Raw genomic sequence first — 57,671 nt, 5'->3', positions numbered from 1 at the left:
GGCGGCAATTGTATGAGTCAGCCGATCGTGTTGACGCGAGGATCCAGATATTCCGCAGTCGTCTTCGCAGTCCCATTCGCGGGTCTCAATCGCGCAAGAATCCGAAACCGCCAAGACCTGTCAGCCCGCGATGGACATGACGGCGAGAGAGCAGCGCCCATCACCCGTGAATGGAAAGGGTAGACGTACCAGGCCGGAGACCTAGATCTCCGGCCTGGCTGACATTAGGCCGCCCGGTCGAGCAACTTCTTGGCCTTGGTCTCCATGTCGAGGCGGACATCTTGATGCGGCTTGTCGCGCGCGACGGCGGTGATGCCCTGCACGAAGTCGAAGATGCTTTCAGGCGGGCGCCCCTCCTCCGCCAGCACTGCGTCTATCACCTTGCCTGTCTCTGCCTTGGAGAAGCCGCGGCGGCGCAAGAACTCGTTGCGATCCTCGTCACTGCGGGCCACGATCCGCTCGCGAGCGGCCTTGATGCCGTTGACGAAAGGCATGGGTGAAGAGTTGGCGAAGTTCGACAACGCCGGGGCTGCTTCGTGAGCAAAGCGTGAGGCTGCGTATTTGGAATGGCGGATAGTGATCTCCTCGAAATCTTCCACGCCCCATAGATTGCGATTCTGGCAAACCGCACGAAGATAGAAGCTCGCCATGCCGAGCGTCTTCGCGCCGACTTCTGAGTTCCAACAATAGAAGCCTCGGAAATAGAGGTCGGGCGAGCCGTCGCGAAGACGACCCGCTTCGATCGGATTCAAGTCATCGACCAGAAAGAGGAAAACGTCCCTGTCTGATGCATAAAGGGTCGTCGTGGCTTTGGAAATGTCGACAGAGGGATTGTAGATGCCGCTCGACCAGTCGAGTACACCGGGCACCTTCCACCGTGTATCGCCTGTGCCATTGCCGGCGATGCGCTGTACGGCCTCGACCAGCTCGTGGTCGTAGATCCGGCCATAGTCGGGGCCGGTGACAGCGCGAAGCTCAACACGGCTGTCCTCGGTCTCGAGCGTTTTGATCTGCTCGACGCGATTGGCGTTCAAGCCATATTGCAGGTTGATGGCTGCGAGTGACGCAGGGAGCTGCCGCAGGTAAGCGGCCGGAGCGCCAACCTGGCTTGCAAGCTGACCGAAGCTCCAATGCGTCGGCGCAACCGGCGTGTCGGAGCCGGGCAACATCAAGGCCAGCCGCTCAGGGTCGGCACGGCTTGCGTCGACATGGATGAGCGCGCTTTCGACCACGCGCGTCCGGCTGCGGTTCGCGCGATCGTGCACCGTGCGGGCTAGCTCATCGAGCGACAGGTAACGTTCATCCGCCGGGCGTGAGAACCACTCCGAGGACACCCGACCGACGCGCTCGCCGCGGCTCACATCCACTCTGTATCCGCCGCTCGCAACGCGGCCGGCATCAACAATCTGCGTATTCATGGCAGCAATCTCCATGACGGGCGCCGGAAGACTCTCCTCCGACCTTCAACCCGTCATGGCCAAGGCCACTCCACTCTGCCTCTCCCTTTTCATCGGCCGCCGAGGCCCAAGACCTTCCGCGTCGCCCCAGCCCCGTCAGGGATGGAAGCCCGAAGGGTGAAAACCCGGCGCAAGCCGGGGTTTCAGCGTGAGCCGACAGCCCGCTCCCGCAGGGAGACGGCGATGAACCCAGCACCTACAACAACACGGCCGAAGTCCAGATGGCCGGAGTCATTCATTGGTCCTGTTGTTGCGCGATCCAGTCGCTGGTGATGGCGTGAAGGCTCGGCGGAAGACGAGGTCCGGCGGCTTTGTTGATTCTGAAAGCCGAGTTCGCAGGGGCGATTCAAGCAAACCGGGCGACGTTCAATCCCGGCCAGCACCGCGCGAAACTCCTGCGACATGCCGCCCAGCGAATTGTCGACCACGTTGGATGATCCGACTCTTCCCGGCGCAACTGTTTGCTGGCGAAATCCGTTGGATCGGCTGATGGAAAGCTTCCATACCCGGCATCTAGATTTCTTCATTTTCGGTGATTGTTGGCATAGCGCGCAGACAACGCTCGCTCGACAGAACCCATATCTAATCTCCCGTTGAGAACCGCCAAAGCCGGCTTCCGGAGTGAGATAGACTGCCGAGCTTAGCTTACAGGATGCTGACAAGCTCGACGGCAAACGCGGTGGCTGCCTTAAGACGACTCCAGTCGCGCGCGTCTATCTCCCCGGCCGGGGACGTCGGCGACTTCAGCAGCGCAGATGGTAGATCGTCCACTCAGTCGTGAGCAGGGTTCGACGATACGGATGTTCTATCGCCACAGGTAAGACAACAACTTCGCGAATTTACCCCAAATCTCCTAAACGATGACCACACAAGAGAGATTTAGATGAAGCCGCGCTGCTCATACACTTAACGCGATGCAAGCGGTGCAGGCGAACGGCGCGGCGTTGAGCCGAAATCGTTCGTCGCAAGCAAATCGATCCAGGAGACACGAATGAAATTGGTGAAGACCTCTGTACTCGCATGCGGCCTTGCAACTTTCCTTGCGTACCCAGTCATTGCGCAGAGCCTTGCTGCGGACGCCAAGGCTCGCAAAGGCGTGCAAGGAACAAGCATACAGAGCGGGATAAGCGATGACGAGGACTCTCCGCCCAAGCTCAGGACCACGGGTGCAAAGGCGGGCAGGAAGTCGACCAAGGGCGCAAAGAATGCCGCGGACGGCAACGCATCCGACAATGAGGCAGTTGACGACCCTGCGAATAACAGCACGCCGATAAGCGGCAAGCGACACTGACGCGAAGCCCTGTTGGGGTCAACCTCCGGTCGCGCCCTGCGGCCGGAGGATCATCTGAGGCGCAGCAATACGGATAGCTAGATTGTGATGGTCGCCGGCCATCAAGACGACGGCGACGAAAAGGAAGGTCCAGGCGTGCACTTGCGCGGCTGTCCCGGACGGGCGCCATGGCCCTGATCAACAGCTAGATGATCTCGAAGTACCGCCGGCGTTCGAAGTCGGTGACCCGATGTTGAACGGCCTCCCACTCCCAGCGGCGGGAGCAGGAAAAGGCCTCGACGAACCTTTCTCCGAACACATCATTGGCCGCCGGCGACTGTGCAAACCGATATGTTGCCTCCGACAGGCTTTGAGGCAGCCTTCCGGAGCGCGGACACATCTCCATGCTTGCATCACCGACGATCGAAGCCGGCAAGGCCGCATCTGTCTCGACGCCCAGCATGCCCGAGCCGATGGCGCATGCGAGAGCGAGATATGGGTTCATGTCTGCACCAGCCAGCCTGTACTCAAGGCGATGTGCAGACGGCTCCCCCGGAATGGCCCGCACCGCGCAGGAGCGGTTGTCAATTCCCCAGCTTGGGCAGACCGGCGCCCAATAACCGGGGACCAGTCTCTTGTAGCTATTGAAATTCGGCGCGGCGAGGACGCAGAACTCATTCATGTAGTTCAGTTGTCCGCCGATAAATTGCCTCATGATCTTTGAGAGGTTGCGAAACGCGTTACTGTCGTAGAACACATTCTGACCGTCAGAGGACATCGAGATGTGAATATGGCCCGACTGGCCGGGCCACTCCTCACAAACCTTGGCCATGAATGTCGCCATCATGCCTTTCGTCTGCGCCCAGGCCTTCATCATTGCCTTGAAGATGATCGCTCGATCCGCAGCTTCCAGGGCATCACAATGATGAAGTGATGCTTCAATCACGCCCGGCCCTGTCTCGAAGTGCAAGCCGCTGAGAGGTATTCTGGCCTTCTCACAAAGCGTCAAGATCTCGCCGAACAGCTCCTGGTGCGCGACAGAGCGCGCAATCGAGTAACCAAAAGGACCTCGCGTGAACGGAGCCCATTGGCCGAACGGCTTGTCCTCAATTGTATCGGCGCTCTCATTGAACAGCATGAACTCGAACTCGAACCCGGCCGTGCAGCCGTATCCGTGATCAGCTGCCCTTTTCAGGACTTTGCGCAGAATACCTCGCGGGCAGATGTCCTCATGTGCGCCCATAAACTCCGCTAGGTAGAGATCCTGATCGCCGAGATAGGACACCAAGCGGCCGGTGCCGGACAGAACACGCAGATCGGCATCTCCAAATGCTGAGAGCGGCTTTTGGGTGAATCCTGCGGGAATGACCCGGTCCGCACAATCCCACGCCAGCACAGCCTCAGAGAACTTGACGATCTTGTCTCCATCCGAGAGATCTTCACCCAGGATGTGCTTACCTCGAAGGATGCCGTCAAAGTCGCTCACGCCAATCATCGCCGCACGGGCTGAGTTCGCGCGAGGCACACGGATGTCGTTCATTCGTCGCCTTCCTGCGCCATCAGATCGAACACCTGGTTCATCCGCAGAGCACGCAATTGGCGATAGTCATCCTCAAGCTGTACCAAATCGTTGTTGACGAGGTACACGATGCCTGGTGTGGACACCAGGTCGATGGTCGGGACCAGCTTTTGGCCTATTGGAACCAATGCGATGGCATCCGCGAAGCTCGCGAGGTTACGGATTGCAGCTAATCCGGAGTATCCGGCAACGACACCGCTCATATCGGAAATCAACGAGACGCACAGTGCATGAGCCTGTCGCTTGTAGGCCCCACGCAACCTCATACACTCCCTAAATTCCTTGGGATTTGCGTACCGCCAGGCCGTTAGCGACATATGATTGTCACCCAACGCCATGGTGCGGGCTTTTGCCGACATGGTTCCTTGCAGTCTCGCGCCGAAATCGACCAACACTGGTCCGCGATCATCGACGATGATCTCTGCATGCGAAGGTCCGTTGACGATCCGAAGCGCCTGCAACGCACGCACAAGATAATCGGACAGCTCCAGAACGATTGGCTCCCTGGCTCCCAGCAACCACTCGCGTGAGCAGACCGATGACGCGCCCTCGACGGGAACGGTCTCATAGGTCCAGGCCTCGGTGACGAACGCTTCTCCATCGATCGAGACGGCATTCACGGTATACTGCTGACCCTTTATTCTCTCCTGTGCAAGCGCCAGTTCATTGAACGCTCCGACCCGGTTTGTTTTTCCGACGATGGCGGCCAGAGCGCGCTCGACATCCGCATCAGCCGAGCAAAAGAACACGTCCTCCGTGCCTGTGCTGTTCAATGGCTTGATTACGATCTCATCGAAGTTCGCTCGACGTTTCCAGCTAGCGATCTCAACAGCATTGTCAGACACGACCTGCCTGATCGATCGCACGCCAGCTGCGGCCAACGCTTCGGACATCCGCGATTTGTCACGCCGGGCGGCTGACAGAGCCGTGCCATTCGAAGGCAACCCCAGCCGTTCTGAGATGGAATCGGCGAGCTCAACTCCGGTCTCGGACCCCGCAATAACGAACTCCAGCTCCCTGCCGCGGAGCGCCTGAAGATGAAATTCAACGATCTCCTCGTGGGCCATGCATTCGCGGGGACGAATGACTTCATCATACAGGTCCGCGTCGAAATGCGACTGGAAGATGGCTGGGATCTGTGCAGCCGACATCACGTGCACCGTTCCAATTCCGTACCGCCTGAACTCTTCAGGTAGAAATCTTCCAGTCGAATATGCGTCGACGATTACACATTTGCGTTCGTTCATGCGGTCCTCCGATATTGCGAGTAGACGTTGCCGACAGCGACAATCGTGATGAGAACATTTCCAATGAACGTGTGGAGCGAAGGCACGATACGAGAATCGAAGTACTGGAACAGGAACGTGATGACAGGGGCGGTGGACAGCACCATGTTGACGGTGAAGGGCTCGACGCGGCGGATGCCCTCCTGGATCAAAAGCAACGGAACAATGATCGTGGAAAGCCCGATCGCTGCGATCGCAGGCCAATGCTGCGAGATCTCAAGCACGAAGGAGGAATAGTCGACCAGTCCCAGCAATAGGAGAATCGTTCCATAGAACCGATGCGCCAACACTTGTCGGCCGGAAAACCCGCAATCGAATAGTAGTTTGACCAGTATATTTGTAAGCGCCAGCGATAGGCCGGCCACGATTGCGAGGACGATGCCGAAGGACGATTGCGGTCCCCACTGCACGCCCGCATTGCCGCTGACCGAGATCCAGATCATGTAGCCGCCAATCATCGCAATCGTGGCGCTCACGACGATGTCGGATGCTGGAGGGATACCCTTCCGCCTGATCAGCGCATTCAACCACACCGTCGCGGCGGGTCCTAGCGCCACCATGAACGCGACGACGATGGCAGGTTCGGCGTATTTCAGGCCGACAAACAATCCGATCCAGCTGATCGCGGTCACGAGATTGAGCGACACAAAAGCCACCAGCGCTGGCTTCGTCACTCGCGCCTTGCCCGTCCCGTGACCAGCGAGCAGATTGAACGACAGACATACCGCGGCAAAGGACACCAACAGGGCGACGAACAGGTCCGCCTGTTGAAAATACGATGCCGCATACACCTCGCCCGCCGCGCTCAGAACGACGTAAAGCGCCACAAAGAGGACTCCCAGAGCGAAGCGGCTTGTCGATCGCCCGCCGTTCGTTTGAGGTTGTCGCGGCGCAGCGCGCCCCCCGAACCATGTCGGCGCGTCGGTTCCGGTGAACTCCCCTTTCGATCTGGGCGGACCGCGCTTGGTTTGAAATGTCACTGTCCACCTCTCGTGCTTCTTTGTTCGGCGTACGCATGACACGCCTCTCCGAACGCCGTAAATAGTCGCTTGCTCAGCAGATCGGTTGAGGCGTGCCATTCAGGGTGCCATTGCACCGCAATCTGCAGCGTCGGCGCGCCCACGACCGAGACCGCTTCGACCAGACCGTCAGGCGCCCACGCCTCCCGTCTTAGCGCACTGGCCAGCACCTCTATGCCTTGGTTGTGAAGGGAGTTGACCTGTGCTTCGACGGTGCGCGCGATCGGAAAGAGCGCACCGTCCGGACATACCCTGATACTATGCGCGACATCGTACTGGCGATCTCTCGGGCGGTCTGTCTTCTCGGCGTGCATCTGGCCACTTCCCAGACTCCACTCGCTAAGGGATGAGCGAAGTGTGCCGCCGAAATAGACGTTGAGCTCCTGCAGACCGCGGCAAATGCCCAGGATCGGCATTCCCTGGGCAATGGCGTTCCTGATCGCTACCCCGGATAGCCTGTCCCGGGGACGATCACGGATCCCATTCTCGATGTCCTCCTGATCAGCCCTCGAACGGGACGTAGGCGCCCTCAGAACGGCAGGATCGACGTTGGATTCGTCTCCTGTCAACATGAGCCCGTCGAGAGCCCGCATGATCGCGGGTCCGGTCTCAACCGACGCATCTTCAGCGTCGATCGTCGGCAATATGACGCACGCCACTCCCGCATGATGAAGCAGGGCCTTGACGTACTTGCGCCGCAACCAATCGCGATGCACGCCATCAACCAACAGACGGTTCGAGGTGATGCCGACCACGGCGCGGGCTTTGTCTGGCCGTTGCAACGTCACGCGGGTTGTCCGCTCGTTTTGGCACCGCGCATAGACTGCTCATACAGACGGCGGTTTCGCTCCTTCAGCTGAGTGATGACGCTCGGCTGACCTTGCGGCCCCTTGACAAAGAGCCCTCCCCAGCTTGCGGCAACCTTTGCGTAAGCCGGATCCTGCATCCTGATTTTCTGGGCTTTGTGCAACAGCCAAAACGGGATACCGGGCGAGAGGTGATGCTCGAGGTGATATTCATCCAAGTTTTGCCCCAGGATGGCCCGCTCCAGGAAATTTCCTTTGCGATTCCTGGTCAGATAGACGTTCTGCGTCTCGGTCTCGCACATCGGTGAGTGCTCGGCGAGTTCGACAAACCAGCCAAGGACCTGGAACGTGGTGAGATAGGGCACGATCCAGAACAGGATCACGATGTGGAGCAGCCCCAGGGCATATGATCCGCCCAGGATGCAGATCCAGAAGAGATAGAAGCCATATTTGTCGATAAGTATGCCTGAGCGGCTCTCGTCCTCGGCGTCTCTGATCGAAAACCGGTTGGTCCAGAGATACTTCAGGTACGCCAGCGTGGCACCGCCAAATATCGGCTTCCAGATCAGGTTGAACGCGTACCGCTCAGGCGGCTGCACGTCGTAAACACCATTGGCCAGGAAGAACTTCAGATCAGGGTCCTTGTCCGGGTCGCCGAGATAGGGATGATGCAAGTAGACGTGTGAGATCCGGTAGGCCCAGTGGCGCTGGAACAACGGATAAGCAGCGAACAGAATGCCGAGAACGTAGTTCCAGGTGGTGTTCTTCGCGAGCGTGCGGTGAGCCGCATCATGCGCGATCGTCGTCAATCCGCGCTGGTAGGCGCCGATCAGAAGAACCGCGAGCGGATACAACCACCATGAGACCGACACGGTCGCGAGCGTGCACGCCGCGATCACGACGTAATCTTTCAAGATATACGCAGCACCCATTATGTTATCGGGCCTCAGCTCGGAGAGCTGCCTGTTGATCTCGCGGCTGAATGGAACGGCCTCATAGCGTGACGACCTCAGTTTCCAAGCTTCTGGCTGATTCATGAGAATCCCTTCCTGATCACTTTCTAGGTTGTCAGATTGCGGAGAGCGCCTTGTGCAGATCACGGACAATGTCGTCGACGTCCTCGATGCCGACGCAAAGCCGGATCGAGCCGCCAAATATGCCCGCGGCCTCGCGCTTCTCCCGTGGAACGGTTGTGTGTGTCGTGGAGACGGGATGCGTCACCAGTGTGCGGGCATCCCCAACATTCGAAACGTGATACATCAAGTCGACATTCTGGATGAACTTGCGTCCGGCCAGTTCGTCCTCCACCTCGAACATGACCATGGCGCCGTGCCCGTATGCCGGGTTGAGCGTCTGGTCGACGGTTTCCCGGTCGGCGCCTTCGAAGAGCCCCGGATAGAAGACACGGCGCACCTTTGGATGCTTCTGGAGAGCGTCTGCGACGACCCTGGCGTTGGCGCAGTGCTGCTTCATGCGAAGCGGCAGCGTCTCAAGCCCTTGGATCAGTTGGAAGCTCGCAAATGGAGCGATCGCAGCCCCCGTATCGCGCAGCCAAGTCATGCGAGCCTTCAGCAGAAACTCGCTTTTTCCAAGATCGTCGACATCCTGCAGCGCACTGCGCCAGATAATCCCGCCATGCGCCTCGTCAGGACCGTTGAACAACGGAAAGCGGGAGGCTCCGCGGTAGCTGAACTTGCCATTGTCGACAATCAGCCCGCCCAACGTGGTGCCATGACCGCATATGTATTTCGTCGCGGAGTACGTCGTGATCGCAGCACCGAGGTCTGACGGCCGGCATACCAGTGGCGTCGTGGTATTATCCACCACCAGGGGAACCCCGTACTTCCGACCGATCTCCGCCAGCTGCTTGACCGGCAGCGGAATCAGACAGGGATTCGAAATCACCTCTCCGAACAGGCATATCGTGCGATCATCGATGGCACGCTCGAATGTCTCAGGCCTTCGAGGGTCCGCCGTCCTGACGCTGATGCCAAGACGTTTCAGCGTGTTATGGAGCAGGTTCCAGGTATTGCCGTACAGATAGGGCGAGGCGACGACATTATCGCCGACCTGCCCGCTTGCCAGGTTGACGATGGCGAGGAAGGTTGCCGCTTGCCCTGATGCGACGGCGAGCGAGTCCCTTCCCGTATCGACCGCCGCGTACCGTCTTTCCAGCGCGCGGGTCGTCGGATTGATGATCCTTGTATAGGTGAACCCATCAGCCTTTACGTTGTAGACGTCCGCAATGTGGTTCAGATCGCCATCGAGTTCATACGCCGTGTTCTGATATATCGGCACGGCCACAGCTTTGGTCACCGGGTCGCGGCGGTAACCCGCGTGCAGAACGGCAGTCTCGGGGGACCATGGCACCTGCGCGCCCGCTGCCACGCGAGGCGGCACCTTGGCGAGCGCCTGGGATGTCTCCTGGGCGGATATTGGTCTCGCTGCCGCACCCTGACCCGGACGGAAGTATGTCCGGAACGCGCAACCTAACTGCTGAACCCAACTGGATTGAATTTCCCCGATGCAACCAACCCGGAAACTCCGCGTCGCAATGTGCAGCTTGGAGTAGATGTAAAGGTTGTGGCTCGCCAGGTGGCGATACAGCCCATCAAATGCTGCCTGATCCGCCATCCCCGACGGCGCAACGAACGCAACGCAGACCGGTGACTGCACGTTCGCGGCTAGCAGCGGGGAGACCACTCCCTCGAGCTCCTTGATGAGATCGTCCCTGACCTTCTCATACCTGTGGCGGCGGGCAGGAATGCCCTCTTCCTCCAAGATCTCCAGTGCCCTGGTCGTTGCCTGAACGATATGGGTGGGAGGTGTCGAGCGCCATTCACCTGTGCGCTCCAGCGAGAGCCATTGATCTCTCACGTCGAGCACAAAGGACCTCGGCTCTTGAACCGCTTTCTCCAACAGTTCGCGAGAGGCGATCACAAACGCTACTCCCGGAGGCCCCTCTATGCACTTGTTGCTCGACGTGACCAGGACGTCCGGGCCTCCCTTGCTCAGGTCAATATCGATGCCGCCAAAAGAACTCATCCCATCGACGATCGTCTTTACGCCACGGCGTCTCGCCTCCTCCACGATCGCATCCAACGGATTGATGATGCCGGTCGTTGTCTCGCAATGCACGAAACACAGGTGCGTAATGCCGGGATTTCGGTTCAGATGCTCGCCGATTTCCTGAGGGTCCAACGGGTCAGTCACGCGCTTGGCAAGCGTCACCGCTTCGACACCCCACAGCCGCAGCATTTTGTACATGCGCTCGCCATAGATGCCATTTACGCAAACGAGCGGCTTGTGGGCTGAAGACAAGAATGTAGACAGAGCAGCTTCCATCGCAAAAGAGCCGCCGCCCTGAATCGGGACCACCGAATAGTCAGCGGTATTTGCCAGAAAATTGAGTATCAGGCGCCTCATGCGTGCGGTTACTTCCTTGAACTCGCAATCGCGCGATGCAAGGTCGAGCTGCATTTGGCTCCTGACGTCCAGCGATAACGACAATGGACCAGGCGTCAGCAAAGAGCGCTGTCTTGTCACACTATTCCCCCTCAGTTGTATTCATCGATGCATCTGGAGCAAAACCGCCCCAGGAAAGAGACGACGAGCGCCGTTCAACAGCTTGGAGCCCTACGCCTTAGAGCCCGGCGCGATGTCATTCAGATCTCGCGCCAGTTCGCATTATGACCGCTGCTCGAACCCCATTTGGCGCGACCGCCTCACCCTGATCCGGCCATACGCATACCGAAGATTTGAGCGCGAGTGCCGGCTTGTCGCCGCGCATCGGCAGTTCAACCGGACGGCTTACGTGCGTCGTGTGCCACTCCGGCAATATTGAAATCAGATCAGCGGTGCGCGTCGCACGGTGGCGGCCGGCCCAGATCCCGGCATGGCGCCTTTGATGATTGCCGCTTCCTGCGTGAGCCTTGGACTTGAGACATTCGCACACTGTCGCTAGTTGGAGGTTTTTGTACGCTGACGACCCTCGCCGTCTATTTTTCAGATCGTACAACTTGACGTTAGGTGCGTTTCAACCCTCTCTGGAATTTTCCCGTGTGAATTTTTCCTGACGTACGCCTCCACCTTCGGGAGACAAGACGACGGGGTGCGGAGATTCTCGGACGAACCCGTAGTAGCCTGGAGTTCAATGACGCTGCTGGAATTCATCCGAGCTCGATGGCCACGGACAGGTCAGCTGACCTGTCCGCCCGCGTTGCGTGCGCGGCGCTTTGCCACATCGGCAAACAGATACACGGGTTCTTTTTGCGTTCGATGGAGCGTCCGGAAAGCAGACTTTGGAACGAGACGATGAGCGCATGGCCGGATAGCGACGATTAAGCAGCTTGCGCGGACTCGAAGGCAGGTTTTCTGACAGAGCGATGATGGTCTAGAACGCGGGTTGCGGAGCAAAACGCTTGTTGATTAAACGTCCTGCGAGCCGCACGTTTGGATCGCAAGTCATGCGCGGCCTGTCGGCAACTGACCGCACGATTTCCGTCTTGTCTGCCTAGCCGCTGCGCTCTGTCGAGTACTGCCTGTTTGCCACTCTTGCACCGTGACCCACTTGGCACATCAATTGCTGCGAACCTTATCGGCTTGGCTGTCTATCTTCACGCCCCCCAAGGCGGCCAAGCTGGCGAAGCGACTTGGCGCGGGTGGCTCCTCCAAACACCCGCGCCTTCTTTCCGAACCGCTGTAAAGGTGGAGAGTTTCGGCAGCATACGCGCTGAGAAGATCAACGCATAGCCAGTGAGAGACATTAGAATGCATGCCGGATTGGGGGCCGAAAGGATAAATCGAAGCTCGCCTGGTACTTGCGGCGAGCTTGCTCATGCGCCAGCCCCTCACGATCCTTCACGGGGGTGTGCTGTAGGGCGCGGCCTCAAAACTACTTCGGCTCTTCAGGAAGCGCTTCCCTCAGCCGATTCCGAGAAGCGCGCCTCTCCTGAGAACAATTCGCGATGAGACGTTTTGTTGCTCACCCACGCGGCTCAAGGAGATTGATTGGTCCGCTTAAGCCTGATTCAACTGTTTCCCTGGGGCCGTGGCAACAAACTGTCGAGAGGCAGTTCGGGTGATCATTGACGGCCCCGGTGAGAACATCGATGTAGGTCAGCGGTCAGTATAAGTCAGCGCTTACAGGTTTCGGCCACGGAGGGAATGACAGCGCGGTGTTTGGCGTCGCCGTCAAGATCTACGAACGATACGCTCTTCCGTGAACTCGATCGGGCTGATCGCGCCGCGACGCTATTGTCGAGTTCGACCCGGCCATCTTCGACGAAGCGCGGCACGCCCGCCCAGTGTGAGAGCGCGGAGCAGATTGCTGTCCACCAGCTACTCCTTGGCTGATCAAGCCTAGTTTTGTTCGCAACCATTTTTTTGGCACCCGGTCGTCTAGCGGCCAGACAACGACAATCCACGCCTTGATTGCAAAAGACCGACCCCTTGTGCTCTATCCCGTAGCATCAGCGACACTATTTTTGTGCGAAAGCGGCTTGCTCCTGACGAGGCCTTGTGTCGGCGTCATTTCATCAGCGCTTCGACTTCTGCTCGAAAAGCGTGGCGCGAGGCGTCTCGTGAATAGAACATGTGGCCTCCCGGAAATACGACAAGTTTGACGCGCGGTGTGGAGGCAAATGGGGGCAGCTGATCGAGCACGATCTGTGATCCGAAATATGGCGTGGCCAGGTCAAACAGGCCGTGCGCGACCAGCAATCTCATATTCCGGTCCGTCGCCAAGATCTTGCGCAGCTCCGAAACTGACTCCGGAGGGCTGCGGCCGAAATCCCAGGCCTCCCTGACCTTGCGATTGGCAAGTTCATAAGAGCCCTCCGGCCGCCAGCCAAGCTTGCGCGTAAGGAGATCGACAGTGGCGCTGGTCAACGGCGCCACCAGCGTATCGCTTGAGGGATCGCCTGAAAGCTGGAAATTGGATTCCGGATATGGATCGAGGCCACGCACCGAGGCGTCAAATCTGCCGATTAACTTGCCATTCTTGCGGTCGAACTCACGGCGGAACTCGGCAACTTCGAAACGGCCGGCGAGCCGACGGCTGACCGCTTGGTCGATGCCGGTCAGCACCGCGACCTTGTCGGCCAGACGCGTGGTTGCTTCCTGGTCGGCCTGGCCTTTGATGAGATCGACCAGAAACTCGCCGCGCGCATAGGCTTCCACGTCGGCGAGATCAGTTCGGCTTATCGAACCTTCGGCGTCACGCAGGGTCGCGACATAGCTGGGCAGCGTGGCGACATAGTGCAACGGGCCCCTGCCGGCGCTGTAGTCGAACACTGGCGAGAGCATGATAAGGCCCCTGACGCCTATGCCCTGCCGCATCTGCAACTGATCGACGACCTTTGGCCCGCGAATGCCGCCATAGCTTTCGCCCGCGATGTACTTCGGCGACAACAGCCGGTCATGCTTTTCGAGCCAGCGACGTATCACCAGCGCGAGCGCATTGACGTCGCCCTCGACGGAATAGAGCCACTTGCGCGCGTCATCGCCGGCCGCCACGAAACGGCTATAGCCGGTGCTTACAGGATCGAGAAACACCAGATCAGTGAAATCGAGCCACGTTTCCGCGTTTGGCCTCACCTCGGGAAATGTCGATGGCGTGACCTCGTCAGCATTGATCGGCAGCCGCCACGGTCCGGCATTGCCAAGCTGCAGCCATGCCGAAGATGAGCCTGGTCCGCCATTGAAGAAGAATGTAACCGGGCGCGTACCGAGATTAGTGCCTTCAAGCTGATAGGCGGTATAGACGATATCGGCCTGCGGCTCACCCTTATCGTCGAACAGGCGAATGGAACCAGCGGTCGTGATGACAGAAAGCGTCCGCCCGGGCAGCTCAAGCGTGTGCCTGGTGCTGGAGTCCGGCGGCAGGCGATGCTGCTCACTTAGCGACGACATACTCGGGGTTTGACCGCCATCACCCTTCTGGCCGGCCGGTATTGTGACCTGAGCGGGGGAAGGATCGTTGGCCCGCGCGCTCTCCGTTGCTCCGCAGGCGAACAGGATCAGTGCGAGAGAGGTGAGACCCGGAGCGGTCAAGTTCATCGCGTTTCTCCTGCCCTGGCGCTCCCTTGTTGCGCGAGGCGTGTCTGTCAAAATGGCCCTAGCTACTAGCTCATGCGGCTGAACGACAAAGCTACCGGATCGAGTAGTCGTCACCACTCGCCCAAGGCGCAAAACTCGTTTCATTCCACACACTTCCAAGAAGTGCGCGTCAGGGTTCAGCAAAGCGCCTCCAGAGGGTGATGGTCGTGCGCGTGGACATTGCGCACGAGGCGAGGCTGTGGCTCGAGATCGACGATGGGCAGAGCAGCTGCTTCGAGAATAGTTCGAGGGCAACGCGACATCATTGAGCGCATAGTAGATCTGCGTGCTCAATGGCAATCGCACTATCCAGCCGTTGGATGCCAATTAGCTCGCTGATCTACGAGTAAGATGTCGGCGCCGTGTTACGCCATCCTAGCAACGTAGCGTGGACCGCCGCGATGCCAGACAAGCCTGCAGCGAGCTTAGACTACTGCATCTCGACCGGATGAGCGCCGGATGAATAGGCGCGGGAATCCTTCCACCGTGGCAGGCTGATGGGGATCAGCGGCACGGCCGATGTGTATATCTATCTGTCGCGTTCCATGCCTAGGCATACGCGGACGCAGCCGAACACTGGCCATATTGCCCGGCATCATAGTGCACTTGCGTTGTCGTTTCACCGCCACTGACTAACTCGGCGTGCCTTTTAGATTGCCGCCATAAGCCGCAACCTCCGCCCAACAATCGGCGGTCTCATAAATCCGCACACTCGCGCAATTGGGAATGCGATCAAAGAACCAACGGGCGATGATCTCGGCGGTCGGGTTCTCCAGTCCATCGACATCGTTGAGCAGTCGGTGATCGACGAGCTTCAGCAGCGGCTCCAGTTCGGCATCCATCTCAGCAAAATCCTTCACGAAGCCCCTCGCATCCACCCCTCCGCGGATCACCACCTCCATACGGTAGTTGTGGCCGTGTAGGTTCTTGCATTTGTGGCCATCGGGGAGGTGGGGAAGGCGATGAGCTGATTCAAAACGATAGGTACGGCCAATCAGCGTGAGCAGTGCATCACCGTCGTTCATTCCGTAAGTCCCTCGCGCCGACAACTTGCTCTGCAGAAAGCGGCCTACTAACCCTCGCCGGCCCTTCTTTATCAGATTGACGGAGCAATGCCAGGCCGAGCAAGGCGGAGAGAGCAGAGCCAAGGCCCGGCAGTATCAGCGTGACAGCATAACCTAACCTCGCCACGGCAAACCCACTCGCTGCGAAGCCCACCAACGCTGACGCCGACATGACCGAAGTCAGAAACGTGACATCTGTCCCCGCCTTGCCCGGCCGGGCGAGCCCGAGAAACCAATTCGTGAACGTAACATGCTGAACAGCGAGTGCCGCGAACACGATGCCGACGCTCACAACGGCGCTCAGGCGAGCGCTGATGTAGCGATCAATCGTCGCAAGCACACCGAAACTTATTGCCATCACCGCGCAGCCCCAGATCAAGCCTCGCTGCGGTGCCATTCGGCCGATGATTGCGCTGGTCAACGGCGCTACCAGCGTATACGTCAATACGTTCGAAAGCGCTCCGATCCATCCAATGTCTGCTGCGGCGAAGCCGAGGTCAACAAGCCGCAACTGAACCGTCGCGAACGCCACAGCGATCCCGATAACCGCCGGCGCGATCAATGCGGCCGTCGTCCACAGGCCATGGTAGCGAAAGATCGCGGAGATCGAGGGGCGTTGCATCGAGCTCCATCGGTCGCGGCGTTGTAGCGGTTCAGAAATAGCGAACACCCAACCAGCGAAGACGGCTAGCAGCAGCGCCAAACCCAACAAAGCTGGACGCCATCCGACCATCTCGATCAATTGGAGGCAGACGGCGCCACCGATCACATGGCCGATGGCCCGGCCCCAACCCAGCAGCGCGGCCCCGAGGGGCCGTTCGCTGGAATCGAGAGCTTCAGCTATATAGCCCAAAGTTGCGATCCGCTGCGTGGCAGCAATGGTCGCAAGTACCAGGGAAACAAGAAAAAGCGAGACAAAATCGGTTTTTGGATTCAAGAATGCCATCGCTGCCAACACGATGGTACTGCCAACTTGGGTCAACAGTATCCACGAACGTCTCAGCCCGAGACGATTGAGGCTCCATCGATCCACCACCGGGGCCCAAAGGAAGTTAACGGTGAATGCAAAGAAAGCGGTGCCATATAGGCCGACTAGTTCCAAGCTGGCACCGTTGCCCCGAAGGATCACGGGAATGGCCGAATAGATGAACGCGATCGCCAGATACTGCTGACTAGCCAACGCAACCATCCCAATATATGGCACGTAACGATTTCCCATCCGCTTACTTCTCCCGAAATCGATTTCGCGCATGCCTTAAGAGAACGGTTTGAAAAGACAGCGGCGGGCCGTTATCCGTTCGGATCGGGCCATACTCAATTGAATGCACACCGCGCCTGACCTTCATCGTGTTTAGCCCAGTTGCCTTCCCAGTAGACGGCGCTATCGACGTCACATTGGCAAGCAAGGCTTCCTGGCGTACGCCGGTCGTAACCATCGTCGACCCAGCGCGTCTCCAGCTCCGCAGGGAGGTCGACAGCTTGGTCGCTGGTTGAAGGTCCACAGTCCGAGGAAAAAGGTGCGCTTGCCGGTAGCGCTGTCCTCTCCAACGGTCGCGTTTGCCGGCAGCAGCGCCAGCGCAGGGATGACACCTGTTCCTGCATCAGGTCTTCACCACGCGTTCGTGCAATCGGGTAGTGGCGTCGAGCGCCGACAGGATCGCGCCCTCCTGCCATGGCAACTGCGAGGCGTGCTCGCCCGCCAGCGCGATGCGGCCGTCGATCTGGCACAGATTGCGGTAGTGCTGCGCGCGGGCGGCCTCGGTCCACTGGCCGGCGCAGCCGAGCGTGAACGGCACGCGATGCCAGGCCACCGCGACGCCGTTCTCGAATTCGCTTTTGTATTGCGGATGGATCGCGGCCCCGAACTCGACCGCGCTGGCGACCCGCTCGGCCGGCGTCATGGCGGTGAACTCGAACGAATTGGCGCCGCCATACATGTAGGCACCGAGCAGGATGCCGCGGCCGCCGCGGTTGAAGCCATAGTTCGGATACGCGGTCTGCTGGATCGGCAGGTCAGTGTAGCTGATGCCGCCATAGATCGCGTCGTCCTCCTCCCAGAAGCGGCGTTTGAACTGTAACCCGACCTTCACGGAGGCTAGGTAGGGCAAGGAATCGATCGCATTTTTCATCGGCCCGCCGACATCGATCGGCAGCTGGCTCAGAATCGACAGCGGAATGGTACAGATGCACCAGTCGGCGGTCGCCTGCTGCACGGCGGACGCGTTGGCGGTGTCGACATAGCTCACGGTGACGCCGGAGCCGTTCTGCTGGATCTGCGTGACCTCGGCGTTATAGCGGATGAGATCGCCAACCTCGCGCGCGAACGCCTTGCCGATCATGTCCATGCCGCCGACCGGCTGGAACATGGTGGTCTGGAAGTCGTAGCGGGCGTAGGTGCGCACATAGCGCCACATCCGCGACCGCAACAGCTCCTGCAGCGAGATCGGGTTGCTGGGCAGCGGATCTCCCATCAGGCCGCCGCCGGGATCGTGGGCATAGCCGCGGAATTCGGCGGCGACGAGGTTGGCGTTGTACTTGTAGTCGCGATCCAGCGCGCCCCAGTCGCGCAGCGCCTGCAGCAGGATCTCCTGGTCTTCCTTGCCGACGAACTCGTCGAGCCTGCCCTGCTGGCTGACCTTCGCCAGCAGCTCGGCCACGCCGCCCTGGAAATCCGCCTTGATGCTGCGAAAGCGTTGCGGCTTGCCGTCGAAGGCGCGCGTCGCGTGCAGAAAGGCGTTGTGGTTGAGCTGGATGAAGGGTTCGAGCGTCACATTGAGCCGGCGGCAATAATCGAGCAGCGCCCCGTGGTGACAGGGAATCCGCCACGGGCCGGGATTGAGATAGAGCCCCTGCTCGAACGCACAGGCCTGTTTGAAACCGCCGAGCTCTGTAAAACTGTCCCCGCCACGGATCGACCAGTTGCGACCGCCGGCACGGCTGTTGAATTCGAGGATCTGGACCTTGTAGCCGGCCTTGCGCAGTTCCAGCGCCGCCGTCATGCCGGCAAGACCAGCGCCGAGAACCAACACCGAAGCGCCCTTGACATCGCCCGCGAGCCTGAGCGGTCCCTTGTAGGCGGACTCGGATGCAAAGCCGAGGCTCTTCATTGCGTGATACATCGCCGAACTGCCGGCGATGGTGCCGATCAGCGCCAGCAGATCCCGCCGCCTGATCACCGATTCATTCTGCACCTGCGTTCACCCAGCCGTTGATTTCGATGACGAAGGCGAACGCCTCGTGCGATCAGTTTCAAGAAAGTGCGCACGCTGCAGTGAAGACTGGTGGCGCCACCGCGGTGTGCCTGCGAGATCGTCTTCGATTATCTCATTCCGACATTGGTCGTGTGCCGCGTTGATCGCCGTCGATAAAACAATCATAGCTATCTATCCGCAGTCTTGAGGTAGGCAGGCCGATCCGCGGTCGCAGGAGCTGGTCAGTACACCTGAGTTGATGAACCAACGTCCGGTCACCTCTGGCGACGATTAGCGAGCCGTCGATCATATCTCGACGCGTCGAAGATGCGGACGTTTCGTTTATCGAGGCGCTTGCCGGACATGTATAGCCGTTCGACGGAAAACGAAGCAGTTGATGACGCGGCACGATCCCCTCGAGCGACTTCTTAAACATTCGACTGAGTTTGTTGTGCACCAGCAAGAGCGATGCCAACGTTTTACGACATCGATAGGCGGAGAAGCCGACTAGCCCAGATGTGCGGTAGGCCAGACGATGACTGATCTCCTCAGAGATGTTGCCGCTCTTTCATTGGCGACTTTCGAGCTCGATATCGGAGGTTTCTGGTTCTAGTCGCACAACCAAGCCACTCCGCAAGCGATGCGGATACAGCTAACCAGTGGAGCGCCGGGACTAACCGCGCTTGGCCAGAGCGTAAACTATTCGCAGTTTTGAACGCCTGCGATCGGCTATTTCGAAGTCGCTTTTGCGCTGGTGGTATTGAACCCGACATTGTTCGATGTCAGACGCTCGGAGCTAATGACGCCGAAGACGTGCGATGATTGGTTGTATGAGTTCACCCCGGCTTGAGCGGCTTTTCGAGTCCTTGCCAGCGATAGATCGCAAATGACAGCGCCCAACTGGCCAGGAAGATGCCGACCACGAGATAGCCGAAATTGGCCAAGCTCCCGTTGAGATCGTCCACTGCGCTCCAGAAGGTGCCTTCAAGCGCCAATTTGTTGGCGAGCAGGCCGAGTGCCTCGATGCCGCCGATCAGCAGCGCCACGACGACTGAGATCGCCGTAATGGTCAGATTGTACCAGATCTTGCGGATCGGATTGAAGAAAGCCCGCCATACGCGCCGACCATCAAGATGCTGTCGGTCGTATCGACGAGCATCATGCCGGCGGCGAAGAGAGCCGGAAATATCATCACCGTACTGAAGTCTAGCCCTCCCGAAGCTTGCCCGGCTGCGACAGTGAAAAGGCTGATTTCCGTCGCGGTATCGAATCCGAGGCCGAACAACAGACCGATCGCGAACATCTGCCAGCTCGCCGTCACCATGCGAAACAGTGGGCGCAAGAGCCGGGACAGCACGCCACGACCGGACAGAAGCAGATCGAACTCATGCTCTCCAATTCGTTCGCCACGCCGCGCACGCTGAAAGCTCCGCCAGACATCCCGCAGGATCACAAGGTTAATGGCGGCAATCGTCAGTAAGAAGAAGGCTGATGCACCGGTGCCGATGATGCTGCCAACCGCCCGGAACTCCTGGAAGCTGCTTTGCAGGGCGAGCGCCGCAGCTGCGATCGCGGCGACCGCCACTGCAACCGACAAGGAATGGCAAAGGCAAAGAAAAGTCCGACCGTGAGAGGGTGCCTGCCATCCTGCATCAGCTTGCGAACGACATTGTCGATGGTCGCGATATGATCGGTATCGACGGCGTGCCGAAGGCCGAGCACATAGGCCAGCAAGGCTGTCGCCAGCAGCGTCGGCCTGTCGGACAGCGCTACGATGGCCCAGGTCCAAGCCGAGCAATTGATGGCCAACAAGAAGGCATAGAGCGAGATAATTCGACTACGCGAGGCCGCCGACGCGTCGAAGGCAAGCTTTAGATATGAGAACATGATCTTGCTTCGGTAGCGCATCTAGATGAGTTTGGTCACGAACGTCCCTCGTTGCATAAGCGCCGCGCACGCCAGAGCCGGTCCGGTCAGACTGAAGACGAACCGATGGATACAGCGCACGACGATGATGACCATTCGCAGCACGAGGTGGACAATTGCGCTGGTCGCAACGGCAGTGGAGTTGAGTGGCATTTCCTACCTCTCATGGCTGGTGCCCCCTCGCGGTGCAGGTTTCGTGCCGCTCTGCTGCCGCTGGACCGCTTCGTGCGGCTTCTATCCCGCCGTCAGCCGGCGTCGCGCGACTCGTTGGCGGAGATCGTGAGACACCGTGGCTCAGGAAAAAAGGTACTTTGCCCCTCAATCCCGGATGGCGGCGGGATCGAGGCGCCAGGACACTGCGGCTCTGCTGCACGAGAACCCGCCGCGGCGCTAGCCGCTCATGCAGAAAATAACGGTCGGTTGAAACACTCATGCGGCTGGAAAGCTGGCTTCCTCTCTGTCCATCGTCATGACGTCATAGACTCTGACCTGGAGCATGGGACGGCGCTTCTTAAGCTCTTGCGCTCCTGCCCAGGCGCCGTCTCTTGTCGCGAACTCGGGTTTCAATTGACCGTCGACTTCGAGCATATAACCGGAAGCGGGCAATCGACGAGTGGATGCAGCCATCTTAATCCCTTAGTATCGACGACTCTGATCGATGCTCCCACTTAACCCGAGTCGCCTTCGGCAGGCCAATAGGCAGGAGAGCGGCATCCGCGACCACGAAGCGACAGGTTTATCGCCGCTCATCGCAGAGGATTGCGCGCGCCATCACGGCGTCGACGACAACTTCCGCTGCTTGCTCTGGAGCCTGCTCCATCGTCCTGAGATGAATTTCCGGCATTATCGGCGCTTCGTAGGACGCATCGATGCCTGTGAAGTTCTTGATCTCACCGGCTTTAGCCTTTGAGTAGAGACCTTTTGGATCCCGCCTTGCGCATTCCTCGATTGGCGTATCGACAAAGACTTCGATGAACTCGTCCTTGCCAATTAGGCTGCGAACCATGTCTCGTTCGGACCTGTAGGGGGAGATGAACGAGCAGATCACGATCAAGCCGCTGTCCAGCATCAACTTGGCAACGTGTCCAACGCGCCGAATGTTCTCCTCCCGCTCAGCCTTCGAGAAGCCTAGGTCCGCGTTCAATCCGTTCCGGAGGTTGTCACCATCTAGCAGCATGGCATGCCGCGACATTGCGAGCAGCTTCTGATCAACCATGTTGGCGATCTTCGACTTTCCCGCGCCAGACAGACCGGTGAACCAGACGATGCAAGGCTTCTGATCCTTGAGCGCGGCGCGCTCACTCCTGCCCACCGAAAGCGCCTGCCAGGGAACATTGGTGGCCCGCCGCAGCGGAAACGCAATCATGCCGGCGCCGACCGTACGATTGGTGTAACGATCAATGACGATAAATGATCCGGTTTTCCGGTTGACGTCGTAAGGATCGAATGCGGCGGGCAGTGTGGTCTCAACATTGCAGAACGCGATCTCATTGAGAGAAAGCGTCTCGGCCGCCAGGTGCTCACATGTGTTGACATCGATCCGGTGCCTGATTGCGGTAATGCTGCCGGCGACCGTCTGCGAGCCAATCCGCAGGATGTAATTTCGTCCGGGAGCGAGCGGCTCGTTGTCCATCCAGATCAGATAAGCGGTGAATTGATCGGCGACGCTGGGTCGTTCGGTTGGCCGCGACAGAAGATCGCCACGGCCGATATCGATCTCGTCTTCCAACGTAATGGTGACGGCATCGCCGGCTTCGGCGTCGACAAGGTCGCCATCATGGGTCACGATCCGCTTGATGCGTGTGGTCCGTCCGGATGCGGCGACAACGATCTCGTCGCCTGCCGAGATCCTGCCGGAAGCCACCGATCCGGCGTAGCCGCGAAAATCCGGGTCGGGCCGGTTCACCCATTGGACCGGAAAGCGGAAAGCCTGGCTTGCAGTGTCGGCCTGGATATCGATGCTCTCCAAATGCTCCATCAGGCATGGACCATGGTACCACTTGGTATGAGCGGACCGGTCAACGACGTTGTCGCCGTGGCGGGCAGAGATCGGGATCGGAACAATCGAGCTAAAGCCAAGGCCGGCGGCAAAGGCCAGATAGCTGGCGACGATCCGATCGAAAGCAACCTTGCTGTATGCGACAAGGTCGATCTTGTTCACTGCCAGCACAACGTGGCGAATGCCAAGCAGCGAACAGATGAAGGAGTGGCGGCGGGTCTGAACCAACACGCCCTTGCGTGCATCGATCAGGATGATTGCGAGCTGCGCATTCGAGGCGCCTGTTGCCATGTTGCGGGTGTACTGCTCGTGACCGGGAGTGTCAGCCACCATGAAAGAGCGCCGCGGCGTCGTGAAGAAGCGATAGGCGACGTCGATCGTGATGCCCTGCTCCCGTTCAGCCTCGAGCCCGTCGACGAGCAGCGCGAAGTCGATGTCGGCGCAGCCGTGCCTGATGCTGTCGCGTTTCACTGCCACAAGCTGATCTTGGTAGATCATCTTGCTGTCGTGCAACAACCGCCCGATCAGCGTCGATTTTCCATCGTCCACCGAGCCGCATGTTATGAATCGCAGCTGGTCCCCTGCACGATGGTGGACAGGTTTCGATATTGCTGTGGAAGTCATCAGAAGTAACCTTCCCGCTTCTTCTTTTCCATCGAAGCGGCTTCATCGGTATCAATCAGACGTCCCTGACGCTCCGACACCGTGGCAGTCTGCATTTCTGCGACGACGTCTTCGATCGTCGTCGCATCGGATTCAATGGCGCCGCTCAAGGGATAACATCCCAGCGTGCGAAAGCGGATCATGCGCATTTGCGGCCTCTCATCGCAGTTGAGCGGCAATCGCTCGTCGTCGACCATGATCGTCGCGCCATTTCGGCGCACGGTCGGTCTCTGCTTTGCGAAGTAGAGCGGGACGACAGGGATCTTTTCGAGCATGATATATTCCCATACATCGAGCTCAGTCCAATTTGACATCGCAAACACGCGCATGCTTTCGCCCTGGCGTATCCGTGTGTTGAACAGGCTCCAGAGCTCCGGCCGCTGGTTGCGGGGGTCCCATACGTGTCCGGCCGAACGGAAGGACAGTATCCGTTCCTTGGCGCGGCTCTTTTCCTCGTCACGCCTGGCTCCGCCAAGCGCGGCATCAAATCCGTAAAGCTCGAGCGCCTGCTTCAGGGCGTCGGTCTTCATCACCTGGGTATGAAGCGCCGAGCCGGAGTCGATCGGATTGATCCCGCGCGCAATGCCCTCCTCATTCACGTGGACGATCAGCTCGACGCCGAGCCGCTTGGCCGTCGCGTCCCGGAAGCTGATCATCTCGCGGAACTTCCAAGTCGTGTCGACGTGAAGCAGGGGGAAAGGCAATTCTGCCGGGTAGAACGCCTTGATCGCAACGTGCAGCAGCACGCTCGAGTCTTTTCCGATCGAGTAAAGCATGACCGGCCTTTTGAACTCGGCGGCCACCTCACGCATGATTTCGATCGATTCAGCTTCAAGACGGCGCAGATGTTTTGGCAGCATATATGTTCTTTTCGATGCAAGCTCTGGTTCTGCAGCGCCGGCCTAGAGGAGGAATGTCTGGTGTGGAACAAGCTCGCCGGTGCGTGGCTATCAAAGCGATCAAGTACCGATTTAGCAGCAGACTAGCCGACACGCCTGGGGCATGTCGCATTCCACCGCAGTGCCGCCGGCCCTCGCACGTTATTGGCGCAGATCAGCTCGTTGGGGGTGAGAATCCTGGCTAAATCAGCCAGCGTGTTTTGATCGCAAGCATCCAGATCACCTTAAGCGATATTGACGATCTGCTCAAGCCGGGCGACCTCGGCTCGCAAGATCTCGATAGCCGCATCACGAGTCCGAATAGCATCCAGCCCTGCAGCTCGATCAGCTTCCGACGCCAACAGTGCCTGCTGCAGCTGCGCTTTTATTGGATCGGCCAGCCGCACATTTTCGCTGGCGGCGGACAGCTCTTGCGCCTGCACCAAGGACATGTCGCACGTGGTACGAACGTTCTCTGGAAGCTGCGGAGCAGTGTGGACTTGCCCGGATTGAGATGGCTCGGACAATGCTCTCGCCCTGCCAGTTCGCAAATCCCACCAGGTTCGGAATATCTGTCGGTAGAGTTCAGTTACCTGGGCCCCCCTATCCACAACTCCGGCTTGCTGTGCATGCAGCAGTTCCGCCTCATATCCGATTTCTGTAAAAGCTCGGTGCCGACCAGATCGGTCACAGTTTGCATTTCTTCGACGCTTAGTTGGGATTGCCATGCCTTGACCGAGCTTTCATCGACTGCATTTCGGTCCAGGATTTTTCGATCCCCAAAGCTGCTGCATCGAAGATAATCCACTTGTCCCATGCTGGCCGCCGCGGTCGCCGCGGGATCACAGTCGAGCCCACTTAGCAGGCGCCGAAGCTCTTCGTCTGGATGCGTCACGAGAAGCTCATATCGTACCAGCTGTGTGCGCGGGCGCGAGCGGTGCGCCGCGAGCATCGGAAGGCCCAGAACCAAATCGGCAACAGAAGATATTAAGGCATCAGGCAGACGGAGCATGAGATCGGCGAGACTAGATGCGCTGACCGAGTAGGAGCTTTCGGCGCGAAGCGGGATGCCCCACGTGGATTTCAGTGAAGCCGCAATGGCATAAGGATTGCGCATCAAAAGGATATGAGGCGCTTCTGGATAGACACATTCAAGGAATTCGAGCGCCGTCCAATAGCGTGGAGTTTTGTCTATGATGATCCGCTTGCCCGCTGCTGCCACGTACTGACCGTATGCTGCATCGGCAAAAGCACGACTGGCAATCGTCCGATCGACGCGCCCCAGGAATTCGGACGTTGCGCCCTCAATCAGCAAAGATCCTGCTGGGTGGCGCTGATCTACCCTGCCAAACGCCTCGAGCGCCAGCATCAACCAGGGTTCAGGCGGAGCTACAATATCTGGATGTTGCTGGAGCAGGTGCGCCAGGAGTGTCGTCCCGGCTCGTGGAAGTCCGAGGAGAAAGCAGACCACGGGCGAATCGCTAGCAGCACAACTCATGATTCAGGCCCCATACTCGGAAAGCGAACCGCGTTCGATTGAGCGAAATAAAGCCGGTCAGTTGAGGCGGCCGCTCGTATACCAAGCGTTACTGCTACGGCTGCCACCCATGATTTGAAAGCCGTTAAGTTCAATCGATTGCGGGATCGCGAGCGCTTGACAGCTGCGATCGCTTCCGATTGCTCGACAGTAGAGACCAAGTCAAGGACCAGCGCAACGGCACGAAGGTTTGCTGTGCATATGGGAAGGATAGAATGAACTATACGGAAGTTTACCGGGTAACGACCGCGGCGCATGGGACTATACTAAATGCGATCGACGCGATGCCGCTTGCCGGGCCGTTGAAAACATAAATGCGACATGCACCTCGCTAACGCTCGGCGTACACGGAGAAGTTCGACAAATAGAGCGGACAGGCTGGCGAGCGGGACAAAGAACGAGAACATCTCAAATGGCAGGGCGGATCAATTCTCTTCAGCACGCGATATCGATCTCGGCGCAACTGCCCGCTGCTGCTCGGCCAACACAATGAGCGTCTACCCACCTGCCCGTCGCAAGTCCCACATCCGTCCGAAGTGTACCAACTATCTGACTTGCTTGTTCTTGCGGCGTTGTCCCGATTTCTAATCCGCGCTAATGGAAGTCTGTGAAGGATGGAACCTTGGCCCAGATGCCGCCGGATTTACCTAATGCAGCAACCGCGCCTTATCGTATCGCCACTGACGAACAGGAGATATTCCGGCCGTTCATGTGGGAGATCAGATCGATCAGTGCCTGCCTCGAAGAACTCGCCAAATTCCGCGCCAATATGCTTGGCATCACTGGGCCACAGTGGATGATCCTGATGGCAGTGGACTACCTGGGCAAAGAAAAAGGTGTGTCCGTCAACCTGGTGTCACGGTTGATGCACGTCGATCCTTCTTTCGTCACGACCCACTCAAAAGTCTTGGAGAAAAAGGGATTCCTGCGGCGCAAACCCTCCACAGCCGATGCGCGAGTAGTTGAGATGTCGCTGACCGCCAAGACGAGCAAGCATCTCGCAAGCTTGACGCCTCGAGAGGAAGCGCATGATGTACAGGCTTTTGACGAATTCGGCCCTGACGGATCAAGCGAGTTCATTACCGGGCTGGCCGCAGTGAGGCATCGCTTGGAGAAGGCCCGCTCTGGCCTCCAGAAGACCAAAACGAGCAATCGTCAGAAATGAAGCTGGCTAACCATCCGACTCTCCCGGCCTTCGAATATTTCGTGAGGCAGCGCGGTCGAAGGTGGTTATGGTCCCTTCACACCGCCGAAGGCGCGCAGGTGATGATGGGTTTCGCTCGCAATCGCTCCGCCGCCGTCTATCAAGCCAACAGAGCGCTTTTTCAGTTGCTGCTGAGCGCGCCTTATCGCTTGGCAGCTCAAGTTCACCAACAAACTCCGCGGCCACCGCTTACGTCAAAGCTTTAGCCTGGCATGAGCTTCAACTGCGGCGGCGTGGGTGTCAAGACTTGCAGCGATGCGGTTTGCTAATTGGAGCGCCCCTTCTCGCCGTCACCGAGAACAATCGAGGCCCTTAACAGCGATCCCTTACATGCTTCGAACGCTTAACGGGAACGAGCGACCATCGAAACAATTTCCAGCCTGGAAACATTCGAAGCAGGACCGGTCGTAAGATTGTCTTGTCGCTGTCGATCGTAAAGAGCAAAGCGGCCTTCGCGGCCGTGCTCCTTTAACCTCAAGGATCACGAAGCACTGGAGCCCTTTCCTCGAGAGTGACAGAGCAAGCGCGTGAAAAGCTCTTTCCACACAGCAATTGGCAGCCCGTGCAAAACAATTTTAACGGCCGTAAAGGGCGGCCTGCGGGCCGCCCTTTTGTGCCGGCTACCGGCGCTGCCAAGTAAGCTAGCGCTGATGTCCGAGTCCTATTCCGAGATTTAACGCCTTCTGGCGCAACGCTCCGACGCTGCGTTTGGTCATTTTTGCAATTTTTATGACGGGAGTCCGAGCCTTCGAATGGACTTTGAGCTCCTTGATATCTGCCTTGGTCCACTCGCGCCGCTTAACGCGTTTCTTGGTTGCTTTTTTCACAGTGAATGCTCCTTTTGAGAGGAGCGGCTTGTAACATAGTTTTTTCGGAGCGACGACCGTAAAAAAGAGGCAATCATAGGAACTCGCTCCATCATATGTCTTCAGAAGACAAGGCACCTCGACTATTATTGTAAACTTAGTACAGATGCCGTCTTGAGAGGCTTCGCCTGGTTATTCGAAGCTATGCCCGCAGACTAACATGTTGCTGAAAGGAAGTGAGCAAGCAGGGCATGGTAAGCTTGAACAAACTCTGAATCGGGCATGTTCGTGATTTGTATTAGGCGTGGAGGCTTCAACGCTCGATAACCGTGAGACATCGTAGCGTCTCTACCACGATCGCCCTACTACGCTTGGCGCACTGCACTGTCTAGACTGTCAGAGCCTCCTTGCGCTGGCGAGAACACCAGATCGAATCTCCTCTTCGTACCCGTCGTCCGGTCTCGGCTCAAGGTTGGTGGAACAAGTGTGTTCTTATGAAGAGGCACTTTCACCTCTCTTGACGCGAGCCGAGAACGGCAAACGCCGCGATTAACCGCCCGCGATGATCTCTCATAGAGAGGCTTCGGCTGACATGAAGACAAGCGACCACCGCTTCAGCCTTGATGGCGCGATCCCTCCAATTTTCTTTTTGATGTGATGCATGCATATTTGGCGAAAGAAAGATGAGGCCGACGCCTGTTAGTCCGCGATCGGTGTTGTTGCGCCGCGAAAAATGCGGCCGCCTTATTGGGCCAAGGCGCGATAAGATGGCTTAGCCGGACCGATCCAAAGCTGACCGGTATTATCGATCGACTTTTTCCTCGCCGCGAGGCCGGCTCAAGCTTGCTGGACAATGCGATCTCGCGGTGTCTCGGTAGCCGGACGTGCTGCCGAGCATTTGTTGCTGATCATCGCGAATTGCTGCCCTGGTAATGGAAGCTCCTGCGCCGAGCCGACAAGCCCGCCGATCAGCAGGTCGCCTGACCTTCACGGAATGCCATCCATGGAGGTCGCCGTGTGCCCGCGTTCATGCGTCGCTCAGGTGGTCTCCTCGTATGCGTACTCGGCTCCTCACGCGAGACACGATGATGCTTTGCGAACACACCGATTGCGGATTTTCGATCGGCGAGAAGCGCATTTTACCGGCACGCGCCCCGTTCAGCTGAAGCCGACACCAGCGCCCAGTCGGTCCCGCAGTGCCGGTCGACTGATGACAAGATCGTTGAGGTTGAGGTTCAGGTCCGGCCGTCTTGCTGCCAATCGTCTTACAAGTTCCCGGGTGCCGTCCACGACAAAGACGCCGCAGTCATAGCCGTTCTGCTGCTGTCTTATCGGGGCCCGTTGCAGGTTAGCGTCGAGCCGTCCTGCGAGCAGCGCTGCGGGCCTGTCATTGTATCCCTGGGTGGAGTCATAGTGAAAGGCGATCGGCCCTCCCCAATTGCGGCGGTCAACCAGCAGCAGCGACCAGTGACTGCCGCGCTGATGTCTATCCGTATCGCTGGCATCGCTTACCGGCAGAAACAGGAAGTCGGCGGTATCGTGACGAACCCACCCTAATGCTCGTTCGGCTATCTCCTTGGAGGGGGATCGCAACATTTGGGCTATCAGGGGATCCACGAACCGCGTCCGGGCGGCGAGATCCGGATTGTTCTGCAGCAACTCCTGCGCCAGGAGCTCATAGTCCCGCTGGATATGCTCGTCACCCAGCCACTGCGTGGGGCCGAGGACGGCTTCGCTGCGCTGGCCGGAAGAGGCAACGGTAGCCGAGGGGCCGATCTGAGCACCCGGGACGGGAGACGGGCGAGGATGATGGATGACCTGCGCACCGCGGCGTCCTCGCGGCCCCAATGGGATCGAGCCGGTGTCACCATTGACGGAGACCTGGGTTGGGCCGCTGGACTGGGGCGGCAGGACCCCGATGTTATCCAGGACATCGCGTAAGAAATCCGGCACCGGCTGGCGGCCGTCCTGCCAATCCGGGTCGACTCGGTGTCCGATGACCTCAAGCGCCTGAAGTACGCCCGACCGCCCGACGAAGAACGCGGGTTTACCGGCAGGGCTGAGCACCGGCGCTGACTGAGCATCGTCGCGCATCTGCTGCGGCGTGTTCGGCAGATCAACGAAAGACTGAAGACTGCGGAAGGTGTCTGCCGACTGAGCTAGCGCGTCCCATGGTTTGGTGAAGAGCGGTTTGGCGACAGCCCCACCCACCGGTGCTGACTGAGCATCGTCAAGTATCTGCTGCGGCGTGTACGGCAGATCAACGAAAGACTGAAGACCGCGGAAGGTGTCTGCCGACTGAGCTGGCGCGCCCGATGGTCCGGTGAAGAGCGGCGGTTTGGCGGCAGCCCCACCCACCGCCGCTGACTGAGCATCGTCACGCATCTGCTGCGGCGTGTACGGCAGATCAACGAAAGACTGAAGACCGCGGAAGGTGTCTGCCGATTGAGCTGGCGTGTCCGATGGTTTGGTGAAGAGTGGTTTGGCGACAGCCCCACCCACCGGCGCTGACTGAGCATCGTCGCGCATCTGCTGCGGCGTGTTCGGCAGATCAACGAAAGACTGAAGACCGCGGAAGGTGTCTGCCGACTGAGCTAGCGCGTCCCATGGTTTGGTGAAGAGCGGTTTGGCGACAGCCCCACCCACCGGTGCTGACTGAGCATCGTCAAGCATCTGCTGCGGCGTGTACGGCAGATCAACGAAAGACTGAAGACCGCGGAAGGTGTCTGCCGGCTGAGCTGGCGCGTCCGATGGTCCGGTGAAGAGCGGCGGTCTGGCGGCAGACCTATCCACCGGCGCTGACTGAGCATCGTCGCGCATCTGCTGTGGCGTGTACGGCAGATCAACGAAAGACTGAAGACTGCGGAAGGTGTCTGCCGACTGAGCTGGCGCCTCCGATGGTTTGGTGAAGAGCGGCGGTTTGGCGACAGCCCCACCCACCGGCGCTGACTGAGCATCATCAAGCATCTGCTGCGGCGTGTACGGCAGATCAACGAAAGACTGAATTCCGCGGAAGGTGTCTGCCGACCGAGTTGGGGCGGCAGCCCTACCCACCGGCACTGACTGAGCATCGTCGCGCATCTGCTGTGGCGTGTACGGCAGATCAACGAAAGACTGAAGTCCGCGGAAGGTGTCTGCCGACTGAGCTGGGGCGACAGCCCCACCCACCGGCACTGACTGAGCATCGTCTCTCACTTCCTGCGAGGCGTACGGCAGGTCAACGAAAGAGTCGAGACCTCGGTAGATCGCCGACGACCCCTCTGGTACCGCTTCCGGCGTCGGCCGCTCAAAATCGTGCGGCAGGTGCGGCGACCACGTTGAGCTCGACTCGACACGCCGCGGCTCCCCACCCGCCTGCTCAGGGGAGACGCCCAGCGCAGCGTTCGCCTCGACGAGGCATAGGTAGCTCCGGAGACGATCGAAGCCCATGTCAGCGTTTCGACTGGCTTTTTTAAAGTCCGTGTGATCGTCGTTCAACGACTTTTGCTGCTCACTGGTGCCGGTGAGCCGGCTCACTATGCTCCCTCGCCCGTTCCTCTGGAGCCAAGCACCGAATCTTCGTTGGTTGCCGGCCAGATTTTGAACAACTTTTCTCCGGCTACTATCCTCGGGTTTGAGCAGGTTCAGCTCTGCCTTTTCCAGGCTATCAATGATGCGGGCGTCATCGGGATAAAGTTGCAATGCGGGCGACGGGACAGCATGACGGCGGGATTTCCGAGACACACCCACTCCGGAAACGTGCCCGGCATCGCCGACCTTGCCTAACGCGAACAATAGATGCTCGTCCTTTGGGAATAACTTCCGAGCAAATTCAATGCGCGCAGCTTGGTCCAGCCCGGATATCGAGTAGCCCGCAAGCTTGAGCGCGTTAGAAAATCTGCGAAGACTACGATCATGACGCGCAGCGCTGTCTGAAGTCATGCCGCTGGCATTAAGCCGCTCTGAGAGGGGCGCGTCTTCCGCTGAGGGGATCGTGCGCGGCCGTCCGCCAGAAGCTACATAGGTCGGATCATGATACGAACGAAGGATATTCAACCCCTTCTTCATGTCTTCGTCCTTTGGGAAGTAAGTCTTGACGTGACGGACCAAGGACTCGTGGGCCCCCAGAACAATCGTTTGGCGATGGGCGCCAAGATGATTTCCAAGTCGGCGAAGCGCCTGGGTATAGCGCTTAACCGTCTTCGGGTTTGGTTTTTTCTGATTCTTATATTGGGCAATCGCCTTATCGATAATGTTCCGATGTTCTGCAGAGAGATGGGGATGGTGGTTGCGGCCGCCACCAGAGACAGGACCCGGATCGGGCGGGCGCGCCTCGGCCAAGTGCTGCTCAAAGCCCGCTTGCCGGGCATGGCCGCCCTGGTGCTCTTCCAAGACGGCGTGCTGCACCTGGGACCAAGCTGTTACATTGGATGGATCGGAATTGTACGGGTCCACGCTAGCCTCACGTCAAAGAAATCCATTGAGCGGATCCTATCTGGACAGGCTTTCCAGAAGCTGACGAGGCCGTCGTGCGGGAAACATTGCATCGCACATCCGCAAAATGGAACTGCCCCGCGGCTCTCGATCGTCGCGGGGGTTCATGGGTTTCAGGACCCACCTTCCTTGCCGCCGATGACGCCTTTCGCCGGCATGGGAGCCGAGGACTCGTCATCGCTCCGGTTGCAAAGCAGCATACGGCGGCGCCGCAGGTGCACGCATGGGTGCCAAGCCACAGTTGATCCGGATCGTTCTCGCAAATCCGCGACGAGCCTTCCGCGATTCGCTCCTCCTGCATTCGCCCTCTCATCGGCTATTCACGGAGAGCGCGCTGGGACGACTTCGCCCGCTTCCTCGACGATGGCAGGATCTGCATGACCACAATTGTGCTGAGCGTGCATTGAGAGGCATCGTTTTGGAAGGTGGAACTGGACCTTCGCCGGCAGCCAGCGCGGCGCCAACCGGGCCGCCATCATGTTGACGATGATCACGACCTGTCGCCTTAACAAGGTCAACCCAAGGCTTGGTTCGCACACGTCCTCGCCGGTATCGCCAAATCTTCCCGCATCGCGTCTCCACGAATTGCCCTGATCAACAAGTTGTCGCTGCCTGTCCTTGGACCGCGCGTCTCTCAGTTGCGCCGCGGACCGCCGGAACGGCCGAGCTAGCACTCTCGTCCCAGCGCGGACCGTCGCAACTACGCTGGCCCATCTGCACTATTTGGACCGGCGCCTCGACGGGCTCGTCATCCGCGAGAGCGCGCCAAGCCGCGCCATCGAGATCGTCATACTGACCACTGTTCAGCGACCACAGAAAGCCGAGCAGGCCAACGAAGCCCAGTGCAAGAGCGAGTGGAACCAGATAGAGCAGAACCTCCATCAGACCGCCTCGCCCCTTCGCGCCCGCAGCGCATTGAGCATGACCAGCACGGACGAACCTGACATCGCCGCGGCGGCAATCAGCGGCGTCACCAGGCCGGCGATCGCAACCGGGACTGCCAGGACATTGTAGACGACAGCGAGCCCAAGGTTCTGCCGCATCAGCCGCAGCGCCTTGCGCGAGGTCATAACTGCCGTCATCACGGGCCGAAGACGCTCACCGAGGAAGACCGCATCAGCGACCGCCTGGCTCATATGAGTGGCCGTAACAGGCGACATCGAGGCATGAGCCGTTGCGAGCGCGGGCGCGTCGTTCAAGCCATCGCCGACCATCAGCACCTTGTATCCCTCGTCCGTCAGGCCTTCGACCCTGGCGACCTTATCCGTCGGCGAGACGCCGGCGCGCCAATTTTGAATGCCGAGCGTCTCGGCCGTGCGCCGAACTGCTGGCTCGCGATCTCCCGACACGATCTCTACCACGACCCCAAGGCTCGCGAGGCCCGCGACGACCTCGGGCGCGTCTGGCCGCATGCGTTGGCGGACGGCGAAGACGTGCTTGCTGTCGCCGTGTCTAAAGGCGACGATAGAAGCCTCTGGATCTCGGCAAAGAGCCTCGTCGGCGAGGCTGTCAGCGCCGCAGAAGGACGGGCGGCCGAGCCGGATCTCCGACCCTTGATAGTAACCCCTAACGCCCTGCCCCAGCTCCTCTTCGATATCGGCCAGCGGCTCGCTTGCGCCAGCAGCTCGCGCCACGGCCGTGGCGACCGGATGGCGGCTCGATAATGCAAGCTGGCCCGCCAATTTGACGACATCGTCCGGAATGTTGGCGAGATTGGCGACATCGAGCTCCGGCAACGTCAGCGTTCCGGTCTTGTCGAAGACCACCCGGTTCACTTCGGCCATGCGCTCGATCGCATCCCCGGCGTTAAGCAGCACTCCGAACCTGAACAGCACGCCGGACGCCACGGTCTGCACCGCTGGTATAGCCAGACCCAGCGCGCAAGGGCACGTGATGATCAAGACCGCGATCGCCGTGACGATCGCATCATGGAAGGTTGCGCCAGAGGCAAGCCAACCGAGCATCGTCAGAAAGGCAGTTGCATGGACGATCGGGGCATAGAGCCGCGAGGCACGCTCGGCTAGGCGTAGGTAGCGCGAGCGAGCCTGCAGGGCATGATCAAGTAGCCGAGAAATCTCGGCGAGCAGCGTGTCCTGCGAGGCCGCCACCGCGCGAACGCGCAAGGTACCCGATCGCACCAATGTACCGGCGAACACTGCGCTGCCAGGCACCACTAGCGCGGGTAAGGTCTCACCCGTAATGAGGCTTTGATCAACCTCGGAGCGGCCGTCGATCACGTCGCCATCGACGGTACAGCATTCGCCGGGGCGGACCAGCACGACGTCGCCCGGTTTGATCGTTGATGCCGGAACGGTTTTGATCTCCGTCGGGCTTATGAACTTCGCGGCGGTCTCCGCCTTGAGCGCGGCAAGATTGCCGGCGAAGGCGCGGGTGCGCCGCCTCACGTTCTGGTCGAGATAGCGGCCTGCGAGTAGGAAGGCGATCAACATGATCGCCGCGTCAAAATATGCATGCTCGGCATGAGCGATGGTCTCGATCAGCGAAGTCGCCAACGCGAGCACGATGCCGATGCTGATCGGCACGTCCATATTGGCCCCGCGCGCCCGTAGCGCGGTAAAGGCTGAGAACAGGAACGGCTGCGCCGAATAAGCCGCGGCGGGAAGCACGATCAGCGCGGAGAGCCAGTGAAAGAAGTCGCGCTGCTCCGGCAGCATGTCCGAGACATTGCCGGACCATACCGGGATCGAGAGCATCATAACGTTCATCGCGGCAAAAACAGCCACGCCCAGCCGCCGCAGCAAGTCCCGCGCCCGCTCCGCTTCCAGTGTCTCCGCATTGTCCCGTTGAAAGGGATATGCGCGATAGCCCAGTTCAGCGAGCCGCTTGATGAACAGCGCTGGATCGAGCGCACCGGCTTTCCATTCCAGCGCCAGTCGGTTGTCGGTGAGATTCACGCGCGCCGAGGTCACGTCCGGAATGCTCGATAGATTGCGCTCGATCTTGCCCATGCAGCCCGCGCAATTGATCCCTTCTACCGCGAGGTCGAGTTGGATGAAGCCGGTGCCTGTCCTCTTCAAATAGTGCGAAAAGTCAACGTCCTCCTGCATGCTCATCTGCCCTCAATCCAAGACGATGCGATTTTTCGACAAAAACATGCGGCGGCCGTCAGCGCCGCCTTCGATCACGAGATCCCACCGTCCGACAGCGACCCCTGCGGCGTCCCCCCGGTAGGTTCCAGCACTGCGCTCCACGACGTTGATCGCGCGATCGGCCCGGCGGTCCACCGGTCGCTCGAGCCGGGCCTCGAAATTCATTCCTACGAGAGGCGCGCCTGCGCGGTCGCGCGCCTCGATCGCAAGCACCGCCCGGCCATCGAACTGCCGTTGGACATGTACCTGCACCTGCCAGCTTCGCTCGTTCTGGTCCCGCGCCGCCAGGATCTCACGCTGATAGGCGAGGCTCGCGCTGTAGGCGCTGTCAACCTCAGTTCCTGGCAGCGTCGTGATGGCAAAGCGCATCATGATCAAATTAGCGCCAATCACGACGGAGAAGAAAGCCAGTATGGCGATCAGGACAAAGCGTCCGGTGATGGGCCTTGCGGCTGGAGTTGATGCGGTCATTGGCAAGATCTCGTCAGTAATTCTTAGGGGAAGACGAAGTGGTCCGTTGCGGTGGCGACCTCACCGAGGCCAATGTCGGTGACCCGAAATGTCACCGGCATCGACCGTTCCGACGTGTCGTCGGCCGGCGCGGTCACCAACAAGCGGAGTTCTGTCGTGGTATCGCGAGCCAGGACGATCGTCGGTCGTTCCACGGTCACAGAATCTACGCCGACGACGTGGACGGACGTTTGGGGCGGCCCATCGATGTCGATCGCAATGACCCGGTCGAACGCGAGTTTGTTAAGCAAGCGTACCGTGTAGCCGTTGCGAATGGAACCATCGCTGAGCCTGACCGCTATCGGATTGCGATCGTGCAGCACGTTGATGTCGAGCAGTGTTCTGGACAACACCCCATAGAGCATCATCGCACAGACGACCGAGATCAAAGACGCATATACGATCGTCCGCGGGCGTACCGGCTTGAACACCTCCGACTTGCCTTCCATTCGGCGCCTGATATTGATGTCGTTGTCATAACCAATCAGGCGACTTGCGCGCCCGATCTTCTTCATGACGGCATCGCAGGCGTCGATACATAGCCCGCACTGGATGCAGCCGAGCTGGGCGCCGTTGCGAATATCAACGCCGGTCGGACAGACCGCCGCGCATTGATTGCAATCGATGCAGTCTCCGATCTTTTCGCCCCGCGCGCGCAGATCGAATGACTTCTTCAACGAGCAGCGCTGTTCGCCGCGATCGTATTTGTAGGTGACATTGAGTGCCCACTCGTCGGTGAGCGCGGCCTGGATGCGCGGCCAGGGACACATATACACGCAAACCTGTTCGCGCATGTGGCCGGCCAACAGGTACGTCGTAGCGGTCAGGATGCCGATCCAGGTATAGGCGATCGCGGGCGCCTGGAATGTCGCCAGATCGCGCACCAATGTATGCGCGTCCGCGAAGTAGAGCACCCAGGCACCACCCGTCCACCAGGCGATCATCAACCAGACCGCGTGTTTTAGCGCGCGCTTTGCCGCCCGCCCCACTGTCATCGGGCGTGCGGCGGCCCTCAGTCGGTCGCGACGGTCGCCCTCGATCCAACGCTCTACCGCATAGAACAGATCGGTCCATGCCGTTTGCGGGCAGAGATAGCCGCACCAAATACGTCCGCCCAGGGCGTTCATCAAGAATAGTGCCAGCGCGGCAAGCACGAGCAGCCCGGTGAAGTAATAAAGCTCCTGCGGCCACAACTCGATGAAGAAAAAGTAGAACCGCCGGTTCGGGAAATCGAGCAACACCGCCTGGTCAGGAACGCCTAAGCCACGACGCCAACGCACGAACGGCAGTAAATAGTAGATGCCCAGACACACCACCATCAGCCGCCATTTGATCGTGCGGAAAGTGCCGCAGACGCTCTGCGGCTGGACCTTCTTATGAGCTGTATAGAGAGCCCCATCTTCGCCGATCGGCGGGTTATCGCGCGCACCAGTCTTGTTCAGGGCTAGCTTCATGGCCGACCTTACATCTGGCACGGGTGACTGATTTAGAGCCTTGTCGATGGGCCGGTGGCTTCTCGGCTCATCTCACCTATTGTCCACCACCGAGCGAGTGCACATAGACCGCAAGTGCCTTGATCGTGATGGAATCGAACCGCCCGCTCCAGGCCGGCATGATGCCCCCACGGCCATAGCTGATCGTCTCGATCAGCGTCTCCTCGTCCGAGCCGTACAACCAAATGTGGTCCGTCAGATTCGGCGCGCCGAGATCATGGTTGCCTTTGGCGTTCTCGCCATGACAGACGGCACAATTGTCGGCAAAGATCCTTGTGCCGGCCGCGGCATCGAAATTGGCGACTGTTGACAGGCCGGACAGCGATCGCACGTAATTCGCTACTGTGGCGATCTCATCTTTCCTGAGGATGCCGTCGCGGCCGAAGGCCAGCATTTGCCCCTCATGGGCCTGGGCGTGCCCGGACCGTGCGCCGAACTGGATGGTCCGCTGGATCTGATCGAGCGATCCGCCCCACAACCAGTCATCGTCGTTGAGATTGGGATAACCCTTGGCACCGGCGCCGCCGCTGCCATGGCATGGCGCGCAATTGTCTGCGAACACCGTCTTGCCCCGGGCACGGGCCAGCGCCAGCAGGGCCGGATCCGTCTCGATCTCTGTCAGAGACGCTTTGCCGAGAACCGCCATCTTCTCGCCCCGCAGCCTCTCGAGCCCGGCCAGATCGTTGACGACACTCGCGCGGGTCGAATGTTGAAATACGCCGGTCGTGTAGCTGGACAGGAGCGGCCAGGCCGGATAGACGACCCAATAACCGATCGCCCAAAGGATGGTGGCGTAGAAGGTTGAGATCCACCAGCGCGGCAGCGGCGTGTTGAGCTCCTTTATGCCATCCCATTCGTGTCCCGTCGTGGAGCGGCCGGAGATCCGATCGAAGTCGTTGCGGTCAATCATGGTCTGTCAATCCCGGCACAGCGGCATGCGCGCCGCAGAGTCAAAACGCCGCTTATTGCCGGGCCACAGCGCATAAACAACAATGGCCATGAAGATGCCGACAAACAACGGCGTCCAGAGGCTCATGACGAAGCTTGACGCCAGATTCTCGACGGAAATGACGGCGTTCATCACAAGATCCTTCAGCGCAGATTGGCTTTTTCGTCGTAGAGCTTGAAATCGATCAGCGTTCCGAGCATCTGCAGGTAGGCGATGAGCGCATCGAGTTCGGTCGGATTGCCAACCCTTCCGTCGAAATTGCGCACAGCTGCCTTCGGATAGCGTTTCTGGAACGAGGCGAGGTCCGCGCTGTCAGGATCAAGCTGGGTCTTCAAGTCAGTGACCGCGTTCTTGATCTGATCTTCGGTATAGGGGACACCGACTGCCCGGTTGGTGCGCAGATGTGCGGCCATGTCGGTCAGGTCGAGCTCCGTATGCGCCAGCGTCGGGTACCCCGGCATGACCGAGCGCGGGACGATGGCCCGCGGATTGGTCAGATGCGTGACGTGCCATTCATCGGAATATTTCGCGCCGACACGCGCGAGGTCCGGGCCGGTACGCTTCGAGCCCCATTGAAACGGGTGATCATACATGCTCTCGGCGGCCAGCGAGTAATGTCCGTAGCGCTCGACCTCGTCACGCAATGGCCGGATCATCTGCGAGTGGCACAGATAGCAGCCTTCGCGTATGTAGATGTTGCGACCTGCAAGCTCAAGCGGGGTATATGGTCGTACGCCATCCACGGCCTCGATCGTACTTTTGAGGTAGAACAGCGGCGTGATCTCGACCAGCCCCCCAATCGCGATCACGGCAAGGATGCCTGCGATCAGGATGATCGAGTTCTTCTCAAAGATCTTGTGTCGGTTCCAAAGAGACATGCGATGACCTATTCCGCGACTTGGAGCGCTCCAGTGTCCTGGATTTGATCGGTTTGCCTTGCATTCACGGTCATCCAGAGATTGGCGGCCATGATCAGGGCACCAATCAGGAACATTGCGCCTCCCGCGGCGCGGATGATGTAGAAGGGATGCATCGCCTCGACCGACTCGATGAACGAGTATTCGAGGAAACCTAGCGGGGTATAGGCGCGCCACATCAGGCCTTGCAGGACACCAGACACCCACATTGCCGAGATGTAGAGCACGATCCCGATCGAGGCGATCCAGAAGTGCCAGTTGACGAGCTTGAGGCTGTAGAGCTCGCGCTTCCAGAGCCAGGGAACCAGGCAATAGAGCGCACCGAACGATACAAAGCCGACCCAGCCCAACGCACCGGAATGCACGTGGCCGACGGTCCAGTCGGTGTAATGACTGAGCGAGTTGACCACCTTGATTGCCATGGTGGGGCCCTCGAACGTCGACATGCCATAAAAGGCCACCGAGACCACGAGCATGCGGAGCACCGGGTCAGTGCGCAGCTTGTCCCACGCACCCGAGAGCGTCATCAGGCCGTTAATCATGCCGCCCCATGAGGGCATCCACAGCATGATCGAGAACGTCATGCCCAGGGTCTGCGTCCAATCCGGCAGCGCGGTGTAATGTAGATGGTGAGGGCCGGCCCAGATGTAGAGGAAGATCAGCGCCCAGAAGTGGATGATCGAGAGGCGGTAGGAATAGACCGGGCGCTCGGCTCTTTTCGGAATGAAATAGTACATGATGGCCAGAAAGCCAGCGGTCAGGAAGAAACCGACCGCGTTGTGGCCGTACCACCACTGAAACATGGCGTCCTGCACACCGCCCCAGGCGATGTAGGATTTCGAGCCGAACACGGAGACCGGTAATGCTGGATTGTTGCCGAGGTGGAGCACCGCGATTGTGACGATAAAAGCGAGATAGAACCAGTTGGCGACGAAAATGTGCGGCTCTTTCCTTTTCACCAATGTCGCCAGGAACACGATGAGATAAGTGACCCAGACGATGGTGAGCCAGAGATCGGCGTACCATTCGGGTTCGGCGTATTCCTTTGACTGAGTGGCACCGAACAGATAGCCGGTGCCAGCGATCAGGATGAAGAAATTATAGCCAACTACCACGAACCACGGCGCGAGATCGCCCGCGAGGCGCGTGCGGCAGGTCTTCTGGACGACGTAGAAGGAGGTCGCGATGAGCACGTTTCCGCCGAACGCAAAGATCACGGCCGACGTATGCAGCGGGCGGAGTCGGCCGAAGCTCGTCCAAGGCAGATCGAAATTCAGTGCGGGCCAGGCAAGTTGCGAGGCGATAAAAACGCCGACCGAAAAGCCTGCGATACCCCAGAACATCGCCATGACTGAGGCGAATTTGATCGGAGCGAGATTGTAATTCGGTCGACCCTTGATCTGCGCCGGTGGCAATTGCGCCGGGCGTTCATAGTAGCGATTGAGGATAACGCTTGCGGCGGCCAGACTGGCGGCGGACGTCAGCAATGCGTGGAAGCGAAATGCGGAATCGTGCCCCATCGCTCCTGCAAAAAAGCAAACATAGGCAGAAACGGCGAATACCGACATCAGGCCTGCTTCACCCATGGTCATGGATTTCGCGGTGAGGGGTGGGCTTGGCATGTCTTGGCCTCTTTGAAAGCGGATTGCCAGGAGATCACATTTGGGGGTGGGACGGGATGATCGAGCGCGATCAATCGCCAAAACGCTGCGGAGCGCTGCCGATCTCACGCGCAAGTGCGCGCAGAGTATGTTCGTTGGGACAGCCTTTGAGGGGATTTACGGACTCACGCCGCTCGAGGTCGGCAGCGCAGCGGATCTTGGTCTGACACAGGCCGCATACCCGCTGCAAATCGCGCAACACGTCTCCATGGCGGGCGGCCAGCACATTCTCGGAGAAGCCGGCAAGTGCGAGGCGCTTGCTTAAGAGTTCAGGAGAGCCTGGACTTTGCGCCATCTCTCGAAAGTCCGACGTCGACAGATTGAGTTCACGAGCGATCGCGTCGATGTCCTGCGCGCTCAAATAGGCTAATTCTGCTGTCCGGGACAGCCTCGATCGCAACCGGGTGAGCAAATTCTTGAACCCCCAAGGGCGACCGAGATATCCAAATTGGCCAACCATGTGTCATACCCCTCAGAGCAGCCATAGCTGCCCCCGGCAGACTTGTTTTTGACATCCATCAAATAAGGCTCGTCTGTGGGAGAAAATCGGCGAACCGGAGGATGTGGACAAGAGGGCTCGCCTGCTCAATTGGCGGCAGCATCGCGAGCTATTGTCTCGATCGACGCTCGGGAAGACGTTGTGTGAGTCTGGTGCCTGGATTCGCGGAGTGTCTCTACGATCAAAATTCGTAGACCTCCCTCGCCGAGCTCGGGTCAGCCACCCCATGCCGGGGGCAATGCAAGCGGGGTTCGAAGCTCCATCGCATCGGCGAATATGGTCCAATCGCGGACACCTTTTTGCTTGCAGAAATCGGTCTCTGCCTGCTGTGCAGCAGCACTCAGCGAGGCCGCATCCACCCGGAACGCTGCCTGACAGGCACGATGCTCGTGGCCGGTATCGTCACAAACGGTCTTGATGAACCGAACGTTAAATGAAGGCATGATACCCTGTTCCTGTGCGTTTGCTTATGTTGCATTCTGCCAGCCTGCGCGAGGCGAGTATTTGATTTGTCTCAAGCAGAACCCAAAAAGATTATCGCTCCATCGAGATAAGGTCGAGGCTTGGGCAGGCGATGTGAGTGCTCTTTCGTCCGAAGGAGCTCCCAATCAGCAAGCGTCAGTTTGGCGGATCACATCTGGTTGAGGTGGCTCAGGAACAACAGCTCTCGTCTTCCCGCGCGTTGGGCCGGCAGGGTTGAGGCGCTGATCCAGAAACTTCTCATGAGACGGTTGGGGGCAGATGGCGATTATCGATCAATCCCAACTTCAATCGCCGGCAATGTGGATGCTTGTGCCGCCGCGAAACTTGCACGGTGCTTGGTCGTCTCGCAAGGCATTCCCGACCGCTCCGCCTGATTGCGGGGCAGCGGGCAAAGGTATTTCCGACCGGCACCGGCGGCCGAAGACTACCGGCGGCGGCTAGAACTGCCCGCACGTGGGCAAATGAGGCGAAGCGGCTTCATCTCGCTCGTGATGGTCCACCCTATCGCAGCAACTGCAAAACCGATGATGAGGCTGGCTGCAGCCAAGGTTTCGATAAGCCCAAGCTTAAAGACTTCCGCGCCATACCCGATTGCTACGATCAGCGCGGGCAAGACCAACGACAATGTAAGGCGAGCAATCAACTTACCATCTCCTTCGACTCTCGCAGCTCAGTGACACGCGCTTGTCATAATGCAATGCCCGTACGCTGCGCAGTCTGAACATTCGCACATTGCGCGTCCTAGATTTTGATTTTCATCAAACCCGCTATATGCTGGCGTATTGTGTGGATCGTTGCGCGGCCCCGCCTGATGACCCGGTTTGCTACGTGTTACCGGCAACGCATTGGCAGTTGCCACTCGCCCTCGTCCCGTTCTAGACGTGCATCAGCTTCTTTTTGACCTGCATCAATACAACGGTGGCGGCTTGAGATAGAAAGGACATTCCAGTCAAGCTCAGACACGTGGCAGATTGAAAGTCTTGGCGCCCTATCTTCTTTTCGTATCCAAATCCTGGCAAGTGAACTCAAGGACTGCTGCCGGACGCACCCGAGCGAAGTGCCCCCGGTCGCCTGCGCCGCGTGTGATGCTGGCCACTTCATCGACCCGCGAATCGGCACGATGCTCTGGCCGAGCGCAGCTGGTCCATCTGAATGCCATCGAGCGAATTCGGGCGTCATACCGTTCCCGCACGGACACGCCGCCTGACTCGCAAGAGCGCGTTCGACGGCATCAAGACTCCACGCCCCACGCTGACTTCGTGGGACGAGGAAACGTCCGACCGACAAAGGATGTTCGACATGACAGACCACGGCGACAATTGTCCCGCCGCGGCCACGCTTGCGGGAACTGCAGTCCATTCCAGCTGCTGTCCAACAGCAATCAATAACAGCCGGCGCTGGCTTGATTGGGTCCAGTTCGACTCGACCGGATCCCAGGAACTGCTCCGCAGCCCTCATACTTCGGTCGGCGATCGGATAACGTCCCAGCACGTTCCGATCGGCGGTTGCGACGTCCCAAAGCATCCAGACCATAACTGGCCTGATCGAGACCATGCGCCGCTTGGGCGAGATCAGGCTGATCTTGTTGGCGCAGCGGCCGAGTGATCTCGGCGCTAGTATTCGGAAGGTTACCTGATTTTGTCAGTCGGCGGCGATGAACACCGTCCAGGGTCTATTGGCAACTTGACCTGGGAGCGAATTGAAACGGCGCCCTTTGATCGGGAGCTGGAGATCGCGGTGATCGAGGGTAATGCCATTCACCGGCTGGTCTTTCCTTGCCGACGGATCTTCGGCGGCTGGATCAAGGCCATGACCGGAGAGCACGTCGCTGTGCAGCCCACGCACTGGCGCATCTGGCCGAGATAGCGGCGGCCGCCCTGCACAATAGGTAGCGCAACGAAACGCGGCTGCATCCGACCGCCTCATATAGACAAACTACGTACACTCGATCGAATGAGAGGGTCTGCCCGGAAACATGTCCGACCACATTTGGTACCGCTATGGCACAGCCGCGGCGGCCGCCGCGCTGGCCGTCGTGCTTCGTGCGGCGCTGGATCCGTATCTTCCGGACCGCACGTTCACGATCATCTACCTTTCAGTCATCGTTTTTGCCGCTTTCGCTGGCGGCCGCGGACCGGCCATCTTCGCCATGCTGCTCTGCCTCATCATCAGCGCAGCATGTCTTGGGAACAACCTCATCTCCGATTCCGCAAACATGATCGATATAGCCGGACTCGCGGTACTTGGCCTCCTGCTCGGCTTCATGGGCGATCGGCTGCGGCGCGAATCAGAGCAGGCACGGTACCGACAAGCCCATCTGCAGTCGATCCTGGACACCGTGCCGGAAGCCATGATCGTGATTGACGAGAGGGGAATCATTCGCTCGTTCAGCGCCGCGGCAGTGCGTTTATTCGGTTGGTCTCCGGACGAAGTGGTCGGATGGAATGTATCCAGGTTGATGCCACAACCCCACCGCGCCGAGCATGACCGCTACATTGAACGCTATCTGGCTACCGGAGAGCGGCGCATCATCGGCATCGGCCGCATTGTGGTCGGCGAGCGAAGCGACGGCTCGACCTTTCCGTTGGAGCTTGCCGTCGGTGAGGCCAAAGTGCGCGGGGAACGATTCTTCACCGGCTTCATCCGAGACCTCACCGAACGGCGAGCGCAGGAACGGCGATTGCAGGAACTGCAATCTGAGCTCGTGCACGTCTCGCGGTTGACCGCCATGGGAGAGATGGCCTCGTCTATTGCCCACGAGATCAACCAACCGCTCTCCGCAATCACAAACTACATGCGCGGCGCCAAGACGCTGCTGGCATCAGACAAGCCGGACGCCAATCGTATTGCTGACGCCATCGAAAATGCCACCCAGCAAGCGCTGCGCGCCGGCGATATCATCAAGCGTCTGCGGGAATTCGTCGCCAAAGGCGAGACGGAGCAAACAATGGAGAATCCGCTCACCTTGCTTGAAGAAGCGGTCGCTCTGGCCTTGCTCGGCGCCAACGAGCAAGGCGTGCGGGTGACGATCCGCAGCGATCGCGATCTGCCATCGATAATCGTGGACAAGATCCAGATCCAGCAGGTCGCGCTGAACCTGATACGAAACGCGATCGAGGCGATGGCTTCCAGCCCGCGTCGCGAATTGACCGTCGGAGTTACCAAAGTCGACGGCCTCGCCAGGTTTGCCGTCGCCGATACGGGCTCTGGCATCAGCCCTGATGTCGCCAATCGCCTGTTCCAGCCCTTTATCACGACCAAAGAACATGGCATGGGTGTGGGACTATCAATCTGCCGCACGATCATCGAGTCCCATGGCGGCCACATCGTCGTGGAAGCCAATCCGGGCGGCGGCACGGTGTTTCAGTTTACCCTGCCATTTGCGGAGGCCAATGAGGAAGCATGACCATGCGGCGCATTCTTGTGATCGACGATGACGCCGCGATGCGGGACTCGCTCGCGTTTCTGCTTGATGTTAAGGGCTTCTGCGTGGCAACCTATGAGACGGCGAGCGGCTTTGTCGGTGACGCCGCGAGTGGTCCGGTTGATTGCATTGTGTCGGACATCCGGATGCCGGGCATGAGCGGCCTGGAACTGGTCCGCAAACTGAAGGCGGATCGCGTCGACTGCCCCGTCATCCTTATTACCGGCCATGGCGACGTGACGCTGGCAGTCGAAGCGATGAAAGCGGGTGCGGTCGACTTCATCGAGAAGCCCTTCGAAGACGAGGTGCTATTGCGCGCAATCAATAGCGCCTTGGAAGCAAGGCCAACCGAGCCAGCGGACGATACGGCGAAACTGCAAGCCGAAGCCCGCCTGGCAGAGCTGTCGCCGCGCGAGCGTGATGTCCTGCAGGGACTACTGGCCGGTAAGATCAACAAGGTGATCGCCCACGATCTTGGTATCAGCCCGAGAACGGTCGAGGTTTACCGGGCGAACGTCATGGCCAAGACCAATGTTCGCAGCATGTCTGAGCTGATGCGAATAGCTATCGCCGCCGGACTCTAGCAACATCGCCGAGCGACGGAATGTCCTATTCAAGCATCCAGCTGTCCGCTTCAACTGCGCAGATCGCGCCGGGAGAAGGTCATTGCTGATACGGTGGAGCTTTAAATCGCCTGCGGATTCTTTGCAGGGCGTAAATCGTGCAACACAGGCGAGTCCTATTTCCTGGCCGTGGACTGACTATTATGAGGCGCGCTCCTTGCCAGTTTGTTCGTGCTCAAGAACATTCAGCGGCGGCATATGACGCGGATCATTTGAGGGCTCGGATTCTTCCGAGGCAGCAGGTCTTTGACTTCGGAGAACGACAATGCTCGGGAACATACTGGTCCACCTTCCGACGGAGCTCCCGGTGCGGGCTGCTATCAACGGGTCGATTTCCTTTGCACAGAGTACCGGCGCGCATCTTGACGTTGTAGCCATCGGCTACGAGAGAACAATTATTCCGCTTCTTGCAATTGGCGTAACGGCGGTTACTTCTGTTTTCGACGTTGAGCAGGCGCGTGCGTTGGAGCGGGCCGAAGCAGCACTTCATGCCTTCGACCTGCAGGCACGGAATGCCGGCATTTCCTATACGGGTCGCGCGCTGAGCGCGCTTCCAACCGACGCGCGCCGGATCATCTGCGCGAGTGCGCGAGTCCACGACATGACCATCGTTACCCAGCCTCAGGGCGGCTACGATAGTTGCGACAATCTGATACTTAGGGGGATCCTTTCCCAGGCTGGCGGGCCAGTTCTGTATCTGCCACCAACCTTCGACGGCGCCTTCTCGATCAGACGAGTAGGGATTTGTTGGGACGGCAGCCGCCGTGCGGCGCGTGCTCTGCACGACGCAACGCCACTTTTGTATAAAGCCAATACCCTCACCATCATCACGACCACCGCCCCGGACAAAGTCCCGGCAGAGAGTTCCACTGCGCATCTGGGAGAGTATCTTGCAAAATCAGGACTTCCTGCGAGGATCGTGTCACTTCCGGCATCCCGGGCAGCGCGGCGCGCCCTCCTGTCGCTTGCGGCCGACGAGAGCCTCGACCTGCTGGTTATGGGAGGCTACGGTTGCTCTCAACTGCAGGAGAGGCTGCTCGGTACCGCCGGGCATATGCTCCGCGGGATCAACATCCCGGTCCTGATGTCACAGTGAGACGGTACGGGCGGCACGTCGGCGGATCCGCGAAGATGCCATCAAAATGCTGTCGCGATCGGGCGCATCCGACGATGCCCGAGCTCAACATCAGGCTAGATCACGATTGTCCTTCGGTTCCTGCGATTGCGGGAGCGCGGCAGAGGGGGACTGTTGAGCCAGGTCAATATGTCGCGCGAGCCTAGCTCTATGATTCAGTTTCCAACTCGGACCACATGAAGTGACGACCGGGCCGTCGTCCACGTCGACGAGCATACATGGATCCTCATGATCCCGGCTGGTCACTCCAGCGCCGACCAGGATCAGAGTCATGATTTGCAAGAGACTTCCTGCGGCGGGCTGAAAGTGACGGTGGAGACGGCGCTTGGAACTCTCCACGGGTGTGGCCGTGCGCTTTTGATTGTTTTCGTGGCGGCCGGCCAGGTCAGCCTTCTGATCCAAAGCTGGCCCAATTGATTTGAGCATGTTCGAGTAGCAGGGGACCCACGTCGCGCGTCGTTCAAGCGGAACTCAATCATGGCTTACGCGTAAATACCTAGTGGCTTCTACTTAGGTAAAACATCTGGATTTCACAGTTTGTCAGGAGCGGCCAATCTGCGTGTCATCGACGTTCGCAAGCAAAGTCCGCCATGCACGCCCGGGCCCCCAGCCTTACTGAGACCAGCCGCCATCCACCCAACGTCTTGCGTGGGAAATCTGACAATCGTGGACCGCTTGGTATGATTGCGACACCGATGCGGTTCACGCGCAATAGCGAGATTTACGGAGAGGATGAAGCAGCCGAATACCTTTATCAGGTGGTATCGGGTGCTGTGCGAACCTACAAGATTCTGGAGGACGGACGTCGTCAGATCGGCGCGTTTTATTTGCCTGGTGACATCTTTGGCTTTGAGGCCGAAGAAAGCCATATCTCTTCGGCCGAGGCGATCTGCGAGACGCACCTGCTCATGGTGAAGCGCACCGCTGTCATCTTTCGCGCCAGCCACGAGAGGGAACTTGCAAGGCAGCTCTGGGACGCGATGGCGCTTGAGCTCCGCCGTTTCCAGGCGCATTCGATGCTCCTGATCAGCAGCGCAGAAGAACGGGTCATCGCGTTCTTGCTCGACATATCTCGCCGCACCACGAAGAACGCAGCCATCGATCTGCCCATGTCACGGCAGGATGTTGCAGATTACCTTGGCTTGACCATTGAGACGGTGTCGCGCACTTTCACTCAGCTTGAGCAGAATGGCGCGATCGCCCTGCCGACCACGCGCCGAGTCGAGCTCCGCAAGGACACATTGTCCAACCGCTTTGCGCAGAACTTCGGCTAACGTGATTTTGCGCTAGCTCCAGGCTGGGCGGCGCACGCCTCTGTGCGCCGAGCCGTGCCGGAAAATACAGCGCAGAAGGACACCCAACGGCGGCTTGGGGAACCGGGCACAAATCGCCGCCATTTTACATTTCCCTCCATGGAGCACCGCAATGATCATCGGTCGCTTGCTTCGAGAGCATCGTAATATCGATCTCCTTTTGGTCGCCCTTCAACGCGAATTGGAGATTTTTGAGCAAGGACATCGTCCGGACTATGAGGTGATCCGCGCGATTATCAGCTATTTCGAGGTTTACCCCGAGGTGTACCATCATCCTCAAGAAGACTTGATCTTTTCCAAGCTCAAGAGGTGCGATCCGGATGCGGCCGCAATGCTCGGCGATCTCGCGCATGAGCATCAGGAAGTCATCGACCGCTTGCACCACTTCGCTCGCGCCATTGATGGTGTCCTGGCAGATCGTGAAGTCCTTCGGCAAGACGTCGGCAAGATCGCACGCGACTTTATAGTACGCGAGCGGCACCACATGATGTGGGAAGAACGGGACTTCTTCCCCGCCGCGGTTGCGGCTTTATCGGCTCAGGATTGGGCCGAGGTCGCTTCCGCCCTCACCGATCATGGTGATCCGCTATTCAGCGAGACAGCTGAAGCGGCTTCCGACGCGCTAAGAGCCCATATTCTACAATTGGAACAAGAAGCTGAGGCCGAACGGAGCGCACTTGCGTTTTCGAGCGCGTTGGCCGGCAACCCGCGGCACAATGCGGAGAGGGATGGACCACGTTGATCGCTGCCGCATCCGGCAGGAAGTGGACATCATTTCATGAGGGCTCAAATGAAGATCGCCTCGCCGGCTTTCAGAATAAGCACGGGCGATATGCTTCTCCGCCCGACGATCGTTTGCTTTAACTGGCGGCGCAAGCGGCATGGCCGACGTTAAACGCGGTCTGATTCGAAATAATCGGCAGTAACAGGCTCGACCATGAGCATTGGCATCGCGCGAAACGGACATTTCTCAGCAGAGCTGTCGGACGTCAATTAATATCCGTTTGCTGCTTCGTTTCGTCTCGTTCTCGCTCGATTTGACCATGATGGGAGGTGCATTGCCAAGAAAGCTCATCCTTGCCGCGCGACCGCTTCATCAAATTCAAAACGTGAGGTATGCGCCGGTGGCATGACCTACCGGCCAGCCCATCAGTAACCGCGATATTTGAGGCAGCGCAAAGCTTACCATGCCCCCGTCCGATAATCGGGCGCCCAGAGAGCGAGAGAGGCATCGCAATGCGACCGGACCTAGCACAATCCTACGGGCAGCACCGAGTACCGCGCTACACCAGCTATCCGAGCGCCCCTCATTTCTCGGCATCAGTTCGGGAGCTCGACTATCAAGCTTGGCTCAAGTCCCTCGACGGCCAGCAGTCCGCCTCTATCTACGTGCACGTGCCATTTTGCCGAAGCATGTGTTGGTACTGCGGCTGCCATACATCTGTCACGAAACGCGACGATCCGATCGCGATCTATACGGCTGGATTGCGCACTGAAGCCTACCTCGTTGCAGAAGCCATTGGCCAACGACAGGCAATCTCTCATATCCACTTCGGCGGCGGCACGCCCACGATCCTGACACCTGAAGCATTCGCCGATTTGGTCGGCTCGTTGCGTTATTCGTTCGCCGTCCTGCCTGATGCTGAGATCGCCGTGGAGATTGATCCCCGCATGTTGAGCAATCCGATGGCCGAAGCCCTTGGCTATAGCGGGGTCAACCGGGCAAGCCTTGGCGTGCAGAGCTTCGACCCGGTTGTCCAACAGGCCATCAACCGCCCGCAGAGCTTCGAACAGACCGCAATTTCGGTCGAGCGGTTACGCCACGCCGGTATTTGCCGGATCAATTTCGACCTGTTGTATGGGCTGCCCGGGCAGACGGTCGATTCGTGCCTGGATACCGTCGGCAAATGCCTCGAATTGTATCCGGACCGATTTTCGGCCTTTGGTTACGCGCACGTTCCGACCTTCAAGAAGCATCAACGCAAGATCGACGAATCGACTCTGCCTAACAGCGTCGAGCGCTATCGCCAATCCGAAATGGTAGCTCACACATTGGTTGACGCTGGATACGTACGCGTAGGCCTCGATCACTTCGCCCTACCGCATGACAATCTCGCTGTGGCGGCGGAGCAAGGCAGGTTGCGCCGCAATTTCCAGGGATATACTGACGATTGCGCAGGCGCGCTTATTGGCCTCGGTGCCAGCGCCATCGGCCGGCTGCAGCAGGGGTTCGTCGCGAATGCTGTCTCAACCAAGGATTATCTCGCTCGCATCACCGAGGATCGGCTCGCGACGGCCAAGGGCTATCTACTGACTGATGATGATCGCTATCGGGCGGAGATCATCGAGCGAATTATGTGCGACATGACAATCGATCTCTCCGAGACGTCTCGCCGTCACGGCAGGGATCCGGATTCGGCCGTTGTCGATCATTCCCGGCTTGAAAGTCTTGTCGCAGATGGTGCCGTCGTGTTCGACAATGGCCGGCTTTCGGTAGCCGGCGGCGCCCGGTTTCTGGTCCGGAGCGTCGCCTCCGCCTTCGACGCTCACCTCGCTCGGTGCGGAGCTACGCACAGCGCGGCTGTCTAATCGTGTGAACGGCGGGCGTGCCAGTCTGGTCAGCCCGCACTTCAGCCACCAGTGAGTTGGCTTATCCGCGGTTCGGACCGATCTCGTGATCGTGGAGCATCCTGTTGTCCATCACTTTCGTGGTCGAGTGTCGATCTGTTCATCCATTCCAAAGAGTTACAAACCTTCGCCAGAGTGGAACGGGACAGACTGCCTGCGCAGCCAAATCAACAACAAATCACTCATGCATTGGTTGCTTGAGTAATGCTTGCTGTCGCGCTTACTCGCATGGTAGCGCCGCTTTAGCGGCAGGAAGGCGCCGTTAATTGCACTTCGCCTCGGTTGACACCAAGAGGGCCGGGCGTCGCCAGCCGCGGTCTTCGCTCGCCTCGGCAATCCGTTGTGAACGCGGCTCATCGCGGACAAACCTTAGTCTAGTTTTCCAATACTCAACTACGTTGGTCGCATACCACAGCATGATTGAGCCACGCTGAGCCGTGCTTTAACTTTGGTTCAGATTTACGGCGAATGTCCTCGCCGGCAATCGGACCATCGGCTGTCCTCCCTGCGCCGGTGGAAGTCGGCGATGTGTCAGCGTCGCTCCCCTCAGACTTAACTTTCGCCCGGCCCGCTAAACGCGGCCGGGCGTTTTTTTGTCCGAGCTCGGTCGAGATGATCGAGAGCGCAAACGCGCTATGAGCGGATCAGCGTCCTGGAGGAGAGAGCCAAGCGCAGGATCAAGGACCTGGCCGATCGGATGCTGCGCGCAGTTGCCGGGCGGCGGCGACCATATTGATCAGCGCCGGGCGAACCTCTTCCCATTTGCGCGTCTTCAGACCACAGTCCGGATTTACCCAAAGCTGCGAGTCCTGCAACCGCTGCCGAGCCAATGTTATCAGCTCCTTCATTTCCCCTGCCTCGGGAATGCGGGGAGAATGGATGTCGTAAACGCCCGGCCCGATTTGATTAGGATATTTGTAGCTCCTGAACGCGTCGAGCAGCTCCATCTTCGAGCGCGACGTCTCGATCGAGATGACATCCGCATCCATTGCAGCGATGGCGTCGATGATGTCATTAAACTCCGAATAGCACATGTGCGTATGAATCTGGGTTTGATCTGCAACGCCTGATGAGCATATCCGGAAGCTATCGACGGCCCATTGAAGGTAGGCCGCCCACTCCGATCGGCGCAATGGCAATCCTTCGCGGAGGGCCGCTTCGTCGATCTGGATCATGCCCGCACCGGCTATCTCGAGATCACGGACTTCGTCGCGGATCGCCAGTGCGATCTGCCGGCAGACCTCGCCTCTTGGAATATCATCGCGAACAAATGACCAATTCAGGATCGTTACTGGTCCGGTCAACATCGCCTTCACCGGCTTACTGGTGAGTGATTGCGCGTAGAGCCACCAATCCACGGTGATCGGCTTTCGCCGCAAAACATCGCCAAACAGGATCGGTGGTCTGACACAGCGCGAGCCATAGGATTGTACCCAACCATTCCTGGTAAATGCGAACCCGGCGAGTTGCTCGCCGAAGTACTGCACCATGTCATTGCGCTCAAACTCGCCATGCACGAGGACGTCCAGCCCAATGTCCTCCTGCCAACGCAGAGCGCGCGCGGTCTCCTCCTTGAGGAACTTGTCGTATTGCTCGTCGCTCATGGCGCCTTGCGCATGTGCTGCGCGGGCGTTACGGACCTCTGGGGTTTGCGGGAAAGATCCAATCGTCGTGGTGGGAAAGGCCGGTAGTCCAAAGCGTTTGCGCTGGATCTCGGCCCGACGGACAAATGGGCTGGCGCGCCGGCGCATGGCCTGGTCAATCGCTCGCATCCGTACCGCGAGATTCGCATCGCGGATCTTTGGTGAAGTCCGACGGAACGTCACGGCCGACTCCGATTCAGCGAGACTTTCAGCAACATTCTGATCACCCGCGAGTGCCCGCGCCAGGATCGCGAGCTCACGCATCTTCTGTACCGAAAAGGCAAGCCAGCTCTTGAGATCGGATGCAAGTCCGGTCTCGAGTTCAACGTCGACGGGCACATGAAGCAGCGAGCAGGATGGAGCGATCTGGACGCGATCCCTGCCTAGCTTCGCGATGGCGGGATCCAGTTGCTGGCGGAGCGTCGACAGGTTCGACCGCCATACATTTCGTCCGTCGATGACGCCGAGAGACATGATGAGGTCGCTTCGCCGGGCAGCAATGATCCGGTCCAACAGGTTCGGCGCGCGAACCAAATCCACGTGCAGTCCGGCAACGGTCATGTTCAAAGCTGTGTCCAGATTATCGCCGAGATCGCCGAAATAGCTCGCGACCATGATCTTGACGTCGGGTACTTCCTTGGCGAGCCGATCGTAGACGTGCAGCAAAGATTTTCGCGCCCGCTCCTCCAGATCAAGGACCAGGCAGGGCTCATCGCATTGAACCCAGTTTGCTCCCCGCTTGGCTAGCTCTTGCAGAACCTCGACATAGACCGGTATTAGCTCGTCCAGGAGCGACAGTGGCTGGAACGCAGGATCCGCACTCTTGCCAAGCTTCAAGAATGTGACCGGCCCGATCAGGACGGGGCGGGTCTGAAATCCGAGGGCTTTGGCTTCCTCGTACTCCTCGATAGGTTTTCGCGAGGACAGGCGGAACGTCTGTCCCCGACGAAATTCAGGGACCATGTAGTGGTAGTTGGTGTCGAACCACTTGGTCATCTCCTGTGCGGGCGCGCCATATCCGCCCGATCCGGGGCTGCAACTCGCATTCTGGCGGTCCCACTGTGAACCGCGGGCCATCTCGAAGTACGTCTTGAGTGAAACCGGCTCGATTTTCGACGCGTAGACTTCCGGGATGGCCCCAACCATGACAGAGGTGTCGAGCACCTGATCGTACAAAGAGAAGTCGTTGGACGGAATGACGGTGACACCGAGGGATTTTTGGCGGGCCCAGTTCGCAGCGCGCAGGCCAGATGCGTCCTCGAGCAATTGCTGTTCACTGATTGCGCCGGCCCAGTAACTTTCAAGCGCGCGTTTGAGCTCGCGTCTTGGACCGATCCGAGGCGTTCCAAGCGTGGCGACCGGAAGGGAGAGAAGAGACATAGCGCTAACCCCGTAGTTGGGGGCAAAGGCCATGGCGGACGCAAGCACGCTCGCCCGAGAGCGGCTGCTTGGCGTACCACCGGGACACCCCGCCCGTGGACGTATATGTGGTCGAGGCAGGTCTCCTGGCTCGCGGGTCATCGCCACTGTCCGGCCTTCCCAAAGCCTCACGGGCTTAAGTGACTTTGTTGGACAGCGGCTCGCCGCTTACAGTTGCGGGGGCAGCGCCGGCCTGTTCACCGGCTTCCCTCTTAGCTCCGGATCCAGCGGGACCGGAGAACCTCTACGATTTCGATTATCTGCAACAGACCTCTTCCGTCAACCTCTCAGATGACTCTCTCACGTCAATGCTGCCATCATCGGTGACTGAAATGGCTATTTGACATCGAAAGTGGACCACGAGTGGAAGCTCTCTCCAATATAGGTCTCAAAGGAATTGTCGAAGGCGCAAGTCGCGCGCTTCGAGCGTGCTGGCATTCGGTCTCTCGGCAGTCGAGAAGGGCCGCCGGGGGCAAAACGCCGCAAACCGTCAGCATGCCCGGCGCGCATGTTGATCTGCGTGCCAACCAATCCTGGTAGGCGACTTGCGGTCTGTGATGCCGATAATGCGCAGGAACGCATATCGATTCGCCTCAACGAACACTGAGAAACCCCGCAATGAAAATGGCTGTTTGGAGCGCCGTTGGCGTCTTTGCTGTCACCATCTTTGCGATCGGCCTGTTGGGGCGATTGGTGAAAGCGTTCATGAATCAATCCGTCAAACAGATGCTCTCGAGAATGTTGAGCAACTCGAGAGGAAGTTAGCGCGATACTTGATCGTTTCTCGCTTGCCGGCCCGATTCCACTGGAAACAGCGGCTCATCCAACCATGAATGCGGAGCCGAAGCAGCTGGACGATTGACTAGATTGCACCATCGTGCGCGTAGGCAGAAAACGCGCACACCATATCATCTGCCTGCCTGACGATGAGCTTCCGAACGATTCCGTACGCCCGGCAGTGATGACCGACTTTGGCATATGATCATTTGCGAGCCGATAGAGATCGCAGGCGTTCGGGTGACAACACCAGACCGGACGGTTCAAGACCTTTCAAAAATTCTTCCCGATTCCTCATTCGTAAATCTGCAACGGCCTTCGCTTGCGCCTCGAGGATCGGCTCCACAAAAGCTGAACAAGCCCGCGCGGATCGGCTGAATGGAAACATTGAAACGAGCGCCGTCGGAAAGCCAACAAACATTGCACGAATCTGGCGCGATTTGCCGGCTATTTCCTGGCACGAAGGATGCAAGCTCCGGGATGCCCAGGCTTCTCCCCCTGGGCAGGTCCAGCACAGCAGATTGAGGTTGTGATTGGCCCACTGAAGTTAGCGGCGCGTGACATCGAGGGGATAGCGCCTGCTCGCGCGGGACATCGCAGGCGCCCGCGTCACGTTGCCGCTAACTTCTTCCAATCGAGGACAGATTGAAGGCTGCCGCTTTGACGCGCAGATCAAAACCGATGGTTCGGCCGTGATGAAGAGAATGTCTGCAAGGCACGTGCATCGTCTCTGTCAATGGCTGATTTTCCTTGCTGGGCTGGTTGCGGCGGCCAGCAGTGCCCGAGCCGGCGAAAACGCGCTCGTCGAACGCGTCAAGTCAACCTGGCGAGCACGAGACGGTGAGACAATCGAGCACATTGTCTCCAAGGTCTCGAAAGTGGCGCACTTCGTCCCTCGAAACTGGGGAATCGCCGAAGGCATCGACCACACTGAGTATGTTTATCTTTCCTGGACCAGACATCAGGATAACAGTTCAGACGAACATTACGTTATTACCTGGAAAGTCGGGACCGACGGAAAGATTGAAGTTGCGTCTCCCTATGCAAAGCCCATCGAATTCGGCTGGCGCGCCCTGGCGCTTTCACTCATCGCCAGTGAAGTCACCGACGGCGAAAAAGACGCAAACCTTGGTTTTCTGCATAATCCGGCCAATTTCAACTTTGTGACGACCGCGCAGGGCAAGCTCGGAGATCTTCTCCGGCACGGCCGTTGTCATATCATCGAACCTGTTGTCGTGGATTACGTTACGGCGGCGAATGACAAGCCGACCGAGAAAGCGCACCGGTGGCGCGTTCTGCTGCTGGTGAACTGCAACATACCAGGCCCCCGCTACTTTACCGAAAATGGGGTCATCACCTTCGAGAAGCGCGAGGGGCACAATTGGGAGCCGCAATCTTTCCTTGCCAAGAGGATTGCGACTTTTCCTCCCGGCTCCTGGTTCCATCACATAGAGCCAAACGAACGGAACGCATTCAAGGGGGTGCGAAAGGCCTCGACAAATGATCGGGATGGCAGCGTTACTCCTTGAGCGCTGAGCGCCTCGGGGCGACAGCAGGCCCATGCGCTGGAGAATTGATGCGCCCAGCTATGCCAGCAGGAGGCAGGCCTCGCTCCGGCCTGCAAGCCCCAATCGGGAAAGCCAGGCATCAGGATGGCTCTTGCCCCTTCAGACGAGTAGCCGCGGCGGAACTGGTACAAAAGCCACATGCGAGCTCTCGCCAGAGCGCCATGCCATCCTTCACGGACCAAGCGAGGCGATGCTGACGCCAAGCCAGATCCGGCGTGCGCGCCAGCGCATCGCGCGACCAACAAGCACCCGCGGGAGCGAGTGCAGCGACGAGACCGGATTAAGAGGGACCCCGGGAACGGGGCAGTGATAGCGACGCCGGCATCCTCGATGGCGGCGGGCCCCTTTCCCGAGTGCCCCCGGCGAGGAGCTCCACAGCCGTGCTGCGAGGGTCGAAGATCGAATTGAGCCTGATCTAAATTTCCTCGCGCGCATTCGTCTGCGCGTCATAGATCTTGATTTGAAGCGTGGGAAAACGCTTCTTTAGTTCTGCTCCACCAGCCCGGGCGCCGTCTCTGGTTGCGAATTCGGCCTTGACTCGGCCGTCGACTTCAAGCGCGTAACAGGAGACCGGCAGTTCAGGGGTGGCCATAACCATTTCAATCCCATTGTGCAGCGAGGCGGTTAAACATGATTATTAGGGTGAGTCGCCTAAGCCCTGCAGCGCTAACTGCCGCAATGCCCTGAGTGCCGACACGTGTTGTGGATTGATTCATCGCTTTGAAATGACAACCACCCCCCACTCGCAATAGGTGCGAGGACGCCTTTGCACCGGCAAGTCCGTAAAACCGGCCCCGTCAGTCCGCACGCTCGCCATTATGCCGAACCGTGCTTTCTTCCGTTCGAGCGCCCCCAAAAGAAATCTCTTGAATCTTACCCAGCGTCAGGTCGTAGGCTGAAAATATAGGCAAGCTTGCACAAATGCATCGTCGAACGATGCTGACCAAATGACGGACCAATGCGGTCAAGCAGTCGGCTGGACGACACCGGATCGTTGGGATTTTGTGAGCTGATGAACCAAGAGCGAAGGGATACCAGGATGAAGTACCGCGTAATGATGGCAGCATTCCTCGCTATCATCGCGTCTCCTGTTTGCGCGGCGAAACTGAGCGGTGCTCCCCAAATCCTCGACGCCAACATGATAGAGATCGAGCAAACGCGAATTCGGCTCTCGGGTATCGAGGCCCCTGAGACCGATCAGATTTGCCTGGATGCTCATGGTCGGAAATGGGCCTGCGGGGTAGCTGCTCGTGACGCCCTTAT

Annotated in this window: 40 protein-coding genes, 3 pseudogenes and 1 riboswitch (1 of these 44 cut by a window edge); of the genes and pseudogenes, 11 read left to right on the top strand and 32 right to left on the bottom strand. The window is 59.0% G+C overall.

Going from position 1 to position 57,671, the window contains the following annotated elements; translation table 11 throughout:
- Positions 1-224: 224 nt before the first annotated feature.
- Both ACVIW0_RS07910 and ACVIW0_RS07905 read right to left on the bottom strand, forming a co-directional pair.
- Positions 225-1,418, bottom strand: coding sequence for a DUF932 domain-containing protein (locus ACVIW0_RS07910; RefSeq protein WP_461351807.1), 1,194 nt, complete (start codon positions 1,416-1,418; stop codon positions 225-227).
- A 182-nt stretch (positions 1,419-1,600) separates the two neighbouring features.
- Positions 1,601-1,984, bottom strand: coding sequence for a hypothetical protein (locus ACVIW0_RS07905; protein ID WP_461351806.1), 384 nt, complete (start codon positions 1,982-1,984; stop codon positions 1,601-1,603).
- A gap of 464 nt (positions 1,985-2,448) precedes the next feature.
- Here ACVIW0_RS07905 and ACVIW0_RS07900 point away from each other — a divergent pair, with 464 nt between their 5' ends.
- Entirely contained in the window at positions 2,449-2,748 is a 300-nt protein-coding gene (locus ACVIW0_RS07900; protein WP_461351805.1) for a hypothetical protein, read from the top strand.
- 184 nt (positions 2,749-2,932) lie between these two features.
- On the opposite strand, the gene ACVIW0_RS07895 is transcribed toward ACVIW0_RS07900, so the two are convergent.
- From ACVIW0_RS07895 to noeE, 15 genes and pseudogenes are all read right to left on the bottom strand, one after another.
- Positions 2,933-4,267 (bottom strand): glutamine synthetase family protein, encoded by a 1,335-nt coding sequence (locus ACVIW0_RS07895; RefSeq protein WP_461351804.1) that lies wholly within the window; start codon positions 4,265-4,267, stop codon positions 2,933-2,935.
- The gene (locus tag ACVIW0_RS07890; RefSeq protein ID WP_461351803.1) at positions 4,264-5,553 is read right to left on the bottom strand and encodes an ATP-grasp domain-containing protein; all 1,290 of its coding nucleotides are present in this window, start codon (positions 5,551-5,553) and stop codon (positions 4,264-4,266) included. The genes ACVIW0_RS07895 and ACVIW0_RS07890 overlap by 4 nt, the downstream gene beginning before the upstream one ends.
- Entirely contained in the window at positions 5,550-6,419 is an 870-nt protein-coding gene (locus tag ACVIW0_RS07885) for an EamA family transporter (protein ID WP_461351802.1), read from the bottom strand. The genes ACVIW0_RS07890 and ACVIW0_RS07885 overlap by 4 nt, the downstream gene beginning before the upstream one ends.
- Before the next feature lie 149 nt (positions 6,420-6,568).
- Positions 6,569-7,399: a gamma-glutamyl-gamma-aminobutyrate hydrolase family protein gene (locus tag ACVIW0_RS07880; protein WP_461351801.1), complete on the bottom strand. Its 831-nt coding sequence runs from the start codon at positions 7,397-7,399 to the stop codon at positions 6,569-6,571.
- Positions 7,396-8,454, bottom strand: coding sequence for a dhydrorhizobitoxine desaturase (rtxC, locus tag ACVIW0_RS07875; protein ID WP_461351800.1), 1,059 nt, complete (start codon positions 8,452-8,454; stop codon positions 7,396-7,398). Before rtxC ends, ACVIW0_RS07880 begins: the two co-directional genes overlap by 4 nt.
- A 31-nt stretch (positions 8,455-8,485) precedes the next feature.
- Entirely contained in the window at positions 8,486-10,897 is a 2,412-nt protein-coding gene (locus ACVIW0_RS07870) for a 2-aminoethylphosphonate--pyruvate transaminase (protein WP_461351799.1), read from the bottom strand.
- Positions 10,898-12,946: 2,049 nt separating this feature from the next.
- A complete protein-coding gene (locus ACVIW0_RS07865; protein ID WP_461351798.1) occupies positions 12,947-14,476 on the bottom strand; it encodes a S10 family peptidase in 1,530 nt (509 codons plus the stop codon).
- Positions 14,477-15,147: 671 nt separating this feature from the next.
- Positions 15,148-15,540, bottom strand: coding sequence for a 6-carboxytetrahydropterin synthase QueD (gene queD / locus ACVIW0_RS07860; RefSeq protein ID WP_461351797.1), 393 nt, complete (start codon positions 15,538-15,540; stop codon positions 15,148-15,150).
- Positions 15,527-16,798, bottom strand: coding sequence for an MFS transporter (locus ACVIW0_RS07855; protein WP_461351796.1), 1,272 nt, complete (start codon positions 16,796-16,798; stop codon positions 15,527-15,529). The genes queD and ACVIW0_RS07855 overlap by 14 nt, the downstream gene beginning before the upstream one ends.
- A gap of 382 nt (positions 16,799-17,180) precedes the next feature.
- A complete protein-coding gene (locus ACVIW0_RS07850; protein ID WP_461351795.1) occupies positions 17,181-18,770 on the bottom strand; it encodes a flavin monoamine oxidase family protein in 1,590 nt (529 codons plus the stop codon).
- 836 nt (positions 18,771-19,606) lie between these two features.
- A pseudogene (locus ACVIW0_RS07845) lies at positions 19,607-20,657 on the bottom strand (HoxN/HupN/NixA family nickel/cobalt transporter).
- A 775-nt stretch (positions 20,658-21,432) separates the two neighbouring features.
- Positions 21,433-23,319 carry a sulfate adenylyltransferase subunit CysN gene (gene cysN / locus ACVIW0_RS07840; RefSeq protein WP_461351794.1) on the bottom strand — a complete coding sequence of 629 codons (1,887 nt, stop codon included), beginning with the start codon at positions 23,317-23,319 and terminating at the stop codon, positions 21,433-21,435.
- Entirely contained in the window at positions 23,319-24,218 is a 900-nt protein-coding gene (cysD, locus tag ACVIW0_RS07835; protein ID WP_461351793.1) for a sulfate adenylyltransferase subunit CysD, read from the bottom strand. The genes cysN and cysD overlap by 1 nt, the downstream gene beginning before the upstream one ends.
- A gap of 263 nt (positions 24,219-24,481) precedes the next feature.
- Entirely contained in the window at positions 24,482-24,688 is a 207-nt protein-coding gene (locus ACVIW0_RS07830; protein ID WP_461351792.1) for a hypothetical protein, read from the bottom strand.
- Positions 24,689-24,825: 137 nt separating this feature from the next.
- Positions 24,826-25,734 (bottom strand): nodulation protein NoeE, encoded by a 909-nt coding sequence (noeE, locus tag ACVIW0_RS07825; protein ID WP_461351791.1) that lies wholly within the window; start codon positions 25,732-25,734, stop codon positions 24,826-24,828.
- A 670-nt stretch (positions 25,735-26,404) separates the two neighbouring features.
- Here noeE and ACVIW0_RS07820 point away from each other — a divergent pair.
- Entirely contained in the window at positions 26,405-26,938 is a 534-nt protein-coding gene (locus ACVIW0_RS07820) for a MarR family winged helix-turn-helix transcriptional regulator (protein WP_461357273.1), read from the top strand.
- 680 nt (positions 26,939-27,618) lie between these two features.
- Here ACVIW0_RS07820 and ACVIW0_RS07815 read toward each other — a convergent pair.
- Together ACVIW0_RS07815 and ACVIW0_RS07810 are read right to left on the bottom strand one after the other, a co-directional pair.
- A complete protein-coding gene (locus ACVIW0_RS07815; RefSeq protein ID WP_076829490.1) occupies positions 27,619-27,804 on the bottom strand; it encodes a hypothetical protein in 186 nt (61 codons plus the stop codon).
- 1,137 nt (positions 27,805-28,941) lie between these two features.
- The gene (locus ACVIW0_RS07810) at positions 28,942-32,217 is read right to left on the bottom strand and encodes a Ulp1 family isopeptidase (protein ID WP_461351790.1); all 3,276 of its coding nucleotides are present in this window, start codon (positions 32,215-32,217) and stop codon (positions 28,942-28,944) included.
- 371 nt (positions 32,218-32,588) lie between these two features.
- On the opposite strand from ACVIW0_RS07810, the pseudogene ACVIW0_RS07805 reads away from it, so the two are divergent.
- Positions 32,589-32,850: pseudogene (locus ACVIW0_RS07805) on the top strand (IS66 family transposase); the annotation flags it as partial.
- Positions 32,851-32,979: 129 nt separating this feature from the next.
- Here ACVIW0_RS07805 and ccoS read toward each other — a convergent pair.
- The 11 genes and pseudogenes from ccoS to ACVIW0_RS07750 all read right to left on the bottom strand — a co-directional run.
- Positions 32,980-33,138, bottom strand: a pseudogene (ccoS, locus tag ACVIW0_RS07800) (cbb3-type cytochrome oxidase assembly protein CcoS); the annotation flags it as partial.
- Positions 33,138-35,324 (bottom strand): heavy metal translocating P-type ATPase, encoded by a 2,187-nt coding sequence (locus ACVIW0_RS07795; RefSeq protein WP_461357272.1) that lies wholly within the window; start codon positions 35,322-35,324, stop codon positions 33,138-33,140. The pseudogene ccoS and the gene ACVIW0_RS07795, both read right to left, overlap by 1 nt.
- 12 nt (positions 35,325-35,336) lie before the next feature.
- Positions 35,337-35,837, bottom strand: coding sequence for a FixH family protein (locus ACVIW0_RS07790; protein ID WP_461351789.1), 501 nt, complete (start codon positions 35,835-35,837; stop codon positions 35,337-35,339).
- A 23-nt stretch (positions 35,838-35,860) separates the two neighbouring features.
- A complete protein-coding gene (ccoG, locus tag ACVIW0_RS07785; RefSeq protein WP_461351788.1) occupies positions 35,861-37,330 on the bottom strand; it encodes a cytochrome c oxidase accessory protein CcoG in 1,470 nt (489 codons plus the stop codon).
- 76 nt (positions 37,331-37,406) lie between these two features.
- Complete coding sequence (gene ccoP, locus ACVIW0_RS07780; RefSeq protein ID WP_461351787.1) at positions 37,407-38,279, bottom strand: cytochrome-c oxidase, cbb3-type subunit III; 873 nt, start codon at positions 38,277-38,279, stop codon at positions 37,407-37,409.
- 6 nt (positions 38,280-38,285) lie between these two features.
- Positions 38,286-38,450, bottom strand: coding sequence for a cbb3-type cytochrome c oxidase subunit 3 (locus tag ACVIW0_RS07775; protein WP_461351786.1), 165 nt, complete (start codon positions 38,448-38,450; stop codon positions 38,286-38,288).
- Positions 38,451-38,461: 11 nt separating this feature from the next.
- Positions 38,462-39,196, bottom strand: a complete 735-nt coding sequence (gene ccoO, locus ACVIW0_RS07770) for a cytochrome-c oxidase, cbb3-type subunit II (protein WP_461351785.1) — start codon at positions 39,194-39,196, stop codon at positions 38,462-38,464.
- 8 nt (positions 39,197-39,204) lie between these two features.
- Complete coding sequence (gene ccoN / locus ACVIW0_RS07765; RefSeq protein WP_461357271.1) at positions 39,205-40,827, bottom strand: cytochrome-c oxidase, cbb3-type subunit I; 1,623 nt, start codon at positions 40,825-40,827, stop codon at positions 39,205-39,207.
- Positions 40,828-40,927: 100 nt separating this feature from the next.
- Positions 40,928-41,257: a hypothetical protein gene (locus ACVIW0_RS07760; protein WP_461351784.1), complete on the bottom strand. Its 330-nt coding sequence runs from the start codon at positions 41,255-41,257 to the stop codon at positions 40,928-40,930.
- A gap of 353 nt (positions 41,258-41,610) precedes the next feature.
- A complete protein-coding gene (locus ACVIW0_RS07755) occupies positions 41,611-41,838 on the bottom strand; it encodes a hypothetical protein (protein ID WP_461351783.1) in 228 nt (75 codons plus the stop codon).
- Positions 41,839-43,519: 1,681 nt separating this feature from the next.
- Entirely contained in the window at positions 43,520-43,723 is a 204-nt protein-coding gene (locus ACVIW0_RS07750; RefSeq protein ID WP_461351782.1) for a hypothetical protein, read from the bottom strand.
- Positions 43,724-43,853: 130 nt separating this feature from the next.
- Between ACVIW0_RS07750 and ACVIW0_RS07745 the strand changes: the two genes are divergently transcribed.
- From ACVIW0_RS07745 to hemN, 6 genes are all read left to right on the top strand, one after another.
- Positions 43,854-45,284: a sensor histidine kinase gene (locus ACVIW0_RS07745; protein WP_461351781.1), complete on the top strand. Its 1,431-nt coding sequence runs from the start codon at positions 43,854-43,856 to the stop codon at positions 45,282-45,284.
- On the top strand, positions 45,281-45,886 hold the full coding sequence (fixJ, locus tag ACVIW0_RS07740) for a response regulator FixJ (RefSeq protein ID WP_461351780.1): 606 nt from the start codon (positions 45,281-45,283) through the stop codon (positions 45,884-45,886). The genes ACVIW0_RS07745 and fixJ overlap by 4 nt, the downstream gene beginning before the upstream one ends.
- Positions 45,887-46,232: 346 nt before the next feature.
- Positions 46,233-47,021, top strand: a complete 789-nt coding sequence (locus tag ACVIW0_RS07735; protein WP_461351779.1) for a universal stress protein — start codon at positions 46,233-46,235, stop codon at positions 47,019-47,021.
- Between the two features lie 719 nt (positions 47,022-47,740).
- A complete protein-coding gene (locus tag ACVIW0_RS07730; RefSeq protein ID WP_461351778.1) occupies positions 47,741-48,334 on the top strand; it encodes a helix-turn-helix domain-containing protein in 594 nt (197 codons plus the stop codon).
- A 151-nt stretch (positions 48,335-48,485) separates the two neighbouring features.
- Positions 48,486-49,115 (top strand): hemerythrin domain-containing protein, encoded by a 630-nt coding sequence (locus ACVIW0_RS07725; protein WP_461351777.1) that lies wholly within the window; start codon positions 48,486-48,488, stop codon positions 49,113-49,115.
- 494 nt (positions 49,116-49,609) lie between these two features.
- Positions 49,610-50,962 (top strand): oxygen-independent coproporphyrinogen III oxidase, encoded by a 1,353-nt coding sequence (hemN, locus tag ACVIW0_RS07720; RefSeq protein ID WP_461351776.1) that lies wholly within the window; start codon positions 49,610-49,612, stop codon positions 50,960-50,962.
- A gap of 716 nt (positions 50,963-51,678) precedes the next feature.
- Here hemN and metE read toward each other — a convergent pair.
- Positions 51,679-54,024 (bottom strand): 5-methyltetrahydropteroyltriglutamate--homocysteine S-methyltransferase, encoded by a 2,346-nt coding sequence (gene metE / locus ACVIW0_RS07715; protein WP_461351775.1) that lies wholly within the window; start codon positions 54,022-54,024, stop codon positions 51,679-51,681.
- Between the two features lie 98 nt (positions 54,025-54,122).
- A riboswitch (cobalamin riboswitch) is annotated at positions 54,123-54,324 on the bottom strand.
- A gap of 1,130 nt (positions 54,325-55,454) precedes the next feature.
- Here metE and ACVIW0_RS07710 point away from each other — a divergent pair.
- Entirely contained in the window at positions 55,455-56,369 is a 915-nt protein-coding gene (locus tag ACVIW0_RS07710; RefSeq protein ID WP_461351774.1) for a nodulate formation efficiency C protein, read from the top strand.
- Positions 56,370-56,823: 454 nt separating this feature from the next.
- Here ACVIW0_RS07710 and ACVIW0_RS07705 read toward each other — a convergent pair whose 3' ends face one another.
- Positions 56,824-57,000, bottom strand: coding sequence for a hypothetical protein (locus ACVIW0_RS07705; RefSeq protein ID WP_461351773.1), 177 nt, complete (start codon positions 56,998-57,000; stop codon positions 56,824-56,826).
- Between the two features lie 447 nt (positions 57,001-57,447).
- Here ACVIW0_RS07705 and ACVIW0_RS07700 point away from each other — a divergent pair, with 447 nt between their 5' ends.
- Positions 57,448-57,671, top strand: partial view of a thermonuclease family protein gene (locus ACVIW0_RS07700; RefSeq protein ID WP_461351772.1) — the 5' portion only. 502 nt of this gene lie beyond the right edge of the window; the window shows 224 of its 726 coding nt (coding positions 1-224); its start codon is at positions 57,448-57,450; the stop codon falls past the right edge of the window.

This window comes from Bradyrhizobium sp. USDA 4454 (genome assembly GCF_054822705.1).
Note: the sequence above shows the minus strand (reverse complement) of the source record. Positions and strands in the feature narration are given on the sequence as shown.

What these genes read in the sequence shown, in the direction of transcription:
- ACVIW0_RS07865 (WP_461351798.1), bottom strand. Translation starts at nt 14,476, where the DNA reads ATGAACTTGACCGCTCCGGGTCTCACCTCTCTCGCACTGATCCTGTTC.
- ccoG (WP_461351788.1), bottom strand. Translation starts at nt 37,330, where the DNA reads ATGAAGCTAGCCCTGAACAAGACTGGTGCGCGCGATAACCCGCCGATC.
- ccoN (WP_461357271.1), bottom strand. Translation starts at nt 40,827, where the DNA reads ATGACCATGGGTGAAGCAGGCCTGATGTCGGTATTCGCCGTTTCTGCC.
- ACVIW0_RS07725 (WP_461351777.1), top strand. Translation starts at nt 48,486, where the DNA reads ATGATCATCGGTCGCTTGCTTCGAGAGCATCGTAATATCGATCTCCTT.
- noeE (WP_461351791.1), bottom strand. Translation starts at nt 25,734, where the DNA reads ATGAGTTGTGCTGCTAGCGATTCGCCCGTGGTCTGCTTTCTCCTCGGA.
- ACVIW0_RS07820 (WP_461357273.1), top strand. Translation starts at nt 26,405, where the DNA reads ATGCCGCCGGATTTACCTAATGCAGCAACCGCGCCTTATCGTATCGCC.
- ACVIW0_RS07830 (WP_461351792.1), bottom strand. Translation starts at nt 24,688, where the DNA reads ATGTCCTTGGTGCAGGCGCAAGAGCTGTCCGCCGCCAGCGAAAATGTG.
- ACVIW0_RS07755 (WP_461351783.1), bottom strand. Translation starts at nt 41,838, where the DNA reads ATGCCTTCATTTAACGTTCGGTTCATCAAGACCGTTTGTGACGATACC.
- ACVIW0_RS07795 (WP_461357272.1), bottom strand. Translation starts at nt 35,324, where the DNA reads ATGCAGGAGGACGTTGACTTTTCGCACTATTTGAAGAGGACAGGCACC.
- ACVIW0_RS07870 (WP_461351799.1), bottom strand. Translation starts at nt 10,897, where the DNA reads ATGCAGCTCGACCTTGCATCGCGCGATTGCGAGTTCAAGGAAGTAACC.
- ACVIW0_RS07910 (WP_461351807.1), bottom strand. Translation starts at nt 1,418, where the DNA reads ATGAATACGCAGATTGTTGATGCCGGCCGCGTTGCGAGCGGCGGATAC.
- ACVIW0_RS07745 (WP_461351781.1), top strand. Translation starts at nt 43,854, where the DNA reads ATGTCCGACCACATTTGGTACCGCTATGGCACAGCCGCGGCGGCCGCC.
- metE (WP_461351775.1), bottom strand. Translation starts at nt 54,024, where the DNA reads ATGTCTCTTCTCTCCCTTCCGGTCGCCACGCTTGGAACGCCTCGGATC.
- ACVIW0_RS07790 (WP_461351789.1), bottom strand. Translation starts at nt 35,837, where the DNA reads ATGACCGCATCAACTCCAGCCGCAAGGCCCATCACCGGACGCTTTGTC.
- ACVIW0_RS07895 (WP_461351804.1), bottom strand. Translation starts at nt 4,267, where the DNA reads ATGAACGACATCCGTGTGCCTCGCGCGAACTCAGCCCGTGCGGCGATG.
- ACVIW0_RS07775 (WP_461351786.1), bottom strand. Translation starts at nt 38,450, where the DNA reads ATGAACGCCGTCATTTCCGTCGAGAATCTGGCGTCAAGCTTCGTCATG.
- hemN (WP_461351776.1), top strand. Translation starts at nt 49,610, where the DNA reads ATGCGACCGGACCTAGCACAATCCTACGGGCAGCACCGAGTACCGCGC.
- ACVIW0_RS07705 (WP_461351773.1), bottom strand. Translation starts at nt 57,000, where the DNA reads ATGGCCACCCCTGAACTGCCGGTCTCCTGTTACGCGCTTGAAGTCGAC.
- ACVIW0_RS07900 (WP_461351805.1), top strand. Translation starts at nt 2,449, where the DNA reads ATGAAATTGGTGAAGACCTCTGTACTCGCATGCGGCCTTGCAACTTTC.
- queD (WP_461351797.1), bottom strand. Translation starts at nt 15,540, where the DNA reads ATGAACGACGGTGATGCACTGCTCACGCTGATTGGCCGTACCTATCGT.
- fixJ (WP_461351780.1), top strand. Translation starts at nt 45,281, where the DNA reads ATGACCATGCGGCGCATTCTTGTGATCGACGATGACGCCGCGATGCGG.
- ACVIW0_RS07905 (WP_461351806.1), bottom strand. Translation starts at nt 1,984, where the DNA reads ATGAAGAAATCTAGATGCCGGGTATGGAAGCTTTCCATCAGCCGATCC.
- cysD (WP_461351793.1), bottom strand. Translation starts at nt 24,218, where the DNA reads ATGCTGCCAAAACATCTGCGCCGTCTTGAAGCTGAATCGATCGAAATC.
- ccoO (WP_461351785.1), bottom strand. Translation starts at nt 39,196, where the DNA reads ATGTCTCTTTGGAACCGACACAAGATCTTTGAGAAGAACTCGATCATC.
- rtxC (WP_461351800.1), bottom strand. Translation starts at nt 8,454, where the DNA reads ATGAATCAGCCAGAAGCTTGGAAACTGAGGTCGTCACGCTATGAGGCC.
- cysN (WP_461351794.1), bottom strand. Translation starts at nt 23,319, where the DNA reads ATGACTTCCACAGCAATATCGAAACCTGTCCACCATCGTGCAGGGGAC.
- ccoP (WP_461351787.1), bottom strand. Translation starts at nt 38,279, where the DNA reads ATGATTGACCGCAACGACTTCGATCGGATCTCCGGCCGCTCCACGACG.
- ACVIW0_RS07855 (WP_461351796.1), bottom strand. Translation starts at nt 16,798, where the DNA reads ATGGGAAATCGTTACGTGCCATATATTGGGATGGTTGCGTTGGCTAGT.
- ACVIW0_RS07730 (WP_461351778.1), top strand. Translation starts at nt 47,741, where the DNA reads ATGATTGCGACACCGATGCGGTTCACGCGCAATAGCGAGATTTACGGA.
- ACVIW0_RS07890 (WP_461351803.1), bottom strand. Translation starts at nt 5,553, where the DNA reads ATGAACGAACGCAAATGTGTAATCGTCGACGCATATTCGACTGGAAGA.